General features: G+C 66.4%; 52 protein-coding genes (1 of these 52 running past the window's edge). 41 read left to right on the forward strand and 11 right to left on the reverse strand.

Annotation, left to right across the window (positions count from 1 at the left end):
- The 4 genes from AC1DXX_RS12980 to AC1DXX_RS12995 form a co-directional block, all read left to right on the forward strand.
- Nucleotides 1-1163 (forward strand): DNA adenine methylase (locus tag AC1DXX_RS12980; protein WP_478134616.1); only part of this gene is annotated, 1163 nt, incomplete at its 5' end.
- A 472-nt stretch (nt 1164-1635) separates the two neighbouring features.
- Nucleotides 1636-1965 (forward strand): hypothetical protein, encoded by a 330-nt coding sequence (locus AC1DXX_RS12985; protein WP_478134617.1) that lies wholly within the window; start codon nt 1636-1638, stop codon nt 1963-1965.
- Nucleotides 1966-2054: 89 nt separating this feature from the next.
- Nucleotides 2055-2999 carry an AraC family transcriptional regulator gene (locus AC1DXX_RS12990; RefSeq protein ID WP_478134618.1) on the forward strand — a complete coding sequence of 315 codons (945 nt, stop codon included), beginning with the start codon at nt 2055-2057 and terminating at the stop codon, nt 2997-2999.
- A 127-nt stretch (nt 3000-3126) separates the two neighbouring features.
- Nucleotides 3127-3417, forward strand: a complete 291-nt coding sequence (locus AC1DXX_RS12995) for a putative quinol monooxygenase (protein WP_478134619.1) — start codon at nt 3127-3129, stop codon at nt 3415-3417.
- 114 nt (nt 3418-3531) lie between these two features.
- Here AC1DXX_RS12995 and AC1DXX_RS13000 read toward each other — a convergent pair whose 3' ends face one another.
- Nucleotides 3532-4428 (reverse strand): LysR family transcriptional regulator, encoded by an 897-nt coding sequence (locus AC1DXX_RS13000; protein ID WP_478134620.1) that lies wholly within the window; start codon nt 4426-4428, stop codon nt 3532-3534.
- Nucleotides 4429-4551: 123 nt separating this feature from the next.
- Here AC1DXX_RS13000 and AC1DXX_RS13005 point away from each other — a divergent pair, with 123 nt between their 5' ends.
- Nucleotides 4552-5205: a hydrolase gene (locus AC1DXX_RS13005; protein ID WP_478134621.1), complete on the forward strand. Its 654-nt coding sequence runs from the start codon at nt 4552-4554 to the stop codon at nt 5203-5205.
- Nucleotides 5206-5482: 277 nt separating this feature from the next.
- Nucleotides 5483-7615 (forward strand): alpha/beta hydrolase domain-containing protein, encoded by a 2133-nt coding sequence (locus AC1DXX_RS13010; protein ID WP_478134622.1) that lies wholly within the window; start codon nt 5483-5485, stop codon nt 7613-7615.
- Here AC1DXX_RS13010 and AC1DXX_RS13015 read toward each other — a convergent pair.
- Both AC1DXX_RS13015 and AC1DXX_RS13020 read right to left on the reverse strand, forming a co-directional pair.
- The gene (locus tag AC1DXX_RS13015) at nt 7578-8528 is read right to left on the reverse strand and encodes a LysR family transcriptional regulator (protein ID WP_478134623.1); all 951 of its coding nucleotides are present in this window, start codon (nt 8526-8528) and stop codon (nt 7578-7580) included. The genes AC1DXX_RS13010 and AC1DXX_RS13015 overlap by 38 nt on opposite strands.
- Before the next feature lie 78 nt (nt 8529-8606).
- Nucleotides 8607-9062, reverse strand: a complete 456-nt coding sequence (locus AC1DXX_RS13020; protein WP_478134624.1) for a hypothetical protein — start codon at nt 9060-9062, stop codon at nt 8607-8609.
- Between the two features lie 743 nt (nt 9063-9805).
- Between AC1DXX_RS13020 and AC1DXX_RS13025 the strand changes: the two genes are divergently transcribed.
- The 4 genes from AC1DXX_RS13025 (at nt 9806) to AC1DXX_RS13040 (ending at nt 14681) form a co-directional block, all read left to right on the forward strand.
- Nucleotides 9806-11239: an FkbM family methyltransferase gene (locus tag AC1DXX_RS13025; RefSeq protein ID WP_478134625.1), complete on the forward strand. Its 1434-nt coding sequence runs from the start codon at nt 9806-9808 to the stop codon at nt 11237-11239.
- On the forward strand, nt 11236-12837 hold the full coding sequence (locus tag AC1DXX_RS13030; RefSeq protein ID WP_478134626.1) for a glycosyltransferase family protein: 1602 nt from the start codon (nt 11236-11238) through the stop codon (nt 12835-12837). The genes AC1DXX_RS13025 and AC1DXX_RS13030 overlap by 4 nt, the downstream gene beginning before the upstream one ends.
- Nucleotides 12834-13817: a hypothetical protein gene (locus AC1DXX_RS13035; protein WP_478134627.1), complete on the forward strand. Its 984-nt coding sequence runs from the start codon at nt 12834-12836 to the stop codon at nt 13815-13817. Before AC1DXX_RS13030 ends, AC1DXX_RS13035 begins: the two co-directional genes overlap by 4 nt.
- Nucleotides 13818-13892: 75 nt before the next feature.
- On the forward strand, nt 13893-14681 hold the full coding sequence (locus AC1DXX_RS13040) for a class I SAM-dependent methyltransferase (protein ID WP_478134628.1): 789 nt from the start codon (nt 13893-13895) through the stop codon (nt 14679-14681).
- 3 nt (nt 14682-14684) lie between these two features.
- On the opposite strand, the gene AC1DXX_RS13045 is transcribed toward AC1DXX_RS13040, so the two are convergent.
- On the reverse strand, nt 14685-15863 hold the full coding sequence (locus AC1DXX_RS13045) for an MFS transporter (protein ID WP_478134629.1): 1179 nt from the start codon (nt 15861-15863) through the stop codon (nt 14685-14687).
- 76 nt (nt 15864-15939) lie between these two features.
- Here AC1DXX_RS13045 and AC1DXX_RS13050 point away from each other — a divergent pair, with 76 nt between their 5' ends.
- Nucleotides 15940-16569, forward strand: coding sequence for a DsbA family protein (locus AC1DXX_RS13050; protein ID WP_478134630.1), 630 nt, complete (start codon nt 15940-15942; stop codon nt 16567-16569).
- A 21-nt stretch (nt 16570-16590) separates the two neighbouring features.
- Here the strand turns inward: AC1DXX_RS13050 and AC1DXX_RS13055 are convergent, their stop codons facing one another.
- Entirely contained in the window at nt 16591-17502 is a 912-nt protein-coding gene (locus AC1DXX_RS13055) for a LysR family transcriptional regulator (protein WP_478134631.1), read from the reverse strand.
- Between the two features lie 166 nt (nt 17503-17668).
- Here AC1DXX_RS13055 and AC1DXX_RS13060 point away from each other — a divergent pair, with 166 nt between their 5' ends.
- Nucleotides 17669-18322, forward strand: a complete 654-nt coding sequence (locus AC1DXX_RS13060) for a hydrolase (protein WP_478134632.1) — start codon at nt 17669-17671, stop codon at nt 18320-18322.
- Nucleotides 18323-18339: 17 nt separating this feature from the next.
- Here the strand turns inward: AC1DXX_RS13060 and AC1DXX_RS13065 are convergent, their stop codons facing one another.
- Complete coding sequence (locus tag AC1DXX_RS13065; protein WP_478134633.1) at nt 18340-19710, reverse strand: HEAT repeat domain-containing protein; 1371 nt, start codon at nt 19708-19710, stop codon at nt 18340-18342.
- Nucleotides 19711-19769: 59 nt separating this feature from the next.
- On the opposite strand from AC1DXX_RS13065, the gene dapF reads away from it, so the two are divergent.
- The 6 genes from dapF (at nt 19770) to AC1DXX_RS13095 (ending at nt 25319) form a co-directional block, all read left to right on the forward strand.
- Nucleotides 19770-20645 (forward strand): diaminopimelate epimerase, encoded by an 876-nt coding sequence (gene dapF / locus AC1DXX_RS13070; protein WP_478134634.1) that lies wholly within the window; start codon nt 19770-19772, stop codon nt 20643-20645.
- Nucleotides 20642-21343 carry a DUF484 family protein gene (locus AC1DXX_RS13075; RefSeq protein ID WP_478134635.1) on the forward strand — a complete coding sequence of 234 codons (702 nt, stop codon included), beginning with the start codon at nt 20642-20644 and terminating at the stop codon, nt 21341-21343. The genes dapF and AC1DXX_RS13075 overlap by 4 nt, the downstream gene beginning before the upstream one ends.
- On the forward strand, nt 21340-21972 hold the full coding sequence (locus AC1DXX_RS13080) for a YdcF family protein (RefSeq protein WP_478134636.1): 633 nt from the start codon (nt 21340-21342) through the stop codon (nt 21970-21972). Before AC1DXX_RS13075 ends, AC1DXX_RS13080 begins: the two co-directional genes overlap by 4 nt.
- Complete coding sequence (locus tag AC1DXX_RS13085) at nt 21947-22933, forward strand: tyrosine recombinase XerC (RefSeq protein WP_478134637.1); 987 nt, start codon at nt 21947-21949, stop codon at nt 22931-22933. Before AC1DXX_RS13080 ends, AC1DXX_RS13085 begins: the two co-directional genes overlap by 26 nt.
- Nucleotides 22934-22943: 10 nt before the next feature.
- On the forward strand, nt 22944-24164 hold the full coding sequence (locus AC1DXX_RS13090) for a class I SAM-dependent rRNA methyltransferase (RefSeq protein WP_478134638.1): 1221 nt from the start codon (nt 22944-22946) through the stop codon (nt 24162-24164).
- A 108-nt stretch (nt 24165-24272) separates the two neighbouring features.
- Nucleotides 24273-25319, forward strand: coding sequence for a CobW family GTP-binding protein (locus AC1DXX_RS13095; RefSeq protein ID WP_478134639.1), 1047 nt, complete (start codon nt 24273-24275; stop codon nt 25317-25319).
- A 96-nt stretch (nt 25320-25415) separates the two neighbouring features.
- Here AC1DXX_RS13095 and AC1DXX_RS13100 read toward each other — a convergent pair whose 3' ends face one another.
- Nucleotides 25416-26909 (reverse strand): YdgA family protein, encoded by a 1494-nt coding sequence (locus tag AC1DXX_RS13100; protein WP_478134640.1) that lies wholly within the window; start codon nt 26907-26909, stop codon nt 25416-25418.
- 710 nt (nt 26910-27619) lie between these two features.
- Here AC1DXX_RS13100 and dksA point away from each other — a divergent pair.
- From dksA to AC1DXX_RS13210, 22 genes are all read left to right on the forward strand, one after another.
- A complete protein-coding gene (dksA, locus tag AC1DXX_RS13105; protein ID WP_478134641.1) occupies nt 27620-28243 on the forward strand; it encodes an RNA polymerase-binding protein DksA in 624 nt (207 codons plus the stop codon).
- Between the two features lie 85 nt (nt 28244-28328).
- Complete coding sequence (locus AC1DXX_RS13110) at nt 28329-29957, forward strand: STAS domain-containing protein (RefSeq protein ID WP_478134642.1); 1629 nt, start codon at nt 28329-28331, stop codon at nt 29955-29957.
- A 53-nt stretch (nt 29958-30010) separates the two neighbouring features.
- Nucleotides 30011-30556: an ATP-dependent protease subunit HslV gene (gene hslV / locus AC1DXX_RS13115; protein ID WP_026283873.1), complete on the forward strand. Its 546-nt coding sequence runs from the start codon at nt 30011-30013 to the stop codon at nt 30554-30556.
- Between the two features lie 2 nt (nt 30557-30558).
- On the forward strand, nt 30559-31881 hold the full coding sequence (gene hslU / locus AC1DXX_RS13120; RefSeq protein WP_478134643.1) for an ATP-dependent protease ATPase subunit HslU: 1323 nt from the start codon (nt 30559-30561) through the stop codon (nt 31879-31881).
- 273 nt (nt 31882-32154) lie between these two features.
- Complete coding sequence (gene mraZ, locus AC1DXX_RS13125; protein WP_478134644.1) at nt 32155-32583, forward strand: division/cell wall cluster transcriptional repressor MraZ; 429 nt, start codon at nt 32155-32157, stop codon at nt 32581-32583.
- Nucleotides 32584-32591: 8 nt separating this feature from the next.
- Nucleotides 32592-33515, forward strand: coding sequence for a 16S rRNA (cytosine(1402)-N(4))-methyltransferase RsmH (gene rsmH, locus AC1DXX_RS13130; RefSeq protein ID WP_478134645.1), 924 nt, complete (start codon nt 32592-32594; stop codon nt 33513-33515).
- A 1-nt stretch (nt 33516) separates the two neighbouring features.
- On the forward strand, nt 33517-33858 hold the full coding sequence (gene ftsL, locus AC1DXX_RS13135) for a cell division protein FtsL (RefSeq protein WP_478134646.1): 342 nt from the start codon (nt 33517-33519) through the stop codon (nt 33856-33858).
- On the forward strand, nt 33855-35609 hold the full coding sequence (locus AC1DXX_RS13140; protein WP_478134647.1) for a peptidoglycan D,D-transpeptidase FtsI family protein: 1755 nt from the start codon (nt 33855-33857) through the stop codon (nt 35607-35609). The genes ftsL and AC1DXX_RS13140 overlap by 4 nt, the downstream gene beginning before the upstream one ends.
- Before the next feature lie 2 nt (nt 35610-35611).
- Entirely contained in the window at nt 35612-37174 is a 1563-nt protein-coding gene (locus AC1DXX_RS13145; protein ID WP_478134648.1) for a UDP-N-acetylmuramoyl-L-alanyl-D-glutamate--2,6-diaminopimelate ligase, read from the forward strand.
- The gene (locus tag AC1DXX_RS13150) at nt 37171-38604 is read left to right on the forward strand and encodes a UDP-N-acetylmuramoyl-tripeptide--D-alanyl-D-alanine ligase (RefSeq protein WP_478134649.1); all 1434 of its coding nucleotides are present in this window, start codon (nt 37171-37173) and stop codon (nt 38602-38604) included. Before AC1DXX_RS13145 ends, AC1DXX_RS13150 begins: the two co-directional genes overlap by 4 nt.
- Before the next feature lie 22 nt (nt 38605-38626).
- Nucleotides 38627-39805 (forward strand): phospho-N-acetylmuramoyl-pentapeptide-transferase, encoded by a 1179-nt coding sequence (gene mraY / locus AC1DXX_RS13155; RefSeq protein ID WP_478134650.1) that lies wholly within the window; start codon nt 38627-38629, stop codon nt 39803-39805.
- A 10-nt stretch (nt 39806-39815) separates the two neighbouring features.
- Entirely contained in the window at nt 39816-42002 is a 2187-nt protein-coding gene (murD, locus tag AC1DXX_RS13160) for a UDP-N-acetylmuramoyl-L-alanine--D-glutamate ligase (protein ID WP_478134651.1), read from the forward strand.
- Nucleotides 41999-43297 (forward strand): putative lipid II flippase FtsW, encoded by a 1299-nt coding sequence (ftsW, locus tag AC1DXX_RS13165; RefSeq protein ID WP_478134652.1) that lies wholly within the window; start codon nt 41999-42001, stop codon nt 43295-43297. Before murD ends, ftsW begins: the two co-directional genes overlap by 4 nt.
- On the forward strand, nt 43294-44355 hold the full coding sequence (gene murG / locus AC1DXX_RS13170) for an undecaprenyldiphospho-muramoylpentapeptide beta-N-acetylglucosaminyltransferase (RefSeq protein ID WP_478134653.1): 1062 nt from the start codon (nt 43294-43296) through the stop codon (nt 44353-44355). Before ftsW ends, murG begins: the two co-directional genes overlap by 4 nt.
- Nucleotides 44352-45827: a UDP-N-acetylmuramate--L-alanine ligase gene (murC, locus tag AC1DXX_RS13175; protein WP_478134654.1), complete on the forward strand. Its 1476-nt coding sequence runs from the start codon at nt 44352-44354 to the stop codon at nt 45825-45827. Before murG ends, murC begins: the two co-directional genes overlap by 4 nt.
- Entirely contained in the window at nt 45824-46795 is a 972-nt protein-coding gene (locus AC1DXX_RS13180; RefSeq protein ID WP_478134655.1) for a D-alanine--D-alanine ligase, read from the forward strand. The genes murC and AC1DXX_RS13180 overlap by 4 nt, the downstream gene beginning before the upstream one ends.
- Nucleotides 46796-46797: 2 nt before the next feature.
- A complete protein-coding gene (locus AC1DXX_RS13185) occupies nt 46798-47586 on the forward strand; it encodes a cell division protein FtsQ/DivIB (RefSeq protein ID WP_478134656.1) in 789 nt (262 codons plus the stop codon).
- Nucleotides 47587-47615: 29 nt separating this feature from the next.
- Entirely contained in the window at nt 47616-48845 is a 1230-nt protein-coding gene (gene ftsA, locus AC1DXX_RS13190; protein ID WP_013539446.1) for a cell division protein FtsA, read from the forward strand.
- Between the two features lie 170 nt (nt 48846-49015).
- A complete protein-coding gene (gene ftsZ / locus AC1DXX_RS13195) occupies nt 49016-50224 on the forward strand; it encodes a cell division protein FtsZ (protein ID WP_478134657.1) in 1209 nt (402 codons plus the stop codon).
- A gap of 204 nt (nt 50225-50428) precedes the next feature.
- The gene (gene lpxC, locus AC1DXX_RS13200; protein WP_478134658.1) at nt 50429-51352 is read left to right on the forward strand and encodes a UDP-3-O-acyl-N-acetylglucosamine deacetylase; all 924 of its coding nucleotides are present in this window, start codon (nt 50429-50431) and stop codon (nt 51350-51352) included.
- A gap of 16 nt (nt 51353-51368) precedes the next feature.
- On the forward strand, nt 51369-51545 hold the full coding sequence (locus AC1DXX_RS13205; RefSeq protein WP_478134659.1) for a hypothetical protein: 177 nt from the start codon (nt 51369-51371) through the stop codon (nt 51543-51545).
- A 70-nt stretch (nt 51546-51615) separates the two neighbouring features.
- On the forward strand, nt 51616-52098 hold the full coding sequence (locus AC1DXX_RS13210; protein ID WP_478134660.1) for a hypothetical protein: 483 nt from the start codon (nt 51616-51618) through the stop codon (nt 52096-52098).
- Between the two features lie 9 nt (nt 52099-52107).
- Here the strand turns inward: AC1DXX_RS13210 and AC1DXX_RS13215 are convergent, their stop codons facing one another.
- Nucleotides 52108-53067 carry a LysR family transcriptional regulator gene (locus AC1DXX_RS13215; protein WP_478134661.1) on the reverse strand — a complete coding sequence of 320 codons (960 nt, stop codon included), beginning with the start codon at nt 53065-53067 and terminating at the stop codon, nt 52108-52110.
- Nucleotides 53068-53178: 111 nt separating this feature from the next.
- Between AC1DXX_RS13215 and AC1DXX_RS13220 the strand changes: the two genes are divergently transcribed.
- Nucleotides 53179-54501 carry an aminotransferase class I/II-fold pyridoxal phosphate-dependent enzyme gene (locus tag AC1DXX_RS13220; RefSeq protein WP_478134662.1) on the forward strand — a complete coding sequence of 441 codons (1323 nt, stop codon included), beginning with the start codon at nt 53179-53181 and terminating at the stop codon, nt 54499-54501.
- A 1-nt stretch (nt 54502) separates the two neighbouring features.
- Here the strand turns inward: AC1DXX_RS13220 and ruvC are convergent, their stop codons facing one another.
- The 3 genes from ruvC to AC1DXX_RS13235 form a co-directional block, all read right to left on the reverse strand.
- Nucleotides 54503-55051 (reverse strand): crossover junction endodeoxyribonuclease RuvC, encoded by a 549-nt coding sequence (gene ruvC, locus AC1DXX_RS13225; RefSeq protein WP_042578363.1) that lies wholly within the window; start codon nt 55049-55051, stop codon nt 54503-54505.
- Nucleotide 55052: 1 nt separating this feature from the next.
- On the reverse strand, nt 55053-56042 hold the full coding sequence (locus AC1DXX_RS13230; RefSeq protein WP_478134663.1) for a phosphatidate cytidylyltransferase: 990 nt from the start codon (nt 56040-56042) through the stop codon (nt 55053-55055).
- Between the two features lie 279 nt (nt 56043-56321).
- A protein-coding gene (locus tag AC1DXX_RS13235) for a lysophospholipid acyltransferase family protein (RefSeq protein ID WP_478134687.1) crosses the window boundary here: on the reverse strand, nt 56322-56798 show its 3' portion. 399 nt of this gene lie beyond the right edge of the window; only the last 477 of its 876 coding nucleotides appear in the window; its start codon lies off the right edge, out of view — the gene reads right to left on this strand; the stop codon is at nt 56322-56324.

Genomic DNA, 56798 nt, shown 5'->3' on the forward strand with positions numbered 1-56798 from the left:
GTCGTGCAGTGGAGCTTTGCATCGTGAAGTACATGGGTTCCAAGCGATCCATGCTTCTTAATGGGCTAGGTGAACTGCTTACAGATTTGGTCCCGGAGAGAAAAAGATTCTTCGATCTTTTCTGTGGGACGGGATCGGTGGCGGGATATGTGGCTCAGCGCTTTCACACCTCAGTATGTGCTGGCGATCTCCAGCAATACGCCGTTGCCCTTGCTGCATGCCAAGTTGAACAAACGGCGGTTTTCTCAGCTGCCGAGATCGGGCAACGGTGGGTTCAATCTGCACAACTTTGGCTAGATGATCGTCGCCACGCGATTGACCCTGCGCTCTTGTTAAAGCCTTCTAGTGGCAGCTTGGAGGAGTGGCGGTCGGCGGTTCTGGAGGCGCGGCGACTGTGCGTTCAACTTCCGATTGAATTTTCCTTAACTAGAGCTTATGGAGGGCACTACTACAGCCCGCATCAAGCTACCTCGCTTGATGCCCTTCGCGCAACGCTCCCCGTGCAGCAGCAAGGTGCAGCGCTTGCCGCATTAATCGACGCCGYGAGTACATGTGCTGCAGCTCCGGGGCACACCGCGCAGCCTTTTGGCGTCAGTGATTCCGCATTGCCTCATTTGGCAAACGCGTGGTCCCGAGATGTGTCGTCATCCGCACTGTCAGCACTTTCTCGAATTGCATGCAGCCACGCGAACGTGGCGGGTCGTGCGGTGAAATCCGATGCGTTAGAACTGACTAACGAGCTTGAGGAGGGCGATCTTGCCTTCATTGATCCTCCGTACTCAGAGGTCCAATACAGCCGCTTCTATCACGTGTTGGAGGCTGTGGCCGAAGGGGGCGCTTCAGAGGTCTCGGGCGTCGGTAGGTACCCGGACATTGGGTTGCGTCCGCAGTCGAAGTTCTCTCGGCTGACTCAGTCAGCACAAGCATTCGATGACCTAATGCTTGGGGTTGCTGCGTCTGGGGCAGACGCAATCATCACCTTTCCTTCGAACGAGGCTTCGAATGGGTTGTCCGGTGACTTGGTAGAAGCGATCTCCGCACAATACTTTCACGTTAAGACGAAGAAGATAGCGTCTTTATTTAGCACTATGGGCGGCAACTCAATTAGCCGACATGCGCGTCAGGCCACAACTGAGCTAGTTCTGCACCTTGCTCCTAGATAGTGACGTTTGTAAGTGGTCCGGCGTGGGCAATGGGTCGACGTAAGTCCACGTGTTTGCGATTTAGGGTTGTAGGCGATCTCGAGTTGTTCGGTCGGTGAGCATTCGCTGGCGAAGCCGCACGGCGCCACGTTGCCTTGCGAGGTGCCCCAGTGAATATCGCGAGCCCCATCGCTACGACCAACATCATGCGTCGGCGATGTGCTCTCGTAGATATACTGCCCCTGTCGCGCAAGAAAGCGTGATCGGGTTTGGAAGCCCGTCAGAACCTTCTGCGACGAAAGCCGCAGTTACCGCACATGGTCTGCGGCTTTTTTTGTTCGCGCGCCCATTTTTGGCGGCTCGAGCGGGAGGGCGCAAGCCCTGCCGGCTTTCGCAAGAAGGTTCCCGGTCTTCCAACCCGTTCGAGCTGCCGCCCCCGTTTGGAAGCGGGTGCGTCAGTTGTGGCAAATCAGAACCTTCTCGGAGGCCGTACATGGCTGCATCTGCTCGCGCGCTCGCGCAATCTCCCCCTCAATCCGTCTGCCTTGACCCGGCATCCTGCGACCTCGACGCACTCACCCTCCAGGCCTGCGACGACGCCGACAACCTCAACGACGTAATGCGCGCCTATACCGCGCTCGAAAAGCTCATCGACCCCAGCGCCCTGAACGACAGCGAAGTGCTCACCCCCAGCCGCACCGAACTGAGCGCGTTGCTGGGCCTGCTCAACGACGCACTGCTGGTCCGCATCGACGCCGTCAACGCCGCCACCGGCGCAGTGCACGAAGCGCTGCAACACAACAACACCCTCAGCGCCCCATAGCGCCAACAACAGCGCGCCCCGCCAGCGGGCACGCGCCGACCGGCTACCCTGCGCATCCCGTTCGCTTTCCTTTCTCCCCAACAAAGCCGATGCCAGCTCCGCCCGTTGCCGACAACAAGCCCGACGAAGCCGTGATTCCCGCCGCCTGGGCCCGTCTGCGCGACATGGTCGCGGCCCGAACCCCCGCAGACGGCCGCACCGACGCGCTGTACCCGGGCCTGCGCTGCTACCGCTTCTCGCACCCGATCCGTTACGAGAAAACCCAGCGCCTCACGCCGGGCGTGGTGGTGGTCTTGCAGGGCCGCAAGACCGCGCACCTCGGTGGCGACCGTCGCTCGCTCGACTACGGCGCCACGCAGTGCCTGGTGCTCGGGGCCGAGGTCGCGTGCCTCGGCACGGTCGTCGAGGCGAGCGCCGGAGCGCCGTACCTCGCCATTCATCTCGACCTGCCGCCCGACGTGCTGGTCAAGTCTGTCGTCGCGCTGGCGGAAAGCGGCACGCTGCTGGCCGAGCCCGCCCGCGTGACCGAGAACTTCACGGCCCCGGTGGGGCCGGAGGTGGTCGAGGCCTTCGCCCGCCTGCTGCTGGCGGCCGACGACCCGGTGGACCGCCGCACGCTCGCGCCGCTGGCCGTCGAGGAGATCGTGCTGCGGCTGCTGCGCTCCGAGGCCGCGGCCGCCATCCGCAGCGCGGGCGCCGTCACCAAGGCCGGCGCACGCATACAGACGGCCATCGCCTTCATGCGCCGCCATCTGGGCCGGCCGCTGTCGGTGGCCGAGATCGCCAGCCACGTGCACATGAGCCCTTCGCACTTCGCGCACAGTTTTCGCGAGGTGGCCGGCGTCACGCCAATGCGCTGCATTCGCGACCTGCGCCTGGAAGAGGCGCGCGTGCTGATGCTGGGCGCCGGGCTGCGCCCCGGCGATGCGGCCGCAAGGGTGGGGTTCGAGAGCGCGGCGCATTTCAACCGCGCGTTTCGCAGGCGGTTCGAGGCGACGCCTGCGGAGTATGTGCGGCGCGTGCAGGTGGGGTGATGCGGGGGCGGCTGCGTCCTTCGCAGCCATGGTCAATTTCTCCGCAGCTTCGCGCCTTGGCGCGGGGGAAGGCGCTGGCTAACCTGCCGTCTCCCTTTTCCTTCAAGCCAACGACAAAGAAATTTCCATGGACCCCATCAACGTCATCATCACTTTCGAAGCCAAGCCCGAGCGCGCCTCCGCGTTCGCCGAACTCATGAACCAGGTCAAGCAGTCGCTGCCATCGGCGGATGGCTGCCGGGGCGTGCAGCTGTTCGGGCGCAGCGACAACGCCTGCGTGTTCACGCTGGTCGAGTCGTGGGAATCGCAAGGCCATCACCAGGCGCATATTGCGGGCGTTGTGTCGTCCGGCGCATGGGACACGATGGCGGCTGAACTGGCTGGTCCGCCTGTCAGTTGCTATTGCAACGAACTCTGATGCGGTGCGCTGGGGCGCGAGTTGCTGCGGTGAGCCGGCCGCCTCCGAACTCGACCAGAGGGGTGTCATCAGCTTCACCCTGGCGCTCGCTAACCATCACAGTCGATGCACCACTCAGACAGGTGCAACTCCGGCAGGGTGCGGAGACCGGTCGCAATACTCGATCAGGAGTTCGGTGAGGACCCGTATCTTCCGTGCGGGATGCTGACCTGGCGGTCGGACGACATAGGCACCTGCCGGGGGTGGTGGATGACGTGTCATGACCGGCACGAGTGCCCCGGAGGCCACATGTTCATGGGTGAGCCAATCGGGCAAGTAAGCGATCCCGAGTCCTGCTGTAGCAGCGGCGACCAAAGCAGTGCCGTTGTCGGCCTTGAAGCGCCCCTGCGGACGAACCGTGATGATCTTGTCGCCATCCGTGAGTTGCCAGGCCTCGGTTCCCTGCATGAGGGCCTGATGGGCGACGAGTTCCTCCGGTGTCTCGGGCGACCCATGCGCCTTGACATAGTCCGGACTCGCGACGAGCTTCCCATGGACCGGGCCGATGCGTCTTGCAATCAAGTTGGAGTCCGGAAGATAGCCAACCCGTATCGCACAGTCGTAACCCTCCGCGATGAGATCGACGAAGCGATCGCTGTAGCAGGTCTGGATGTGAAGCCGAGGGTGGCGTCGTGCCATTTCCGCGAGGATGGGAGCGAAGTGAGTCGGGCCCAGGGAAAACGGCGCAGCAACACGCAAGCGCCCGCGAAGGTCGCCGGCGGGCAGGATCGCTTCCCTGGCCACGTCGATCTCGGCGCAGACCCTGGCTGCATAGTCCCGGAACGTGGCCCCGGCTTCAGTGAGAGCAGCCCCGCGGGTGGATCGCGCAAGCAGCTGGACACCCAGTTCCTCTTCAAGCCGGAAGAGGCGACGACTGACGATCGACTTGGACACGCCGAGCCGCAGCGCAGCAGACGAAACCCCGCCGGCATCGGCAACTTCCACGAATGTCCGCAGCTCTTCGATGTCCAATTTGGTGTTCCCCATTTCGCGACACAGCTCGCTGCGAAATGGTACTACCGCATCAAAAAGAGGAACAACACAATCCTGCTTCGGGACAGCGTCCCGTTCTCAACGGCAACAAAGGATTCACCAATGACTTTTCGCAACGGCTTGGCTTCGCTTCTTCGTCCCGAAGACTCGGTACTCGTTCTTATCGACCACCAGCCCTACCAGCTCTCCAATCTGAACAGCCACGACCCGCAGGCCGTGGTGAACAACACGACCGCCCTGGCCAAGTGCGCCAAGGCCTTCGGCGTCCCCACCATCCTGACCAGCGTGATCGCGGCGCGAGGCGGTCTGCTCTTTCCGCACATCACTGACGTGTTCCCCGGCCAGGAGGTGATCGACCGGACCTTCATCAACACCTGGGAGGATCGGAAGGTCGTCGATGCGGTCAAGGCAACGGGCCGCAAGCAACTGATCATCGCCGGCCTGTGGACCGAGGTCTGCGTCGCGATGCCGACGATCCACGCGCTGGGCGAAGGCTGGGATGTGACGGTGGTCACGGATGCCTCGGGCGGCACTTCGGTCGAGGCCCACGAGGTCGCGATCCAGCGCATGATCCGCGCGGGCGCGAACATGATGACCTGGTTGGCGGTGGCCTCGGAGTGGCAACGCGACTGGGCCAGGACCGAGCACGTCGCAGAGCTGACGGAAGTTCTCAAGCAGCACGCCGGCGGCAGCGGCATCGCCTATCTGTGGGAGCAGCAGTTGCTCAATACGCCTGTGCCTGGCAACGCAGGATGATCTGAGCGGGGATGCGCATTGTCGAGCTCGGTTGGGCTATGCATCACCGCAAAGACCGGGACATTCGCGGTCACGCGGCCCGCGGATCGTGCCTTCGAAAGAACGTATTGCACGGCTCTGACGCCCTGGCCATTCTCCAGTTGTTCCTACGCCGCGCCGGTCCTTAACCATCGGTTAAGACCGGCTAAACAAGACGCGAATTGCCGGCATGCCTCCGAATCGTGAGGATGCAAGGCACCGACGCGGTCGGACCGGCACAAGAAAAACAGGAGACAGCATGCACCCCAGAAGCACGATCGGGCGCCCGTCGCGCCTGCACTGCCTCGTGGCGGCGGCCGCCACGGCGGCCATCGTTGCCGCCGCGCCGGCCGAGGCCCGCGTCACGCGCATCGTGATCGACGACGTCGCGCCCCTCACGGGGCAGGCGATCCCGTACGAGCAGATCCGCGGCCGCGCCTTCGGCGAGCTCGACCCGAACGATCCGCACAACAGCGTCGTCACCGACATCAAGCTGGGCGCGGACGCCGATGGCAAGGTGCGCTACGAAACCACGTTCAACCTGGTGAAGCCGGTCGAGATGAACCGCGCGAGCGGCTTCCTCTGGCATGACGTGCCCAACCGCGGCGGCGCCGGCACCCTCGTCGTCGACGAGCGCGAGCTGGGCGACATCGGCCTGCGCAGCGGCTGGCAGGCGGACAACGCCGGCAACACGGGCATTCCCGCCAACCGCGCCGCGGGCACCAATCACTGGGTGGCGGTGCCCATCGCCAAGGTCGACGGGCTGGCCGTCACAGGCAAGGTGTTCGCGCGGATCGTCAATCAGGGCGGCGCAGGCTCCCAGCCGCTGATGGTGCAGGCGAACCCCGTGCCCTACCTTCCGGCAACGCTGGACACGGCCAAGGCGACGCTGAAGACGCACACCCGGGAGACCGTCGATGGCGTCGTCACCGAGGGGCCAGGCATTGCCGCGGGCGACTGGGCGTTCGCGAAATGCGACGCCGGCAACCCGTTTCCCGGTACGCCGATCGACAACAACCCCGCCAATGCGCCCGCCAATCTGCCAGTGCACATCTGCCTGCGCAACGGCTTCGATCCCAACCTGCTGTACCAGGTGGTGTACCCGGCACACAACGCCTACATCCTGGGCGTGGGCATGGCGGCATTCCGCGACGTCGGCACTTTCTTTCGCTACGAGACGGCCGACGACTTCGGCACGCGCAATCCGGTGGCCGGCTTCGTCAAGGGCTCGGCGGTGCGGGGTGTGTCGCAGTCCGGAAACATGGTGCGGCAGTTCATCTTCATGGGCCTGAACCAGGACGAGCGCAACCGCAAGGTCTACGACGGGGCCTGGCCGATCATCGCGGGCCGCCGGGTGGCCGCCAACTCGCGCTGGGCCCAGCCGGACGGTGTGCTGGAGCTCTACCAGCAGGGCAGCGAAGGCCCGCAGTGGTGGGCCGACTGGGCAGACCCGGTGCGCAAGCAGCCCACGGGCAGCATCTTCTCGCGCTGCAACACGAACGACACCTGCCCGAAGGTGATCGAGCATTTCGGGTCGGCCGAGGTGTACGCGCTGAAGCTGACGCCCGAGTGGATCGGCACGGCCGGCGACGCGGACATTCCGTTGACGCGCAACGTTCGCCGCTACTACGTGCCGAGCACCAACCACGGCGGCGGCGCGGGCGGCTTCACGCACATGCCGGCGCCCCCCACCGGCCCCACTTGTCCCGGCAACAACTTTGGCCGCGGCACGTTGGCGGCGAACCCGGTGCCGCACACGGAGATCACCAACGTGCTGCGCCTGGCCATGCGCGACTGGGTGCTGAAGGGCACGCCGCCGCCGCCCAGCCGGTGGCCCACGCTCGCGGGCAAGACGCTGGTCGACGCGAACAAGGAGGCAATGGGCTTTCCGAGCGCGGTGCCGGGCATCCCGGACGCGATCTTCCGGCCGGAGAACTTTGCGTTTCCGGTGTTCGACTACGACTGGGGCCCGCAATTCAATCACGCGGAAGCTTCCGGCGTGCCCACCAACGTGCCGCCGCCGATCAGGAAGGTGATCCCGATGAAGGTGCCGAAGGTCGATGCCGACGGCAACGAGATCGAGGGCGTGCCCACCGTGCTCGTGATGGCGCCGCTGGGCACCTACCTGGGCTTCAACATCACTGCTTCAGGTTTCCACCAGGGGCGGGTGTGCAACTACGTGGGCGGCTATGTGCCGTTCGCGCGCACGCGCGCCGAGCGGATCGCCGGTGGCGACCCGCGCCTGTCGCTGGAGGAGCGCTACGGCAGCCACGAGGGCTACGTGGCGGCGGTGCGCGCCGCCGCCGAGAAGGCATCTGCCGCGGGCTTTCTTCTGGCTGCCGATCGCGAACGCCTCATTCGGCAGGCGTCGGAGAGCGCGGTGCTGCGCTGACGAGGCTGCCGAACGGCGCCGTGCTTTCGATCATGTCCACGAGCGCGGCGGCCGGCGTGGACAGCTCCGAGCGGCTGCGCATGGCCAGCAGCAGCACGCGTTCCATCTCGATGCCTTCGAGGCCCACCTGCACGAGGCCGAGGGCCTGCGCATAGAGAGCGGCCGCCGCGCGCGGCAAGATCGCCAGGCCGAGCCCGAATGCGACCATGCGGCACATCGAGTCGAAGCTGCGCACCTGCACCCGGATGCGGGGCGTGCGCTTCACCGCGTCGGCCGCGGCCATCACCTTGCGGGTGAGCGATGCGCTTCGCGCCAGCGTGACCAGGTCGTGGTCGAACACGTCCGCGATGGAGGCGTTCTGCTGACCGTCCAGCGCGTGGCCTGCCGGCACGAGCAGCACGAGCTGGTCGACATTGCAGACGATGGTCTCCAGGCCTTCGTGCGGCACGTTGTCGCCAATGACGGCAAGCTCCGCCGTGCCTTTCAGCACGGCGCGGATGCCGTCCTCGCTCAAGGCGTCTTCCATGTCGATCACGACATGCGGGTAGCGGCGGGCGTACGCGGCCAGCACGCCCGGCAGGAAGCCGCCGAAAGCGGAAGGGTTGGCGCACAACCGCAGGTGGCCGGTGGCGCCCGACTGGAGATCGTCGACGGCCTGCACGAGCTGTTCCAGGCGCGCGATCACCTCGATCGCGTGCCGGTGCAGGGTCTGTCCCTCCGGCGTGGCGGTCACGCCGCGCTGCCCGCGCTGAAGCAGGGCGATGCCGCAATGCCGTTCGAGATCGGTGATGCGCTTGCTCGCCGCCGGGAGCGAAACGCCGAATCGGTCCGCGCCCGCAGTCAGGCTTCCTGCATCGACGACCGCGACGAAAAGGCGCAGGGAGATGAGATCGAAACGATTCAGGTTGATCATGGCGAGTGGATTTGACCACCGCCGCCAGGCTTGGCAATGCCGGCTTCTCGTTGTGCTGCAGCTTCCCCCGAAGGCGCGTCACCGTATCCAGTTCTTGAAGATATTGCGGCGAAACCCGTTGCTGTCGTAGGTGGGTTCCTTGTAGGCCGGGTTCGCCGCCACCTCCGCGGTCAGCGCCGTCACGTCGGCGCCCGCCACGGAGTAGCCACCCGCGAGCAGGCCCTTGGCGATGCCCTGCGCGATGGTGCGGATGGTTTGCGGGCCGAGCGGTGGCTTTCCCAGGGCTTCGAGGTACATGGCTTCGGCGATATAGGCCGTGGCCTCGTCCTCGTGGCTCGAATGGGTTCCGGTGTTCTGGATGTCCAGGTGGGCGTGCGTGCATTCGTGCACCAGATAGGCCTGGTCGTCCGAGTTCGAGATCGAGAACCCAGGCCTGAGATCGAGCGTGTCGAAGCCCATGTAGTAGCTGGCGCCGGCGCCAGCTTTCACCATGCCGCCGAGCTTGATGGCGCCGCTGTCGATCGCGTCGGCCACGTCGTTCTGATACGCGCTCGGGTACACCCTGAACGACTTGAAGGCGAAGTTGAGCCGGGGGATGGTGGTGTCGCGCTTGCGAGCTGCACAGCGTCTTCCGATGTTCTCCCGGGTGGCTTGGTGGCAGCGCCTGCTTCGACACCCGCGTTCGCATATTTCGCAAACATCGCGTTAGCGTCGCCGATCCATCCGACCAGCCGCACGATTTAGGTGAGGTCCAAGTCCCCAAAATCACCTGCAAATGTCAGCGTGATCTGAATTATTCGATGTCTTGGTTGATTCAAAGATTGGATCTTTCATTAAATCCGAGGCAGTTCACGACGAAATTGTGGCTGAGCGTTAGTTGGATCTAATTTTTTACTTTTGTTTTCTTTCGACTTTTCGAAAGTGCCACCGCTTGATCAAAGTGCAGCAGGCCAGTTCGCAATAGTTTGCAATTGATTCAGTCGAATTGCCAATAATTTAACGAGGCACTTCTGCTCGTCAACGAATGGCACACACATACTTGGACTGACCTTCCGGACAGCCAACGAACATGGCTTTGCAGATCACCGTGGCGAGTTATCGCTATGGCACTTGCTGCTCGGCGATGGTGGTTCGGGAGGATGTTCGGTGGACAGGTCCTTGATCGTCCCCATTTCACAAAAAAACCGAGTGCCTTCTGTTCTTTTGGGCCCCGATTTTCTCGAGTTCAGCCAGTCCACGCATGGACTGACAGCTCGCGTTGATCATGCAAATCATCTATGACCGAGATAACTGAATCGCCGTCCCCACGATTGCTCCATACGCGCTACGGAAACCTCAGTGCCCCGGTTGGAACGAGCGATCTGATCACCGATTTTCTCGAGCACTATGGAGAGTGGGCTTCTCTCGAAGTGGAGTATCTCGCCCCATTGCTTCCACCAAAGGCAAGGATATTGGACATCGGCGCCTACGTGGGAACGTTTGCGTTGGGCCTGGCGCAAACCGCGAATGCAGCATTCGTTGCAATGGTCGAAGGCAACCCGGCCATCGCACCGCATCTGGCTGCGAACGCAGCGCGGAATTTGCGTTGCGAGCACGAAGTTCTGAATGCGCTGGTCGTCAATTCGAATGCGCCGCTCGTCGAGACGGGGTGGGCCGATCCGGACAATGCGGGATCCGCATCCTTCGGGGAGCAAGCGAGCGGCAGGGTCCGCGTCCCGTTGCCCGATACGACGATCGGTTTCAAGACGCTCGTGGAGCGTTTCAGGCCGCTTGACCTCGTCAAGCTCGATGTCGAAGGGATGGAGGAGCAACTGCTCGCCGATCACCCCTTGCTTCGGCAAGACAAATCCGTTCTGCTTTGGCTCGAATGCAACGAAAGTCGAAGCTCTCTTTCCCTCGCCAAAATGCTGCTCGATGTGGGGCGACCGGTCACCTACTTCGCATGGCCATCGCATAACCCGGACAACTATCGAGGCGCCTCGCGAAAGATATTCCCGTTTGCCTACGAAGCAGGTCTTTTGCTGGGTGCAGACCCCACGCCACTGACTCCCAAGCAGAACCGTGCCGGATGCCTGGTGAAGAGCATTCATACAGTGGAAGATCTGAAAGAGGCGCTGTGGCTGACGCCGCGGTGGGCTCCAAGAGAATGGGATGTGCTCGATCGCAATGAGATCGCTGCGATTGCAACGCATCTCCTGTTGGGCAAGAGGCGAGAGGACTTCCTGACCGAAGCCGAATCGATGATCGAAGGCGTCCCGCAAGAGAGCGCTGCCACGAAGGTGGGCGTGGAGCCGGACAGGCACGGCCGCCTGGGAGCGTTCAAGGATGCCAAGATCGCCCAACTTGAAAGCAAGTTGGCCGAACTCTCCAGTCGAAACCTTGACTTGGAGCGGGTAAAAAAACCCGCAGTTGTCTCCCCCGATGGCAACGAAATGCGCATGCGCGAACTGCATCAAGCTCAGCTCGCCGAGCTCGTTGGCCAGATCGACGAAYCTCGCGAACTGCACAAACTGCAGACCTCCCAACGCGACGAACGGATCGCAGCGCTTGCGGGGCAGGTCACCGTGCTTGCGGAGACTCTGAACAGCATTCAGAGAAGTCTGACGTGGCGGATAGCTTTGCGACTTTCCCGAACTCTTGGTCGCATCCCGTTCCTCAGGCGCATTGTCAGACGCATGTTGCGTCACAAGACGATGGAGGTGCAGCCATGACCGAGCCCCGTTCATACGAGCTCGAAGTCATTGCTCCGCTCTTCGATCGGGGCTACTACCTGTCGCGATACCCGGATATTGCCGCAGCAAAGATCGACCCCGTTTGGCACTACTGCGCGGCGGGCTGGCGAGAAGGCCGAGATCCGAGTGCCGCGTTCGATACGCGTTATTACCTGCGCCAGAACCAGGATGTTGCGGCAGCGGGCATCAACCCATTCGTTCATTACATTGGAAATGGGCGGAACGAAGGTCGCAAGCCGGTGCCGGATATGGCCGGCGTGCGCCGCCAGCTACTGAACGCCTGGTCCGTCGTCGATGCGCGTTCTGAAGCTGAGAGCATTCAACCCACTCTGGGCGCGCCGCGTGAACTGGATGTCGACACCATTGTTGCTGTGCTCGAATCGAGTACGGGGAATGGAGAGTTCATTATTTCCGTCAGCCACGATGACTGTGCTCTCAGCCTTGGCGGCATCCAGAACATCATCGGTGACGAGTGCCATGAATTCCGTAGCAGAGAGATTGGTTATTTGCATCTGTGTCCGGCACGCCCGATGCGATGGCTTGCCGATGTTGCGACCGGCGAAGATTTCATTTTTGCGCTGCGCTTGGACGAAAAAGCGCTCGGCCGCGCGGATGGCGCGACGCTTCAGCAGGCGTTGAGGCGTCTTGCAAATAGCGGTGTTAGGGGAATGTGGGTGGTTCACCACCTCATGGGGCATTCACCCGAGTTGCTTGAAAAGCTGATCGAGACAAACAGCTCGCGCCCGCCTCTTTTTTGGATGCACGACTACTTCGCCGTGTGCCCGAGCTACACCCTTCTGCGAAATGACACCACCTATTGCGGAGCGCCGACGGCTAGCTCGAGTGCGTGCGGGATCTGCGCCTACGGAAGCGCACGGCCCGCTCATCAGGCTCGTATCCAGAAGTTCCTGAACTCGATCTGCCCCACGCTGGTGGCACCCTCGCGGGCCGCTCTGGAACTGTGGTGTCGCTCGAGCTCGATCGAAGTGCCGGATGCGCATGTTCTGCAACCTGCCAAGCTGCTGCAGTCGGATCGACTTCGTGCCGACAACTCCGGTTCTCGTCTACGCGTCGCCTATCTGGGCGCCCAGGCTTTTCACAAGGGGTGGGACACCTATCAACGCTTGGCCGCGACTTTTCACGCCGATGACCGGTATGAGTTTTTCCAGTTCGGAACTCCTGGAGCGATGCCTTCATTCATCCACCATGTGTCGGTCAAGGTCGACGCGACAGCACGTGATGCCATGGTGCGCGCCATCGCAAGAGAAGGTATCGACGTCGTGATCTCCTGGAGCATTTGGCCCGAGACCTTTTGCTTCACAGTGCACGAGGCAATCGCAGGTGGTGCGTTCGTGGTGGCCCGGCGTGACCAGGGGCATGTGAATGCGGCTGTCCATGCGCATGCACCGCAGGCTTCCCGCAACGTTGACGACGAAGACGAATTGCACCGCTACTTTCGCACCGGAGATGTCTTGACTGACGTCGAGCGATCGCCTCGCCGGTATGGCTATTTGCTGCCGTCCCAAGGCAGTGCAGAGTTGTTGCATCCGACCGATTTCGAAGGAGTCCACTCATGAGGATTGCCTGTTTCACGAGCGCTTCCTACAGTTATCTTGATCGAGCGCGCGTGCTCTTCGAAACCGTCCGCAAATTTCATCCCGAATGGGAGAACTGGCTTTGCCTTGTCGACGAGGAGCCGGCGAACTTCGTGTTCGACATGGGTGCCGAAGACATCGATCGCGTTGTGAAACTGGAAGGACTGGGCGTCAAGGAGCCGTTGGCATGGGCCTTTGAGCACGACGTCGTTGAACTCTGTACGGCTGTGAAGGGTGCCATGCTGTGCCACATGCTGGAGCAGGGCATTGACAAGGTCATCTACCTCGATCCCGACATTGCCCTGTTCGGTGCACTGGACGAGGTGCTGGCGCTGCTGGATCGGCACAGCGCAGTACTTACACCCCATCAAATTGATCCCGACACGGACCGCGGAGCCATTGTCGACAACGAGATCGGATCGCTCAAGTACGGTATCTACAACCTAGGGTTCGTTGCAGTGAGTAATACCGGACCGGGCATGGCCTTCGCGCGGTGGTGGCGCGACCGTCTGTTGGAGTTCTGCTTCGACGACGTTGAGAGCGGCTTGTTCACCGATCAAAAATGGTGCAATCACGCGCCGGTGTTCTTTCCCGAAATCACGGTACTGCGGCATCGTGGCTACAACGTTGCGAGTTGGAATCTCAGTCAACGTCCCATACGAATTGCAGCCGATGGCAAGATCACCGCGGGTGGTGATCCTCTGAAGTTCTTTCATTTCACCAAGGTAACCCACGTCGGTGAAGCAATGCTTGAGCGGTACGCTGGCGGCCGCTCGGAGGTATTCGAACTTATGAATTGGTACAGGACCCGCCTGAAGGCCAATGCTGCGAAGGGGGTCCCGTCGGGGTGGTGGCATTTCGGGACTTACTCCGACGGGAGGCCAATCCTGAAAGAAGAGCGCGCAGCCTATCGACAACTGCGATTGCGACAGAAGCATCTGGCCAATCCTTTCGCAGTTTGAGTTTTCTGCGATGCGCTCGTGTCGAATGAAAAATCGTTGTCAGACAGCGGATTCGGGCTGCTCCCGATAGTACACATGACTGAAATGATCCCCCCTCCGCAGCAAGAAAACTTCGATGTGGAGTTCAATGTCCGCTACACGAATCTGGTGGACATCATTCAGTCATGGACGGAACAGTACCTCGACTTCTCTTGCGCTGATATTTTGGACTTCGGCTGTGGTGAGGCAATCACGGCGCTCGGTTTTGCGTGCCGACTCAATGCCAAGTCGGTCAGCGCGGTGGACATCATGCCGGACGTCCATCGGTGCCTTGATCGGTCAATGCAGAACCTGGGTTCTCCGCTCCCAGACAATCTGCATGCCAAGCAAATCACGCCAGCCGAGAACTTCATGTCCGGCAAGAAGTTTGACCTCATCTATAGCTGGTCGGTGTTCGAGCACATCGAGCAAACGATTCTTGATGAAGTCATTGCCCAACTGCAGTCGCGACTCAAGCCGGGAGGGCTGCTGTTTACGCAGATTGCCCCGCTCTTCTATGCAGCAGATGGATCGCATTTGGCGCATCGTGTCCCGCAGCCATGGGCGCATCTGACCATGCAGGATGATCTCTATCGCAAGCGACTCACCGAGGCATGCACCAGCGCCGAGGAGCGCGATGCTCTTTGGGCGTGTTTCAGCACGCTCAACAAACTCACCGCGCCCGAATTGAAGCGCCGACTTGATCGGACGGGGATGACGTTGTTGCGCGAATACACGAGTGAGAGCACGGACGCCGGTGAACCACCAGCGACGTTGCTCGAAATATTCACACGCGAAGTGCTGATGACGAATCAGGTCGTACTGCTGTACCGCAGCAACCTGTGATGTTCAGGTTGCTGGCGACCTTGCCGTAGAGGCGAACAGCCCGACCGCTCCCATCAGCAGGCACACCGAGAGGATCAGAACCGTGGCCTGCGCCGTTCCCGTCAGTGAGCCCACCAGCAACCCCGCCACCGGCTGCGTCAGGTTGTTCAGCAGCACGATCACGCCGGTGGTCTTGCCGTAGTCCTTCGCCGGAATGATCCGCTGCCGGTGGATGCGGATGTAGATGCTGAGCATCTTGTCGAACCCGATCACCAGCAGAAAGCCGAGCGCATAGCCCCAGTGGCTGGTGCTCGCGGCCGTGAGCAGGCCGCCCGCAAAGACCAGCGTGTAAGAGGCCACGCCCATGCGCTTCAGCGCGAACGAGCCGCGGATGATGGCCAGCAGGATCGCGATGGTGGCAACGGCCCCGAGCGTCTGCAGCCCCGCGTAGTAGGTGGCCGATCGCTGGTGCAGCCCGGTGACCATCGCGGCGGACGAGGCGAGCGTGGTGCCGAGCATCAGGTTGACGCCCGTCGTCAGCACGGTGAGCCGCAGCAGGCCCGGCAGGTGCAGCACATGGCCGAATGCCGTTGCGATGGACTGGAGCAGGTGTTGCCGTTCCGGCGCCGGCTCGGGTTCGTGCAGCCTCAACGGGTTGCCGCGCCGCCAGTACGCGATGGCCGCGTCGGCCAGCAGAAACAGCGCCGCGGCTGCGCCCACCGCCGCCTGCCAGGGCCACAGGGCGATGAGCCCCGCCGCCAGCAGCGGGCCGAGCACCATGCCGGCCTGGTCGGCGGTCTGGGCATAGGCCAGCACCTTGTCGAAGCCGTGGCCGCCGGCCATCTGCGGCAGCAGCACCTCGCGGGCCATCATGCCCTGCGTGGTGAGCACGCCGCACACGGCCGAGAGGCCCACGAGCCACCCGATGCCGCCGAGTGCCTCGCTGCCCAGCACGCCGAGCAGGCAGACCAGCGCGCGAAAGACCTGGCTGCCGCGCAGCAGCTTGAGCGGCGACACGCGGTCGCACAGCGCACCGCAGAGGGGGAACGACAGGAAGCGCGGAAAGGTCTCCGCCGCGAAGGCATAGCCCGACCACGCCACGTCCTGCGTCACCTGGAACACCACCAGCGGCACCAGGAACAGGAGGATCTGGTCGGCGAGCCTGGAGACGAGCAGCGAGAGGAGAAAGGCCGGGAACTTCATCGTGCCGACGCCAACCCCAAGGGCAGAAGGGTGAGGGGCGCGGCGGCTGCGGGCATGTGCTGAAGATAATCGAAACATGATCGCGCTCGACTGCTACTACAGCCTCTCTTCCCCCTGGGCCTACCTCGGCGGCCCGCAACTGCAGGACATCGTGCGCCGCCACCATGTGCGGCTCACGCTCAAGCCCTACGACTTCCAGGCCGTGGTGCCGCAGACCGGCGGCATCCCGCTGAAGACGCGGCCCGAGCCGCGCCGCACGTACCACGCGCTGGAACTGGCGCGCTGGCGCGACTACCTGGGCATCCCGCTGAACCTGGAGCCCGCGCACTACCCCAAGGGCGCGGCCAGCGACCCGAACTGGAACAAGTACCCCGGCTGGATGGTCATCGCCGCGCAGCTGAAAGGGCTCGACGCGCAGCCGCTCTCGCATGCGCTGCTGCGCGCGCTGTGGGCCGAGGAGCGCGACACCTCCGAGGCCGCGGTGCGCATCGCCGTCGCGGACGAGAACGGCTACGACGGCGCCTCGCTGCAGGCGCTGGAGCAAGCGGCCGAGACGCTGGCGGTGTACCGCGCCAACAGCGCGGAGGCGGTGGAGGCGGGCGTGTTCGGCGCGCCGACGTTCATATTGAATGGCGAGCGCTTCTGGGGGCAGGACCGGCTGGCGTTCCTGGACCGGGCGCTGGACAAGCTGCGCGCAAGCCGCTGAGCGGCCGGCCGGCTCTTTTCTTCACAGGAACGAGCGCGGCAGCAGCGCGGGCACCAGCGTGCGGTTCATCCGCTCGCGCCACCAGCGCAGCGCCTGGCCCTGTGCGCCGGTCTTCCACGCGAGCCAGAAGGCCTCGGGCGCGCGCGGTTCCTCGGTCGGCAGTTCCACCAGCGTGCCGCGTTTCAGCTCGTTCACGATGCAGGCGCGGGGCAGAAAGCCGTGGCCCAGGCCGGCCATCTGGCAGGCGACCTTCGCAGCCATCGACGGCACGGTGATGCGCGGCTGGCCGGCGAGCAGGCCGACGGTGCGGTCCGACAGGTTGCGGGCCGAGTCGCCCACCACGATGGCGTTGCACTCCAGCAGGTCGCCGCGCTGGAGCGGACGGCCCAGGCGCGTGAGCGGGTGGGTGGGCGCGACGCAGAAGGCGAAGTCGAGGCTGCCCACGGTCACGGCCTGGTAGCCGCCGCCGGCCGGGCCTTCGCCTGCGGCGATGACGATGTCGGCGCGGCCCTCGCGCAGCGCCTCCCAGCTGCCGGTGAGCGCCTCGCAGCCGACGCGCAGCCGCGTGCCGCAGCGCAGGTCTTCGAAGGCGCGGATGTCGTCGATGAGCGCCGGCGTGGGAATGAGCGAGTCGTGCACCAGCCGCAGCTCCGACTCGTAGCCGGTGGCGATCTGCCGCATGCGCGATTCGAGGTCACTTGCGGCGCTGAGCAGCCAGCGGCCCTCCTTGAGCATTTCCTCGCCGGCGGCGGTGAGGGTCACGCGCGGGCCGTTGCGCTCGAACAGCAGCATGCCCAGCTGTTCCTCGAGCTTGCCCACCGCGTACGAGATGGTGGAGGGCACCTTGTTCAGGCGCGTGGCGGCGGCGGCGAAGGAGCCGTGGCGCGCAATGGCGTCGACGACCTCGATGGCTTCCAGGCTGAGCTTGAGCACACGCGTTCCTCGAAAAGGAATGATCGAAAACTTCGATCATTGGTTGTAAAAAGTTTCGCCGATGACCGGCGGGATGGACCCGATGATTCAGTCCATGCCAAGGAGATTACCTCCGGAAGCAATTGTGAATTCAATCGAATATCCACTCAACCCCAAGGAGCTTCACATGTCCATCCAAGCCACCCCCACCGCCGGCGCCAAGCTGCTCACCCCCACCGACCACACGCTGGTGATGATCGACTTCCAGTCGCAGATGGCCTTCGCCACGCACTCGATCGACGCGGTGAACCTGCGCAACAACGCCGCGCTGGTGGCGCAGGCCGCGGCCGGCTTCAAGGTCTCGACCATCCTCACGACGGTGGCCGAAAAAAGCTTCTCGGGCCCGATGTTCAGCGAGATCACCGACGCCTTCCCGGGCCAGAAGATGCTCGACCGCACCTCGATGAACACCTGGGAAGACGCGGCGGTGATCGAGCGCGTGAACCAGATCGGCAAGCCGCGCATCGTGCTGGCGGGCCTGTGGACCAGCGTGTGCATCGTCGGGCCGGCGCTGTCGGCGCTCGACCAGGGCTTCGAGGTGTACGTGATTGCCGACGCCTGCGGCGACGTGTCGGCCGAGGCGCACAACCGCGCGATGGAGCGCATGGTGCAGGCCGGCGCGCAGCCGATGACCTCGCTGCAGTACCTGCTCGAACTGCAGCGCGACTGGGCCCGCGGCGACACCTACGAGCTGACCACCGGCATCGCGAAGAAGGTGGGCGGTGCCTACGGCCTGGGCGTGACCTACGCCAAGACGATGTTCGGCGCGCACGAAGGCTGAGCCGGGCGCGCGTCCAGCTAGGCTGCTGCGTCGTCCAGCAGGGACTGCGCAGCATCGCGCACCCGTTGGTGGGGGTCTTCGCGCGCGGCGCGTTCCACGACGGCGCGCCACGGCTGGCCCGCGCGCTTCCATGCGCCCAGGCTCTCGATGGATTCCCAGCGCACAACCGCGTCGTCGTCGTGTGCAATGCGCTCGGCCAGCACGGGCAGGGCGCGCTCGCCGACGGCCGCGCCCAGCCCTCGGTCATTGAAAAGACTGGCGGCGTGCCGCCGCACAAACGCGTGCGGTGAACCGAGCCCGCGCAAGGCCTCGTCGATTTCGCCGGGGCGCAGCGTGCAGTAGCTGCTGCCGGGTTTCAGGATGTCGAGCACGGCGTCGACCGTGCTGGCAGGGCCCCCGAGCAGGGCTTCGAGCGGGCGGTAGTCGAGCGGCAGCGGGGTCGGGTCGCGGAAAGACGAGTAAGGCGCGCACAGGCCTTCGACCATCAGCAGCGCGGGCATGGGGTTGTCGGCGCGCGACAGTTGTTCCAGCAGCCAGTCGCTCTGGCCCAGGTAGGCCAGCGCCCGCGCGGCCCATTCGCGCGCGGGCTGGTCGCGGGACGTGGCCATCTGCTTTTGCAGCGCGGCCAGCACTTCGGGTGTGGCCACACCGATACGGCCGAGCAGCTGGGCGCTGTCCCAGCCGTGCTTGCTCTTGCCATTGCCCATGCGAACCAGAAGGGCGGGCACGGCCGGCGCGCCGATGGCGCACAGCTGTCGGGCGGCTTCCTCGGAGCTGATGGCGCCGTCGAAGCGATTCAGGCGGCCCACCAGCCAGTCCACGCGTTCGGCCAACGGCAGGGCCGCGACGCGCTGGCGCTCGCGATCGTTCTTTGCTTCCACGGGGAAAAGCTCAAAGAAGGCCAGGTCGCCGATGCAACGCCGCGCCAGTGCGCCGCCGCCTTCTTCGTCGTGCAGGAACACCACGAAATCGGGCGTGAGCTGGGAGGAAACGCCGAGCGCTTCGCGGATCTTCTGCGAGGCGGCGACGAGCATGTCGATGCACTCCCGCTCGGCGGCGAGCCAGGCTGCGCGGGTGCCTTGCTGCATTGCATTCGACGCGGCGCCGGCCGCGGCGGTGAGGGCGGGGCTTTGAAAGTCGATATCGGCCCAGCGCCAGTCGGGCGGGTTCCAGTCGGCCTCCCAGAAATCGCCGGAAGGCCCGTCTTCGCGCGCATCCACGCTGTTGGCGGAGAGCCCCGGGAGGTAGACCGGCCCGTCGAGCTCGCGGTACAGGTTCTGGAACGCAGCGGCGTAGAACTGTTCGTGCGGGTGCTCGGCCAGCAACTCGCGCAGTGCGCGCACGGCGTCCTCGACGATCAGCGGTTCCAGCGCTTTCCAGTGACTCATGCAGGCATCTCCTTCGGGCTTGCGATCGTAAAGGACGTGCCGGTGGCGATAATCCTCCGATGCGAATCCGCTTTACCAAGATGCAGGGTGCCGGCAACGATTTCGTCGTGCTGGACGAAACGCGCGGCACGCTGGGCCTCAGCGCCGCGCAGTACCGCTTTCTGGCCGACCGCCATTTCGGCGTCGGCGCCGACCAGATCCTTACCGTGCGGCCCTCGCCCGCGGAAGGCATCGACTTCCAATACGTGATCCACAACGCCGACGGCGGCGAGGTGGAGCAGTGCGGCAACGGCGCGCGCTGCTTCATGCGCTTCGTGAGCGAACACCATCTCACGAACAAGGACACGGTGCGCGTGCAGACGCTGGCCGGCGTGATCGAGCCGCGCCTGGGCGCCGACGGCCGCGTGACGGTCGACATGGGCGCCCCGGTGTTCGAACCCGAGCGCGTGCCTTTCGACACCGCGGGGCTTGGCCCGCAGCCCGACGGTTCATGGCACAAATGGCATCTCGCGATGGGCACCCATGCGAACAGCGCTATCGTTTCGGTAGCGGTCCTGTCGATGGGCAACCCCCACGCGGTGCAGGTGGTCGACAACGTCGACGCCGCGCCGGTGGCCGAACAGGGCCCGCGGATCGAGCACCACCCGCGCTTTCCGCAGCGGGTGAACGCGGGCTTCATGCAGGTAGTAGACCGCACGCACATCCGGCTGCGGGTGTTCGAGCGCGGCGCCGGCGAAACGCTGGCCTGCGGCACGGGCGCCTGCGCGGCGGTGGTGGCGGGCATCCGGCTCGGGCTGCTGGACCGCCGGGTCGATGTGCAGACGCACGGCGGCATCCTCACGATCGAATGGCAGGGCGAAGGCCAGCCGGTGCTCATGACGGGGCCGGCCACCACGGTGTTCGAGGGCGACATCGAGGTCCCGGAGCTGCCATGACCCACTTCAACAACAAAGACGCCAACAACGCCATGAACCCGATCACCGAAGACGACATCGCCAACTACCTGGCGAACACGCCCGACTTCTTCGAGCGCCATGCCCAGTTGCTGGCCCAGGTGCAGCTCACCAGCCCGCACGGCAACCGCGCCGTGAGCCTGCAGGAGCGCCAGGCCGAGATGCTGCGCGAGAAGATCAAGGCGCTGGAGCACCGCCTGATGGACATGGTGCGCCACGGCACCGAGAACGTCGTCATCGCCGACCGGCTGCAGCGCTGGACCAAGGGCCTGCTGACCACGCGCGACCCGCGCAGCCTGCCGTACCGCATCGCGGTCGACCTGCAGTCGCTGTTCCTGGTGCCGCAGACGGCCATCAAGGTGTGGGACTGCGGCAGCGAATACCTCAACGAGGCCTATGCCCAGTGGGTGAGCGACGACGTGAAGGCGCTCGCCACCTCGCTGACCTCGCCTTACTGCGGGCTCAATTCGGGCTTCGAGGCGGCCAAATGGCTGCCCGAGCCGCAGGCCGCGATGTCGATCGCGCTGATTCCGCTGCGTCCCGACGCCGAATCGCCGGCCTTCGGCCTGCTGGTGCTGGCGTCGCCCGATGCGCAGCGCTTCAACGCCGAGATGGGCACCGACTTTCTCGAGCGCATTGCCGAGCTGGCTTCGGGCGGACTTTCGCGGCTGCGTCCTTGAGCCGCCTGCGCTGGTTGCGGCGGCCCTGGCAGGCCGCGCTTTTCGGCGTGTTGCTGGTTGTGGTGCTGGCGTACGTGGCCATTGGCGCGTTCATCTGGCGGCATGCCGAGGGGGCGATGGCGCAGCCGACGCGGCCGGCCGACGCGGCGCTGGTGCTGGGCAGCCGCGCTTTCCTCGACGGCAAGCCGCACCCCTGCCTCACCGGGCGGGTCGATACCGCGCTGGCACTGGCGCAGGCCGGCCTGGTCAGGCAGTTCGTGTTCTCGGGCGGCGTGGATTCCGAAGACGGCCGCACCGAGGCCACGGTGATGCAGCAGCATGCGCAGGCGGCGGGCTTTGCCGGGCCGATGGTGCTGGAGCCCGCGTCGACGTCCACGCGCCTGAATCTTTCGTTGTCGCGCCCGCTGCTCGTGGCGGCCGGGGTGCGCAGCGTGGTGATCGTGTCGGAGCCCTATCACCTGTGGCGTATCGAGCGGCTGGTGCGAATGAGCGGGTTCGACCAGAGCTTCGACGTGCAATACGCCGGGGCGCAGACCTCGTGCTGGCGCGCGCTCGGCCCCCTTTCGAAGGGTGCATTGCGCGAGCCCGCGGCCATCGTGAACAATGCCTTCCGTGGCCTTCTCTTCTGAGCCCGCGACGCCGGCCTCCTCGGGCTGGATCGACAAGTACCTCGAGCATGTGCGCGTGGAGCGCCGTCTCGCGGCGCGCACGGTCGAGCTGTATGCCTTTCACCTGCAGGCGCTGAGGGAGAACGCGGCCGAGGCCGGCTTGCCGCTCGACCGCGTGCAGACCGCCCACATTCGCCGCTGGACGGCGAAGCTGCACAGCGCGGGGCGTGAGCCGCGCGGCATTGCGCTGGTGCTGTCGTGCTGGCGCAGCTTCTACCGCTGGCTCGGCAACGAGGGGCTGATCGGCTTCAACCCGGTGCAGGACGTGCACGCGCCCAAGGCCGGCCGGCCGCTGCCGAAGGCGCTGGGCGTGGACGACGCGGTGCGGCTCGCCGAGCTGCACGACGACGAGGCCGACCCATGGACCGAGGCGCGCGACCGCGCCATCGTCGAAATGCTCTATGGCTGCGGCCTGCGCGTGAGCGAGCTCACGGGGCTCGATGCGCAGGCCAGCAACACGGCGCTGGGCTGGGTCGACCTCGACGCGATGGAAGCCAATGTGCTCGGCAAGGGCAGCAAGCGCCGCATCGTGCCGGTGGGCGGCAAGGCGGCCGAGGCGCTGCAGGACTGGCTCGACGTGCGCGGCGATCGCCCGGCGCCCGCGCTGTTCGTCAGCGCCAAGGGCGCGCGGATGTCGTCGCATGCGGTGTGGAAGCTGCTGCGCGAACGCAGCCTGAAGGCCGGCCTCGCGGCGCCGGTGCATCCGCACATGCTGCGCCATTCGTTCGCGAGCCACGTGCTGCAGTCGAGCAGCGACCTGCGCGCGGTGCAGGAGCTGCTGGGCCACGCCAACATCGCGACCACGCAGGTCTACACACGGCTGGACTTCCAGCATCTGGCCAAGGCCTATGACGCGGCACATCCGCGCGCGCAGGCGCGCCCCGAGGTCCCGCGCGCCAAGGCCCGCGACAAAGACAAGTAAGCAACAAAGAATGAAAACCCTTCGCCTCAAACCCGGCAAGGAGCGCTCGCTCCTGCGCCGCCACCCCTGGGTCTTCGAATCCGCCATTGCGCGCGGCGGCGCTGACTCCGGCGAGACGGTGCGCGTGGAATCCCACGACGGCGCCTTTCTCGCCTGGGCGGCCTTCAGCCCGACTTCGAAGATCCGTGCGCGGGCCTGGAGCTTTGTAGAGACGCAGCGCATCGACGCGGCCTTCCTCGCATCGGTGTGCGAGCGCGCCGTGCGCGCCCGCGGCCTGTTCGACCTGCAGAGCGACGGCGTGCGGCTGGTGCATGGCGAGGCCGACGGCCTGCCGGGGCTGATCGTCGACCGCTACGGCGACACGCTGGTCGCGCAGTTCCTTTCGGCCGGTGTCGAGCGCTGGAAAGACGCGCTGGCCGATGCGCTGCTCAAGGCCACGGGCCTCACGAAGCTCTACGAGCGCTCCGATGCCAGCGGCCGCGAGCGCGAGGGCCTGAAGCCGGTCACGGGCTGGCTGCGCGGGGAGGGCGCCACCGAGATCACGATCCGCGAGCACGACTGGAAGCTCTCGCTCGACATCGCGACCGGCCACAAGACCGGCTTCTACCTGGACCAGCGCGACAGCCGGCAGCGCTTTGCCGAGCTCGCGAAGCACCGGCGCTTCCGACGCGTGCTCAACTGCTTCTGCTACACGGGCGGCTTCACCGTCGCGGCGCTGGCCGGGCTCAAGGCGGCCGGTGCGCTCGAAGGGGCCGAACTGGTGTCGGTCGATTCGTCGCAACCGGCGTTGAACTTCGCGCGCGCCAACATCGCGCTCAACGGCTTCGGCGGCGAGGGCTCGGGCGTGAAGACGGAGTTCCTCGACGCCAACGTCAACACGGTGCTGCGCGAGTTCATCGACCAGGGCCGCACCTTCGACGCGATCGTGCTCGACCCGCCCAAGTTCGCGCCCACGGTGGCGCATGCCGAGCGTGCCGCGCGGGCCTACAAGGACATCAACCGCCTCGCGCTCAAGATCCTGGAGCCGGGCGGCGTGCTGCTGACCTTCTCGTGCTCGGGCGGCATCAGCGCCGACCTGTTCCACAAGATCGTGGCCTCGGCCGGCCTCGATGCGAACGTCGACGGTTACATCAGCGAACGCCTGGGCGCGGCGCCGGACCATCCGATGACCATCGAATTCCCGGAAGGGGAGTACCTGAAGGGGCTGGTGGTGGTCAGGAAGCCTGCCTGACCCGGCCTTGACCCCTTCGCCAACGCAACTGAGTGGCATTGGCTAAACTGCCGGCCAACCCGCTTTTTCGTCCCCATTCCCTGTTTTCCGCTTCCGGAGCACTCCTCTATGGCCCTCATTCCCGCGACCATCCTCACCGGCTTTCTCGGCTCGGGCAAAACCACGCTGCTCAAGCGCATCCTGACCGAGGCCCATGGCCAGAAGATCGCGGTCATCGAGAACGAGTTCGGCGAAGAGAACATCGACAGCGACATCCTCGTGACCGAGTCGAAGGAGCAGATCATCCAGATGAGCAACGGCTGCGTCTGCTGCACCATCCGCGAAGACCTGCGCGAAGCCCTGCAACTGCTGGCCGCCAAGAAGCGCCAGGGCCTGCTGGACTTCGACCGCGTGGTGATCGAGACCACCGGACTGGCCGACCCGGGCCCCGTGGCGCAGACCTTCTTCATGGACGACGAGATCGCCGAGAGCTACCTGCTCGACTCGATCCTGACGCTGGTGGACGCCAAGCATGCGCCGCAGCAGCTCAACGACCGCCAGGAAGCGCGCCGCCAGGTGGGCTTTGCCGACCAGATCTTCATCAGCAAGAGCGAGCTGGTGTCGGCCGAGGAAACCGATGCGCTGATCCATCGCCTGAAGCACATGAACCCGCGCGCGCCGCAGCAGAAGGCGCACTTCGGCGATGTGCCGCTGAAGGACATCTTCGACCTGCGCGGCTTCAACCTGAATGCCAAGCTGGACATCGACCCCGACTTCCTGAAGGAAGAAGAGGCGCACGACCATGACCACGCGCATGGCGAAAATTGCGACCATCCCTCGCACAAGGACGAGGGGCACGGCCACCATCACCACACGGACGACGACGTGAAGAGCTTCGTCTACAAGGCCGACCGGCCCTTCGATCCGGCCAAGCTCGAGGACTTTCTGGGCGCGATCGTCAACATCTACGGCCCGCGCATGCTGCGCTACAAGGGCGTGCTGAGCATGAAGGGCACCGAGCGCAAGGTGATCTTCCAGGGCGTGCACCAGCTGATGGGCAGCGACCTGGGCCCGGAGTGGGGCAAGGACGAAGCGCGCCAGAGCCGCATGGTGTTCATCGGCATCGAGCTGCCGCGCGAGATTCTCGAGCAGGGGCTGGAGCAGTGCCTGGTCTGACGACAACGGTTCGCTGATTCAAGAAAAAAAGGCGCTGCCCCCGAAAGGGCAGCGCCTTTTTGCTTCGGCTTTCCGCCTCGCGTCGTGTGGCGGGGCTTACTTGCCCATGCCGCCCAGCGGCTTGCCGTTGACCTTCAGGCTGCCTTCGCTGAACTCGATCTGGGCGGTGACGTGCTCGCCATCGCGCTTGACGAAGCCCTTTTCCTCGCCTTGCTCGACCAGCCCGGCCACCATTTCGGGCGGCGGCGTCTGGCCGCTCTCGGCGCCGGTGGCTGCAATCTGCTCCAGCCATTGCATCGGCAGCCGCGCGTTGGCCTTGAGTACCCCGCGCTTCATCATCAGTGCCATGCCGGGGGCTTGCAGGTCTTCGTCGGTCACGCCGACCATGCCGGCCGTGTAGCTGACTTCGGCGCGCTTGCCGCCGATTTCGACCACCATCTTGTCGAGGCCGAATTCGGGGCTGTACTTGGCCATGGCCTTGAGATCGGGGGCCAACTGGTCGGCGAGGGCCTGCATCGCGGCCTGCGACGCCTTGCTGCTCTTGCCGCAGCCGGCCGCGGCGTTGGACTGCAGCCAGGCATCGGCCAGCTTCTTGTAGCCGGCGGCATGGATGCGGCGCGCGCCGCTGCTCACCTCGAACTTGTCGATGCTGGTCTCGCCGATCTTGCCCTGGCCCTTGACGGTGCCTTCCGAGGCGTAGAGGCCGTCCTTGATGCTGGCTTCGCCGGTCAGGTCGATGTTCTGCAGCAGCACCTTCACTGGCTTGTGCGTGCCGGCCGGCGCGTCGGCATCGGCGCTGCCGCCGAGGCCCTTGGTGGCGGAGAACTCGAAGGCGTCGAGGCGGGCGTCGGACWTGCCGGTGGCCAGGATCCAACCTGCGCTGCTGTCCATGTCGGCCTTGGCCGTGAACTTGCCCATCTTCATCTGCAGGCCCTTGGCCGCGTCGTTGAAGTCCAGGCCGGGCATCGTCATCTCGTAGCGCGCCTTGGTGCGCGCGCCGTTCACCTCGACGCGGGCCTGTGCGCCTTGCCATGCGAGTTGGCCCTTGCCGTCTTCGGCCAGCTTGGCGGGCGCGATCGTGAAGTCGCTGGTGTAGGCGCCGTCGAAGCCGACCTTGGTGTGCGCCGTCAGGGGCTTGGCCTTGCCGAACAGCTTTTCGGCCCCGGCCTGCGCCTTGATGTCGAGCACCAGTTCGCTGTCGATGGTGGCGGCCGCCAGCGTGCCGCCGGCCAGCGGGCCGTGGTGGATGGTGTCGCGGAAGGTGATCCGCAGAGGCTTCGGCGGCTTGCTGTCGGCCTCGTCCTTGTCGTCGTCCTCTTCCTCGCCGTCCGCGGGCTTGGCGGCGGGCGCCTGCGCGGCGGCAGTGGCATCGGCCGCGCAGCCGATTTCCAGCGTCACGGTGCTGACGGCGCCGAGGAAGCCGCGGTCGTACTTGCGTTCGACCACGCGCACCAGCGCGGTCTGCTTCGGCAGCTCGTCGAAAGTGGTGTCGTAGACCGACTTGACTTTCGAACCGGCGAACCAGGTGCTGCCCCCGTAGGCGACGGCGATGGCCGCGGCCAGGACTCCCAAAACTGCTTTCTTGCTCAAGGCTTGCTTTCTTTTCTCGAATGATCGGATTGGCCCGCGCCGCGTCATGGGCAAAGGCGGGCCTGCGCTGCCCCCTCCGGCAACGCCGGGCGATGCTAACGGAGTTGGCCCGCACGCAGACACATCGCCCGTGGTTTCGAGTTCTCTATACAATCGCGCGCCTGTTCCGAGAGCCACGGCCCGTCTTGATGGACGAGATGTGACTTCCGGCACGGGGCGCCGCACGTATTTGGCGGGCTTTCGGGGGTATAACCCCGGGGTTCGCCATTCGCGAGCACCCCGACAACGTGGAGCCCGCGCGGTCTGAAACCCGCAGTGGTTCCCATGGGAGGAGACACCCAGTGAAAGCGCGTTCCAGTTCGTCAAAGGAGCCAGTCACCGTGAAGAAACCCGCCGCCAAGGCCACGCCAGCAACCAAGCCCGCCGCAAAAAAGGCGCCGGCTGCGAAGCAGGCTGTACCTGCGGCGAAAAAAGTTTCCGCCACCGCAAAAGGCCCCGCCGCGAAGGAGAAAAGCGCGTCCAAAAAGCCCGCAGCACCACCGGTCAAGACCGCAACCGCTGCAAAGAAGCCCGTCAAGCCTGCAAAGACTGCAAGCACGGGTCCATCGTCATCCAAACCCGTCGGCCGCCCTGCTGCCGTTCCTTCTGCCCCCCCGATCCCCATGAAAAAAACGGCTGCCGCCTCCTCTTCCGCCACGGCGACACCCTCGATGCCCGCTCAAACCGCTACGCCCGCACCCGCGCGTGGTGGCCGTGTGTCCCGGCTGTCGCAGTTGACCGTCCCTTCGATGCCGCAGTCCGTGGCGTCGACCGCCGCCAAGTCCAGCTTCTCGCAGGCGCCTTCCACCGCGCTGGTGCCGCCGCCGCCGCTGGCCGTCAAGAAAGACCCGAAGCTCGCGAACAACTGGAAGACCAAGTCGCCCGCCGAGCTGAGCGACGCCGAGGTGATCGCGATGCCCGACACCGAGTACATGAACGAAAAGCAGATGGCGTTCTTCCGCCTGAAGCTCGAAGAACTCAAGCGCGGCATCCTCGAGAACGCCGGCGAGACCACCGAGCACCTGCGTGAAGACACCGTCGTGGTGCCCGATCCGGCCGACCGCGCCACCATCGAGGAAGAACACGCCCTCGAGCTGCGCACGCGCGACCGCGAACGCAAGCTGCTGAAGAAGATCGAGCAGTCGATCCAGCGCATCGACGCCGGCGACTACGGCTACTGCGACGAAACCGGCGAACCCATCGGCGTGGGCCGGCTGCTGGCCCGCCCGACCGCCACGCTCTCGCTCGAAGCGCAGCAGCGCCGCGAGCTCAAGCAGAAAATGTTCGGGGATTGAACGGGCAGCAAGGTCAAGAAAAACCAGCCCCCTCGATAGTCTTCGCCGAATGACAAAGGAAGAGTCGGGCCGCCTTTTTTCGAAGGTGGCCAAGTTTGTCCGCAATCCCCTCAAGGATTGGTCGGAGCTGAATGCGGCTTCCTCCACGTCGGACTCCTCGCTGCCCGAGCAGACCTACAGCCGGGAGATGCTCAAGGAAATGATCGAGCGGCGCCAGCGCAACGATTTCGTGCGCCGGCGCGAGTTCGACATGCTGCGCAAGCTGCGCCAGCGCGAGGCCGCGGCCCATGCCTTCGAGGCGACGGTCACGCCATCGTCGTTCAACATGAACAGCACCTCGGAAAAGCCCGAGGGCCGCGCGCTCACGCTCAAGAAGATCGACGAGATCGAGGAGCAGATGTCGCAGCAGTGGTGGAAAGGTCGGGGCCCGAACGGCGAAACGCTGATCAACCCGCCGCCCGACGCCGGTGCCGAGACGCTGCCGCCGGTTCATGTGGACGATCTGCTCCGGTCGCTCGAGTCGCCCCCGGGTCATGCACCCGCGCCGGTGGCGGCCGCAGCGGCCAGCAGTTCGGACGCCGACGGCGCGCCACCGCTGCTGTCCTCCCGGCTCGCGCACGACGGCGCGCTGGAAGAGGCCGTGATCCGCTTCGCCCATGGCGACGACGCCGGCGCCGAAGCCATCCTGCTGCAGGCCCTGGCTTCCGAAAGCGCACCAGCCGCCGAAGGCGAGAACGACGCCGCGGCCGAGCGCGACGACAGCCGCTGGCGCACCCTGTTCGACCTGTACCGCGCCACCGGCGACGCTGCCAAGTTCGCGGCCGCCCGCATGCGCTACGCGCAGCGCATGAAGCGCATGGGGCCGGACTGGGTGTCGCTCGCAGAGCTGGCCCGCAGCGTGAAGGCGGTAACCGCCAGCGAGGAGGCCGAACACGCCGGGGACAGCGAGGGCGCCGTGGCCGACTGGAGCAGTCCTGCCCGCCTGGCCCGCGACGGCCTGATGAGCCTCACGCGTGCGCTGTCGCAGGCGGGGGCGGTCTGGACGCTCGACTGGCGCGCGCTGACCGCCATCGAGGCCGAGGCGGCCGCGCCGCTGCGCGTGCTGCTGACCCACTGGGCCGATTCGCCGGTCAACCTGCGCTTCATCGGCACCGCGCAACTGCTGGCCGTGTTGGCCGAGGCGGCGCCGAACAACGAGCGCGGCACCGACGACGTCTGGTGGCAGTTGCACCTTGCCGCGCTGCGCGTGATGCACCTGCCCGACGACTTCGAGCTGGTGGCGCTCAACTACTGCATCACCTACGAGGTGTCGCCGCCTTCCTGGCAGGACCCGAAGGGCGAATGCACCGCGCTGGCCGCGCCGCCGCCGAACCGGCCCAGTTCGGTGTGGTCGCTGCTGTCGAGCGGCGAATCCGAGAGCTTCCCGTCCACCGACAGCGGGTTTGCCGCGCTGGCGGGCGATCTGCGCGGCGAATCGCTGTCGTACTGGCATCGGCTCGATGCGGACCTGCGCCACTCCACGGCACCCGTCATTTCCTGCGCGGCGCTGTTGCGGATGGACCTCGCCGCCGCCGGCACGCTGCTGAGCTGGGTGCGGGCGCGCGACGCCAACGGCGAGCGGGTGCAGTTCGTCGATGCCCACCGCCTGATCTCGGCGCTTTTCGGCCTCGTTGGCATCATGGATCATGCAACCGTAGCTGTTCGAAAGAACTGAAACGCCCTCTGTTTCGGGGTTGCATTGCCCCTGGCCATCCCCAGATGGCTTCGATGGAACAGTTTCACGGCACCACCATCGTGAGCGTGCGCCGCAAGACCCCCCAAGGCGACCAGGTCGCCATCGGCGGGGACGGGCAGGTCACTCTCGGCAATATCGTCATCAAGGGCACGGCCCGCAAGGTGCGGCGGCTCTATCACGGCAAGGTGCTGGCTGGCTTTGCCGGCGCCACGGCCGACGCCTTCACGCTCTTCGAGCGCTTCGAGGCCAAGCTCGAAAAGCACCAGGGGCACCTGACCCGCGCTGCGGTCGAGCTCACCAAGGACTGGCGCACCGACCGCGTGCTGCGCAAGCTCGAGGCCATGTTGGCCGTGGCCGACGCCACCACCTCGCTCATCATCACCGGCAATGGCGACGTGCTGGAGCCCGAAGACGGCGTGATCGCCATCGGCTCGGGCGGCGCTTATGCGCAGTCGGCAGCCAAGGCGCTGATCGACAACACCGACCTCACGGCCGAGCAGATCGTGCGCAAATCGCTGGCGATCGCCGGAGAAATCTGCATTTACACGAACATGAACCACACGGTGGAAGCGCTCTGACCATGTCCATGACCCCCCAGGAAATCGTCTCCGAGCTCGACAACCACATCGTCGGCCAGCCGGCGGCCAAGCGCGCCGTGGCCATAGCTCTGCGCAACCGCTGGCGCCGCCAGCAGGTCGACGAAAAGCTCCGCGCCGAGATCACCCCGAAGAACATCCTCATGATCGGCCCCACGGGCGTGGGCAAGACCGAGATCGCCCGCCGCCTGGCGCGCCTGGCGGATGCGCCCTTCATCAAGGTCGAGGCGACCAAGTTCACCGAGGTGGGCTACGTCGGCAAGGACGTCGATTCGATCATCCGCGACCTGGCCGAGATCGCGGTCAAGCAGACCCGCGAATCCGAGAGCGCGAAGGTGCGCGCGCGTGCCGAAGACGCCGCCGAGGACCGCATCCTCGACGTGTTGCTGCCCCCGGCGCGTGGTGCCGACGGCGCCGTGGCCGACAGCAACAACGCCACCCGGCAGGCCTTCCGCAAGAAGCTGCGCGAGCACCAGCTCGACGACAAGGAAATCGAACTCGACCTCGCCGAGGCCCGCGCGCCGCTCGAGATCATGGGTCCCGCGGGCATGGAGGAAATGACCGAGCAGCTGCGCGGCATGTTCGGCCAGATGGGTGGCGGCAGGCGCAAGACCCGCAAGCTCAAGATCGCCGAGGCGCTGCGCCTCCTGATCGACGAAGAGGCTGCCAAGCTGGTCAACGAGGACGAGATCCGCGCCCAGGCCATCGCCAACGCCGAGCAGAACGGCATCGTCTTCATCGACGAGATCGACAAGGTCACCACCCGCAGCGAAGCCCAGGGCTCCGACGTGTCGCGCCAGGGCGTGCAGCGCGACCTGCTGCCGCTGGTCGAGGGTACGGCCGTGAGCACCAAGTACGGCGTTGTCCGCACCGACCACATCCTGTTCATTGCGAGCGGCGCCTTCCACCTGAGCAAGCCGAGCGACCTGATCCCCGAGATGCAGGGGCGCTTTCCGATCCGCGTCGAGCTGCAGTCGCTCTCGGTGTCGGACTTCGAAAGCATCCTCACGCAAACGCGCGCCTCGCTCGTGAAGCAGTACCAGGCGCTGCTCGCGACAGAGGGCGTGACGCTCGAGTTCACCCCCGAAGGCGTGACCCGCCTGGCCAGTATTGCCTTCGAAGTGAACGAGCGCACCGAGAACATCGGCGCGCGCCGTTTGTCGACCGTGATGGAGCGGCTGCTCGATGAGGTAAGCTTCGACGCCACCCGCATCGAGGGACAGACCATCCGCATCGATGCCGCCTACGTCGACGAGCGCCTTGCGGCACTAAGTCACGACGAAGATCTTTCGCGCTTCATCCTCTGAGGCCGCTTCTTTCTTCCCCCTGTAACGGGGGAATGCTTCACGCATCACTTTCACTGCGTGAGCTAAGTGCTTCATTTTCAACGGATTTCGTCGATTTCAAAGATTTGGAATCAGCGCTAAGTCGTTGATTCCATTACAAAAAATACCACCAACGGCCAGTTGCGTCTGAAGTGTTTCCTGCTACAGTGCAAAAAAGTGCAGTTAAGTGGGAAAAAGTGCGGGTAGCGCCCCTTTCGGGTGCTGCGGCAACTCCCATCACAGGGGTTTGTGGTCGTGTTTCAAGGCGCTTCATCGCTCAGTCTGGATGCCAAGGGGCGGCTCTCCGTGCCGACCCGGCATCGTGACGTCCTGAGCGCCACGGCGGGCGGCGAGCTCACGATCACCAAGCATCCGCACGGATGCCTGATGGTGTTCCCCCGTCCCGAATGGGAAAAGTTTCGCGAGCGCATCGCCGCGCTGCCGATGTCGGCACAGTGGTGGAAGCGCGTCTTCCTGGGCAACGCCATGGACGTCGAGATGGACGGCACCGGCCGCATCCTGGTGTCGCCCGAGCTGCGTGCGGCCACCGGCATCACCCGCGAGACGCTGCTGCTGGGCATGGGCAACCACTTCGAACTCTGGGACAAGGCCACCTACGAGGCCAAGGAGGCCGAGGCCACCCAGGGCGAGATGCCGGATGTGTTTCAGGACTTCGCGTTCTGAGGACCCCCGTGAACACCCCATGGACCCATACGACCGTGTTGCTGAACGAAGCGGTGGAAGCCCTTCTTTCCGGCAGCACGGCGGCAACCGGCACCTACGTGGATGCGACCTTCGGGCGCGGAGGGCACGCGCGCGCGATCCTCGCGCGGCTGGCTCCGGAAGGCAGGCTGATCGCATTCGACAAGGATGCGGAAGCGGTGGCCGAAGCAGCGCGCATCTCGGATGCGCGTTTTTCCATCCGGCACCAGGGATTCCGTTCGCTGGGCGAGTTGCCCGACGCCAGCGTGGCGGGTGTGCTGATGGACCTGGGCGTGAGTTCGCCGCAAATCGACAACCCGGTGCGCGGCTTCAGTTTTCGTTTCGACGGTCCGCTCGACATGCGCATGGACACCACGCGCGGCGAGAGCGTGGCCGAATGGCTGGCAACGGCCGAACTTCCACAGATTGCAGAGGTGATCCGTGACTATGGCGAAGAACGGTTTGCTGTTCAGATTGCAAAGGCGATTGTTGCTCGCCGACAAGAACGGGGCGCAATTTCAACCACCACCGAACTGGCCGAGCTCGTGGCTGGCACGGTCAAAACCCGCGAGCAGGGCCAGAACCCTGCAACGCGCACATTTCAGGCTTTTCGGATTTTCATCAACGCCGAGCTTGAAGAGCTGCAACAGGCGCTAGAGGCAAGCCTTTCAGTGCTGCAGCCTCACGGCCGGCTCGCGGTAATCAGCTTCCATTCGCTGGAAGACCGCATCGTGAAGCAGTTCATCGCCAAGCACTCGAAGGAGGTGTACGACCGCCGCGCGCCGTTTGCCGCCCCCAAGGTGATGAAGCTGCGCGCGCTCGAGCGCATCAAGCCGTCCGACGCCGAAGTGCACGGCAACCCGCGCTCGCGCAGCGCAATCCTGCGCGTCGCCGAGCGCACCGAAGCCAACTGACATGGCTCGCCTCAACCTGCTCCTGCTGCTGGCCGTCATTGCGACGGCGCTGTACCTTGTGCACACGCAGTACCTCTCGCGCCAGCTCTACACCGAGCTCGACCGCGTGCAGCAGGAAACCCGCAAGCTCGAAACCGACCGCGATCGCCTGCAGGTCGAGAAGCGTGCGCAGGCCACGCCGCTGCGCGTCGAGAAGCTCGCCAAGGAGCAGCTCCAGATGCGCACCACCACCCCGGCCATCACGCAGTACGTGCGGCCGGACGGCACGGTGATTCCGGCCGTGGCGCCGCTGCCGCCGATGACGCCGCCGAAGCCCGCCGCAACCGGGAGGGCCGCACGATGAGCCGCGGCAACCGCAGCGTGCGCTACACCACCAGCCCCTTGCTTGCGAGCAAGACGCCGGTCTGGCGCAGCAAGTTCATCGTCGCCGGCATCGCCTTCGGCTTCGTCATGCTGGCGGCGCGGGCCGCGTACGTGCAGGTCTTCAACAACAGCTTCTTCCAGCGGCAGGGCGAAGTGCGCTTCGCGCGCACGCTCGAGCTGCCGGCCAACCGCGGCCGCATCCTCGACCGCAACGGCCTCATCCTCGCCTCCAGCGTGGTGGCACCGAGCATCTGGGCCATTCCGGAAGACATCGAGCGCGACGATCCCGAGGTGAGGGCCAAGCTCAAGCAGGTGGCCAAGCTGCTCGAGATGTCGCAGAAGGACTTCGACAAGAAGCTCGAGGACGAGGACAAGACCTTCGTCTGGATCAAGCGCCAGGTCGACGAGCCGATCGCCAAGCAGATCGCCGCGATGAACCTCAAGGGCATCTACCAGCGCAAGGAATACAAGCGCCAGTACCCCGAGGGCGAGGCCGCCGCGCACGTGGTGGGCTTCACCAACGTCGAAGACAACGGCCAGGAAGGCATCGAGCTCGCGTTCAACAAGGAACTGGCCGGCAAGGCGGGTTCCCGCCGCGTCATCAAGGACCGGCTCGGCCGCGTGGTCGAGGGCGTGGGCGAGACGGTGCCGCCGCTCGACGGCAAGGACATCCAGCTCAGCGTCGACAGCAAGGTGCAGTTCTTCGCCTACCAGAAGCTGCGCGACGCGGTCACCGCGCGCCGTGCCAAGGCCGGCAGCGTGGTGGTGCTCGACTCCATCACCGGCGAGGTGCTGGCGCTGGCCAACTACCCGAGCTACGTGCCCGACAAGCGCCAGAACCTCACCGGCGAGCAGCTGCGCAACCGCGCGCTCACCGACACCTTCGAGCCCGGCTCGACCATGAAGCCCATCACCGTCGGCATGGCGCTGGAAGCCGGCCGCGTGAAGCCCTCGACCCTGATCGAAACCGGCCCCGGCCGCTTCCAGATCGGCGGCTTCACCATCAGCGACACCCACAACTACGGCACGCTGACGGTCGAGGGCGTGATCCAGAAGTCGAGCAACGTCGGCGCGCTCAAGATCGCGCAGAAGATGACCCCGCACGAGATGTGGGACACCTACACCGCGCTCGGCTACGGCCAGAAGCCGCAGATCCAGTTCCCCGGCGCGGTCACCGGACGCCTGCGTCCGTGGAAGACCTGGAAGCCAGTCGAGCAGGCCACGATGGCGTACGGCTACGGCCTGTCGGCGTCGCTGTTCCAGATGGCGCATTCGTACACCTCGTTCGCGCACGACGGCTCGATCATCCCGGTCACCATCCTCAAGAACGCCGAGCCGCCGGCCGGCGTGCGGGTGTTCTCGCCCTCCAACGCGCTGGCCGTGCGCAAGATGCTGCAGATGGCCGCGGGCCCGGGCGGCACCGGCACGCGCGCCCAGACGGTCGGCTACTCGGTCGGCGGCAAGTCGGGCACGGCCCACAAGCAGGTCGGCAAGGGCTACGCGAGCAACAAGTACCGCGCCTGGTTCACCGGCATGGCCCCCATCGACAAGCCGCGCATCATCGTCGCGGTGATGATCGACGAGCCCACCGACGGCCAGTATTTCGGCGGCATCGCCGCCGCGCCCGTGTTCAGCGAAGTCGTGCAGCAGACCCTGCGCATGATGAACGTTGCGCCCGATCTGGCGGTCAAACCCCTTGTGATGACGCAGGGCGTCGACGAGAGTTTCTGAGCATGCTGACACTCACTTCCCCCCAACTGGCCGCGCTCTGGCTCAAGGAGCGCGTGCGGGGTGCGCTGCATGCCGACAGCCGGCCGGTGGGCGCGGGCGACGGCTTCATCGCCTGGCCCGGGGCTGCGACCGACGGGCGCAAGCATGTGGCGGCGGCGCTGGCGCAGGGGGCCGTGGCCTGCCTGGTCGAGCACGACGGCGTCGAGGCTTTCGGCTTCCAGGGCGACGACCGCATTGCGAGCTATCCCGGCCTCAAGGCAGCCACCGGCCCGATCGCCTCGGCCTTCTACGACAACCCCTCGGCGCTGCTCGACGTGCTGGCCGTGACCGGCACCAACGGCAAGACCTCCACTGCGTGGTGGCTCGCCGAATCGCTCTCCACGCTGCGGGCGGCGGGCGGCGTTCGCGCGATGCGGCCCGACGGCACGATGGAGCGCGACGCGCCGTCGCCCTGCGCCGTGATGGGCACGCTGGGCATCGGCGTGCCGCCCGATCTCGTCTACACCGGCCTCACCACGCCCGACCCCGTGATGATGCAGGGCGAGCTGCGCGCCCTGGTCGAACGCGGCTTCGGCGCCTGCGCCATCGAGGCTTCCTCGATCGGCATCGCCGAGCGCCGGCTCGACGGCGCGCGCATCGCGGTCGCCGTGTTCACCAATTTCACGCAGGACCACCTCGACTACCACGGCAGCATGGACGCCTACTGGCAGGCCAAGGCCGAGCTGTTCCGCTGGCCCGGCCTGCGCGCGGCGGTGATCAACATCGACGACATGCACGGCGCCAGCCTGTGTGCGAACCTGGTCGATGCCGGCATCGGCGCGCTCGATGTCTGGACGGTCTCGGCCAGCGGCAAGCCGGCGCGGCTCATGGCGCGCGACATCGGCTACGACGCGCAAGGCCTGCAGTTCTCGGTGGCCGAGCACGGCACCGCGGCGGTCGAACGCCTCTCCACCGGCCTGATCGGCCAGTACAACGTGGCCAACCTGCTGGGCGTGCTGGGCACCCTGCGTGCCCTGGGCCTTTCGCTGCCGCAGGCGGTGACGGCCTGCGCCAACCTCACCAGCGTGCCGGGCCGCATGGAGCGGGTGAGCGTGGACGGCGATGCGCCGCTGGCGGTGGTCGACTACGCCCACACTCCCGACGCGATCGACAAGGCCCTGGCCGGCCTGCGTCCGCTGGCGCAGCAGCGCGGCGGCGCGCTCTGGTGCGTGTTCGGCTGCGGCGGCGACCGCGACCCGATCAAGCGGCCGATGATGGCCGCCGTTGCCGAGCGCCAGGCCGACCGCGTGGTCGTGACCAGCGACAACCCGCGCAGCGAAAAGCCCGACGCGATCATCAGCCAGGTGCTGCGCGGCCTGTCGCGCCCCGAAGCCGCCCAGGTGCAGCCCGACCGCGCCGCCGCCATCGCCGACGCGATCGCGCAGGCCGCGCCACAGGACGTGGTGCTGATCGCCGGCAAGGGCCACGAGGCCTGGCAGGAAATCGCGGGCCAGCGCATTCCGTTTTCCGACAGGACCCATGCGCTGGATGCGCTGACGAAGCGAAGCGCGGAGGTTTCCGAATGAGCGATATGACGCCGCTCAATATGACGCTCGCCCAGGCGCAGCAATGGATTCCCGGTTCGCGCCTCGTGGGCGACCCGGCGACGGTCATCGCCCGCGTGCACACCGACACGCGCACGCTGGCCGCGGGCGATCTGTTCGTCGCACTCAAGGGCGAGCGCTTCGACGCCAACGATTTCCTGGCGCAGGCCAAGGCGCATGGCGCGGTCGCAGCCATTGCCCACCACGGCCTCGAGGCCGCCGGGCTGGCCGGCCTCGAAGTGCCCGATTCGCTGGCCGCGCTCGGCGCGCTCGGCGCGGGCTGGCGCGCGCAGTTCACGCTGCCGCTGATCGCCGTCACCGGCAGCAACGGCAAGACCACGGTCACGCAGATGATCGCGGCGATCCTCGTCGCCTTCCGCGCCGACCGTGCACTGGCGACCGCCGGCAACTTCAACAACGAAATCGGCGTGCCGCTCACGCTGCTGCGCCTGCGCGCGCGGCACCAGCATGCCGTGCTCGAGCTGGGCATGAACCATCCGGGCGAGATCGCGCGGCTGGCCGCCATCTCGCGCCCGACCATCGCTCTCGTCAACAACGCGCAGCGCGAGCACCAGGAATTCATGGCCACCGTCGAGGCGGTGGCGGTCGAGAACGCCGCCGTGTTCGCGGTGCTGCCGGCCGACGGCACGGCCGTCTTCCCGCATGGCGACGCCTTCACCCCGCTGTGGGCCGAAATGGCGCGCGAAGTGGGCTCCCGCCGCTGCCTGACCTTCGGGGAGCATGCGGACGCCGACATCTCGCTCGACAGCGCCGAATGGAAGCAGGGCGCCTGGGCCGTGCGCGTGCGCACGCCGCTGGGCGCCTTCGACGCGCGCCTGCACATCGCCGGCCGACACAACGTGGGCAATGCACTGGCCGCCACCGCCTGCGCGCTCGCGGCGGGTGTTTCGCTCGAGACCATCGCCACGGGCCTGTCGGCCTTCGAGCCGGTCAAGGGCCGCTCCAAGGCCAGCGAGATCGTGCTGTCGGACAAGCATTCGATCACCCTGGTCGACGACAGCTACAACGCCAACCCCGATTCCGTGATTGCCGCCATCGACGTGCTCGCGGGCCTGCCCGGTCCGCGCCTGCTGGTGCTCGGCGAGATGGGCGAGGTGGGCGACCGCGCGCCCGAGTTCCACGCCGAGGTCGGCGAATGGGCGCGGCAGCGCGGCATCGAAGCCGTCTACACGCTCGGCCCGGGGACGGCGCACACCGTCGCGGCCTTCAAGGACGACGTCAACGGCCGTCATTTCGATGAGTTCGACGCGCTCCACGCCGCCGTGCTCGCGCGCCTGCCGCTGGTCGGCAGCGTGCTCGTCAAGGGATCGCGCTTCATGAAGATGGAGCGCGTGGTGCAGGCCATCAGCGCTCTGGCACAACCTACAACAACAAAAGGAGGCCGGTCATGACGCATGAGCCGCGCGAAACATCATGCTGCTGAGCCTGGCCCAATGGCTGCAAACGCTCTCGCCCGAGTTCGGGTTCCTGCGCATTTTCCAATACCTCACTTTCCGCGCGCTGATGGCCGCGCTGACTGCGCTCGTCGTCGGCCTGGTGGCCGGCCCGTACGTGATCCGCCGCCTCGCCGCGCTCAAGATCGGCCAGCCGGTGCGCGGCTACGGCATGGAAACGCACCTGACCAAGAGCGGCACGCCCACCATGGGCGGCGTGCTGGTGCTGTTCGCCATTGCCTTCGCCACGCTGCTGTGGTTCGACATCTCCAACCGCTTCGTGTGGATCGTGCTGTGGGTGACGATGGGCTTCGGCGCCATCGGCTGGGTCGACGACTGGCGCAAGGTGGTGCGCAAGGACCCCGAGGGCATGCGCTCGCGCGAGAAGTATTTCTGGCAGTCGGTGGTCGGTCTGATCGCCGGCTTCTACCTGCTCTTCAGCATCTCGGAAAGTTCGAACTGGCGCGTGCTCCAGTTGTTCTTCGCCTGGGTTCAGTCGGGCTTCGACCTCGACTTTCCGCCCAAGATCAACCTGCTGGTGCCCTTCTTCAAGGAAGTGAGCTACCCGCTCGGCGGCATCGGCTTCGTGATCCTCACCTACCTGGTGATCGTCGGCGCAAGCAACGCGGTCAACCTGACCGACGGCCTCGACGGCCTGGCGATCATGCCGGTGGTGATGGTCGGCTCGGCGCTCGGCGTGTTCGCGTATGTCACGGGCAGCGCGGTGTATTCCAAGTACCTGCTGTTCCCCAACATCCCGGGCTCGGGCGAGCTGCTGGTGTTCTGCTCGGCCATGGCCGGCGCGGGCCTCGCATTCCTCTGGTTCAACACCCATCCGGCGCAGGTCTTCATGGGCGACGTGGGCGCGCTCGCGCTCGGCGGCGCGCTGGGCACCATCGCGGTCATCGTGCGCCAGGAGATCGTGTTCTTCATCATGGGCGGCATCTTCGTGGTCGAGGCGATCTCGGTGATGGCGCAGGTCATGTACTTCAAGTACACGAAGAAGCGCTACGGCGAAGGYCGCCGCGTGCTCAAGATGGCGCCGCTGCACCATCACTTCGAGAAGAGCGGCTGGCGCGAGACGCAGGTCGTGGTGCGCTTCTGGATCATCACGATGCTGCTGTGCCTCGTGGGTCTTTCGACGCTGAAGCTGCGGTGAGAAAACACACATGCGGCATCTGAAAGACCTCCCCGTCCTGATCCTCGGCCTCGGTGCGTCCGGCCTGGCGATGACGCGCTGGTGCGCGCGCCATGGCGCGATCGTGACCGTGGCCGACACGCGCGAGGCGCCCGCGGCGCTCGCGACGCTGCAGGCGGAGTTGCCCGGCGTGACCTTCATCGGCGGACCGTTCTCGGCCGCGCTGGTCGAAGGCACGCCGATTCGCGCGGTGTACCGCTCGCCGGGGTTGTCGCCCGCGACCATCGCGCCGGTTGTCGATGCGGCACGGGCCGTGGGCCTGACGGTCGGTGGCGAGCTGGATCTCTTTGCGCGCGCACTGCTGGACCTGCGGACGGTCGAAGTGCCGGTGGTGGAAGTGGCCGAGGCCGAGGCTGAAGCCGCAGCCGAGCCCGTTGCAGAAGTCCCTGCAGAACCCGCACTGCCCGACGCGCAGGCCGAACTGGCCTTGACGGTCGAGCCGACAGAAGCCGCACCCGTGGAAGCCGCTGAAGTCCCCGCCGCACCGGAAGTGCCAGCAGCGACAGAAGAACAGGTCGAAGCCGAAGCGGCTGCGCCTGCAGAGACGACCGAAGTCGTTGAAACGGCTGAAGTGCCTGCGCAAGCTGCCGAGCCCGTTCCAGCAACCGAAAGCACGGACGCTGCCGAACCGACCGAAGCAGCACCCTCCGCGATGGCAGAAGCGATGCCGCGCGATCCTTCGCTGAGCGTTCCGGTTTCGCAGCCCACGGAAGAAGTCGCACCGGCTGCAGAAGCCGTGGCAGCCGCCGATGCCGCGCCCGAAGCGACGACACCCGTACCTGCGCCCGCCACAGGCTCCCGCCTGCCCGCCACCGGCAAGCCCTACGTCCCCACGGCCGCCCGCGAGGCCGCCGACTTCGTCGCCAAGATCGCCGAACTCTCCGCCACCAACCCGGCCTCCGCCGCGGTGGAGGAAGAGCCGACGGCCCAACTGCCCCTGGTTCCAATCGAGGAACCGCCAGCACCCAAGGGTTACACCCCCGCGGTGCTCGCCGTCACCGGCACCAACGGCAAGACCACTGTCACCGCGCTCACCGGCCAGCTGGTCGAGCGCGCGGGCAAGACCGTGGCGGTGGCCGGCAACATCGGCCCGACGCTGCTCGATACGCTCGCCGCGCACATCGACGCCGAGACGCTGCCCGATGTCTGGGTGCTCGAACTTTCGAGCTTCCAGTTGGACGGCGTGCAGGGCTTCGAGCCCACGGCCGCCACCGTGCTCAACCTCACGCAGGACCACCTCGACTGGCACGGCGACATGCCGGCCTACGCGGCGGCCAAGGCGCGCATCTTCGGCGCCCAGGGCCTGCTGGTGCTCAACCGCGACGACACCGGCGTGATGGCCATGCTGCCGCCACCCATCCGGGTCAAGCTGCAGCGCCCGCAGATCCGCGCGCACGTCACCTTCGGCAGCGCGATGCCGCTGCGCCCGGGCGACTACGGCATCGAGCGCATCAACGGCGTCGCCTGGCTGGTGCGTGCCCTTGAAGCCGATGAGACGCAGAAGCGCAAGCGCGGCGCGGTGGTCGAGGAAGAAATCTTCTTCCAGCGCCTGATGCCCGCCGACGCGCTGCGCATCCGCGGCCGCCACAACGCCATGAACGCACTGGCGGCGCTGGCGCTCGCCACTGCCGCCGACTGCCCGCTGGGCCCGATGCTCTACGGCCTGCGCGAATACCGCGGCGAGCCGCACCGCGTGGAGCCGATCGCGCTGATCGACGACGTCGAGTACTTCGACGACAGCAAGGGCACCAACGTCGGCGCGACGGTCGCGGCCCTGAGCGGCCTCGGCGAAGACCGCCGCGTGGTCGTGATCCTCGGCGGCGAGGGCAAGGGCCAGGACTTCGAGCCGCTCGCCGCGCCGGTGGGCCGGTACGCGCGCGCCGTCGTGCTCATCGGCCGCGACGCGCCGCTGATCCAAGCCGCGCTGGCCGCCACCGGCGTCTCGCTGATGCATGCCGCCTCGATGCCCGAGGCGGTGAAGCTCGCCGCCGCGCGCGCCAACCCGGGCGATGCCGTGCTGCTGTCACCGGCCTGTGCGAGCTTCGACATGTTCAACGACTACGAGCACCGTGCGGCGGTGTTCCGCGAGGCCGTGCAGGCGCTCGCGGACAACCCCCGTGAAGCGCTCGATGGTTCTTCCCCGGAGGAAACGCTGTGAACTCCGCCGCTGCAGGCGCCACGCCCAACACCCGCACCAGCYGCTTCGGTGGCTGGTTCAGGCGCGCCCGCAGCGGCATCGATTCGCTGCCCGTGCACCTGCCGGTGCGGCTGGGCGGCGCCGGCATCGCGCAGACCAAGGCGACGCCGATGCGCGTGCTGGGCTTCGACCAGGCGCTGGTCTGGGTCACGGTCGCGCTGCTGACCTGGGGGCTGGTGATGGTGTATTCGGCCTCCATCGCGCTGCCCGACAACCCGCGCTTCGCGCGCGCCGGCTACAGCGCCTCGTTCTTCCTCACGCGGCATGCGGCCTCGGTGGTGTTCGCGTTCATCGCGGCGCTGCTGGCCTTCCAGATCCCGATGAAGACCTGGGAGCGCGCTGCGCCCTGGCTCTTCGTGGCCTCGCTGCTGCTGCTGGTGGCGGTGCTGATTCCGCACATCGGCATCAACGTCAACGGCGCACGCCGCTGGCTGCCGATGGGCTTCATGCGCTTCCAGCCTTCCGAACTCGCCAAGCTCGCGATGGTGCTCTACGCCGCCAGCTACATGGTGCGCAAGATGGAGATCAAGGAACGCTTCTTCCGCGCCGTGCTGCCGATGGGCATCGCGGTGGTGGTGGTCGGCATGCTGGTGATGGCCGAGCCCGACATGGGCGCCTTCATGGTGATCGCCGTGATCGCCATGGGCATCCTGTTCCTCGGCGGCGTGAACGCCCGCATGTTCTTCGTGATCGCGGCGCTGGTGGTGGTGGCCTTCGGCACCATCGTCGCGACCAGCCCGTGGCGCCGCGAACGCATCTTTGCCTACCTCGATCCGTGGAGCGAGGAGCATGCGCTGGGCAAGGGCTACCAGCTCTCGCACTCGCTGATCGCCATCGGGCGCGGCGAGATCTTCGGCGTCGGCCTGGGCGGCAGCGTCGAGAAGCTGCATTGGCTGCCCGAGGCGCACACCGACTTCCTGCTCGCCGTGATCGGCGAGGAGTTCGGCCTGCTCGGTGTGCTGCTGATCATCGGCATGTTCCTCTGGCTGACCCGGCGCATCATGCACATCGGCCGCCAGGCGATCGCGCTGGACCGCGTGTTCTCGGGCCTCGTGGCCCAGGGCGTCGGCGTGTGGATCGGCTTCCAGGCCTTCATCAACATGGGCGTGAACCTCGGCGCGCTGCCGACCAAGGGCCTGACCTTGCCGCTGATGAGTTTCGGCGGCTCGGCCATCCTGATGAACCTGGTGGCGCTGGCCATCGTGCTGCGCATCGACTACGAGAACCGTGTGCTGATGCGAGGGGGACGCGTATGACGCGCACCGCTCTCGTCATGGCCGGTGGAACCGGTGGCCACATCTTCCCGGGCCTCGCCGTGGCGGAGGCGCTGCGCGAGCGTGGCTGGCGTGTGCACTGGCTGGGCGCGCCCGGCAGCATGGAGGAAAAGCTCGTGCCGCCGCGCGGCTTCGCCTTCGAGCCCGTGCAGTTCGGCGGCGTGCGCGGCAAGGGCCCGCTCACGCTGTTCCTGCTGCCGCTGCGCCTGCTGCGCGCCTTCTGGCAGAGCTTTCGCGTGGTGCGCCGCGTGAAGCCCGACGTGCTGGTGGGCCTCGGCGGCTACATCACCTTTCCGGGCGGCATGATGGGCGTGCTGCTCAACAAGCCGCTGGTGCTGCATGAGCAGAATTCTGTGGCCGGCCTCGCCAACAAGGTGCTGGCGGGCGTGGCCGACCGCGTGTTCACCGCCTTCCCGAATGTGCTGAAGAAGGCGCAGTGGGTGGGCAACCCGCTGCGTGCGGCGTTCACCTCGCAGCCCGACCCGGCCACCCGCTTCGCGGGCCGCACCGGTCCGCTCAAGCTGCTCGTCGTGGGCGGCAGCCTCGGCGCGCGCGGCCTCAACACCGTGGTGCCGCAGGCGCTGGCCCGCATCGAGCCGGCCACGCGTCCGCAAGTGCTGCACCAGAGCGGCGCCAAGCAGATCGACGAGCTGCGCGCCAACTACGCCACTGCTGGCGTGGAAGGCGAGCTCACGCCTTTCATCGAAGACACGGCGCAGGCCTATGCCGACGCCGACATCATCGTCGCGCGCGCCGGTGCCAGCACCGTCACAGAAATCGCGGCCGTCGGCGCAGCAGCGCTGTTCGTGCCTTTCCCCTCGGCGGTCGACGACCACCAGACCACCAACGCACGCTTCCTCGTGGACGCAGGCGGCGGCTGGCTGGTGCAACAGGCCGACCTCACTCCTGAATTGCTGGCTGATTTGCTACAGAAAACCGAACGCACCGCGCTGATCGACAGGGCCACCAAGGCCAAGACCATGCAGAAGACCGAAGCCGTGGACGCCGTCGTCCGCGCCTGCGAGGAGCTTGCCAAATGAAGCACGCGATTCGTCACATCCATTTCGTGGGCGTCGGGGGCTCGGGCATGAGCGGCATCGCCGAAGTGCTGTTGAACCTGGGTTACCGCATCACCGGCTCCGACCTGTCCGACAGCGCCACGCTGCGTCGGCTCGCGGGCCTGGGCATCGGCACCTTCGTGGGCCATGCGGCCGCGCACATCGACGGCGCGGATGCGGTCGTCACCTCCACCGCGGTGCAGTCGGACAACCCCGAAGTGCTGGCCGCGCGCGAGAAGCGCATTCCGGTGGTGCCGCGCGCGCTGATGCTGGCCGAACTGATGCGGCTCAAGCAGGGCATCGCGATCGCGGGCACGCACGGCAAGACCACCACCACCAGCCTGGTGGCGAGCGTGCTCGACGCAGCGGGGCTCGACCCGACCTTCGTGATCGGTGGGCGCCTGAACAGCGCGGGCGCCAATGCGCAGCTCGGCAGCGGCGACTACATCGTGGTCGAGGCCGACGAGTCGGACGCCTCGTTCCTGAACCTGCTGCCGGTGATGGCGGTGGTCACGAACATCGATGCCGACCACATGGAGACCTACGGGCACGACTTCGCGAAACTCAAGAAGGCTTTCGTCGACTTCCTGCACCGCATGCCGTTCTACGGCGTGGCCATCCTCTGCACCGACGACCCGGCCGTGCGCGACATCGTCGCCAGCGTCACCTGCCCGGTCACGAGCTACGGCTTCGGCGAGGACGCGCAGGTGCGCGCCATCGACGTGCGCGCCGTGGGCGGCCAGATGCATTTCACCGCGCAGCGCCGCAATGGCGTGACGCTGCCCGACCTGCCCATCGTGCTGAACCTGCCGGGCGAGCACAACGTGCGCAACGCGCTGTCGGTGATCGCGGTGGCGGTCGAGCTCGGCATTCCCGACGAGGCGGTACAGCGCGGCCTGGCCGGTTTCAAGGGCGTGGGCCGCCGCTTCCAGAGCTACGGCGAGGTGAGCGTCCAGGACGGCAAGACCGCGGGTGCCTTCACCGTGATCGACGACTACGGCCACCACCCGGTCGAGATGGCGGCGACGATCGCCGCCGCGCGCGGCGCCTTCCCGGGTCGCCGGCTGGTGCTGGCCTTCCAGCCGCACCGCTACACCCGCACGCGCGACTGCTTCGAGGACTTCGTCAAGGTCATCGGCACCGCCGATGCGGTGCTGCTCGGCGAGGTCTATGCCGCCGGCGAGGCGCCCATCGTGGCGGCCGACGGCCGCACGCTGGCGCGCGCACTGCGCATCGCGGGCAAGGTGGAGCCGGTGTTCGTCGACGACATCGCCGCCATGCCGCAGGCCATTCTCGACAACGCGCAGGCCGGCGACGTGGTGCTCTGCATGGGCGCAGGGTCCATCGGCGCGGTGCCGGGCAAGGTGGTCGAACTCGGCAACGCTGCCGCGGCGGTTGCTGCGCCGGCGTCATCAACATCGGAACGCGCAACGCGCAAGGGGAGGGCGTCATGAGCCTTCAGGATCCAAAACTCTTCGGCAAGGTCGCCGTGCTGTTCGGCGGCAGTTCCGCCGAACGCGAAATTTCGTTGATGTCCGGCACAGGCGTGCTGGAAGCGCTGCGTTCGCGCGGCGTCGACGCGCACGCCTTCGACCCGTCGGAGCGCGAGCTGGCCGACCTGCAGCGCGAAGGCTTCGCGCGCTGCTTCGTCGCGCTGCATGGCCGCCATGGCGAAGACGGCACCGTGCAGGGCGCGCTCGAGCTGCTCGGCATTCCCTACACCGGCTCGGGCGTGATGGCCTCGAGCGTGGCGATGGACAAGGTCATGACCAAGCGCATCTGGCAGGCCGACGGCCTGCCGACGCCCAAGTACGTGCGCCTGGCCTTCGACCAGCAAAGCCGCGAACAGATTCGAGCCGTACCCGACGTGCTCGGCCTGCCGCTGATCGTGAAGCCGCCGCGCGAAGGCTCGTCCATCGGCGTCACCAAGGTCGAGGGCTATTCGCAGATGCAGGACGCCGTGGCGCTCTCCGCGAAGTACGACGCCGACGTGCTCTGCGAGGAGTTCATCGAAGGCGAGGAAGTCACCTGCGCCGTGCTCGGCCAGGGGCTCGAGGCGCGCGCGCTGCCGGTGGTGCGCATCGCTGCGCCCGAAGGCGCCTACGACTACCAGAACAAGTACTTCACCGACGATGTGAAGTACCAGTGCCCGAGCGGCCTGCCCGAGGCCGAGGAACACGAGATCCAGCGCATCACCCTCGCCGCGTACCACACGCTCGGCTGCCGCGGCTGGGGCCGCGCCGACGTGATGATCCGCGCCAGCGACCGCAAGCCCTTCCTGCTCGAGATGAACACCTCGCCCGGCATGACCAGCCATTCGCTGGTGCCGATGTCGGCGCGCGCGGCGGGCATTCCCTACGAAGAGCTGTGCCTGCGCGTGCTGGCCTCGGCCTCGCTGGATGCCAGGGGAGGAGCGCACTAGCCATGGCCGACAGCATTCCCGTGCCCTTCGACGTCAAGCTCATGAACATCGTCGCGAACCTGGCGTTCGTGATGGTGGCGCTCATGCTGCTGGCGGCGGGCGCTTGGTGGGTGCTGCGCCAGCCCTTCTTCCCGCTCGCGGGCATCAAGGTCGACGGCGAGGTCACGCACAACAACGCGGTCACGCTGCGTGCCAACGTGGCGCCACAGCTCAACGGCAACTTCTTCACCATCGACCTGGCGCGTGCGCGCACCGCCTTCGAGTCGGTGCCGTGGGTGCGCAGCGCGGTGGTGCGGCGCGAGTTCCCGAACAAGCTGCGCGTGACGCTCACCGAGCAGGTGCCGGTGGCCAGCTGGGGCGACGAGGCGGGCTCGAAGCTGATCAACGGCTTCGGCGACGTGTTCGAGGCCAACGTGGCCGAGGTGGACGACAACCTGCCGCGGCTCGACGGCCCGATCGAGCAGGCCGGGCAGGTGCTCGGCATGTACCGCGTGCTCGCGCCGCAGTTCCAGCCCTACGACTTCGGCATCGACGAGCTCACGCTGTCGAGCCGGGGCAGCTGGAAGGTGGTGCTCGACAGCGGCGCACGGATCGAGCTCGGCCGCGGCCAGAGCGAAGAGGTGTCGGCGCGGCTGCAGCGTTTCCTGAAGACCGTGACCCAGGTCGCGGGCCAGTACCACCGCACGGTGGCCGACGTCGAAGGCGCCGATCTGCGCCACAACGACGCGTATGCATTGCGGCTGCGCGGCGTCACCACGGTCTCGCCAGAGACCCCAAGAAGAATCAAGTAGCGACACCGAGAAATCGAGGACATATCTCAATGCCCAAAGAATACAAAGACCTGGTCGTAGGACTCGACATCGGCACCGCCAAGGTGATGGTGGTGGTGGCCGAGGTGCTGCCCGGCGGCGAACTCAAGCTCGCCGGACTCGGCATCGCGCCGAGCAACGGCCTGAAGCGCGGCGTGGTGGTGAACATCGACGCCACCGTGCAGAGCATCCAGCAGGCGCTGAAAGAGGCCGAGCTGATGGCCGACTGCAAGATCAGCCGTGTCTACACCGGCATCACCGGCAGCCACATCCGCGGCATCAATTCGAGCGGCATGGTGGCGGTGAAGGACAAGGAAGTGACGCCGGCCGACGTGGCCCGCGTGGTGGAAACCGCGCGCGCGATCAACATCTCGAGCGACCAGCGCCTGCTGCTGGTCGAGCCGCAGGAGTTCGTGATCGACGGCCAGGACGTGAAGGAGCCGATCGGCATGAGCGGCATGCGGCTCGAGGCCAAGGTGCACATCGTGACCGGCGCGCAGAGCGCGGCCGAGAACATCATCAAGTGCGTGCGCCGCTGCGGCCTCGAGGTCGACCAGCTGATGCTGAATCCGCTGGCCTCGAGCCAGGCGGTGCTGACCGAAGACGAGCGCGAGCTCGGCGTGGTGCTGGTGGACATCGGTGCAGGCACCACCGACGTGGCCATCTTCACCAACGGTGCGATCCGCCACACGGCCGTGATCCCGATCGCGGGCGACCTGATCACAAGCGACATCGCGATGGCGCTGCGCACGCCCACCAAGGACGCGGAAGACATCAAGGTCGAGAGCGGCTATGCCAAGCAGCTGCTGGCCGATCCCGACCAGCAGGTCGAAGTGCCCGGCCTCGGCGACCGCGGCCCGCGCATGCTGAGCAAGCAGGCGTTGGCCGGCGTGATCGAGCCGCGCATCGAGGAGATCTTCTCGCTGGTGCAGCAGGTGGTGCGCGAGTCGGGCTACGAAGAGGTGCTCTCTTCGGGCGTGGTGCTCACCGGCGGCAGCGCGGTGATGCCCGGCATGGTCGAGCTCGGCGAGGACATCTTCCTGAAGCCGGTGCGTCGCGGCATTCCGAAGTATTCGAGTGCGCTCTCGGACATGGTGGCGCAGCCCCGTGCCGCCACCGTGATGGGCCTGCTCGAAGAAGCACGCTTCGCACGCATGCGCGGCTTCAAGGTCGCGCAGAAGAACGGATCCGTAAAGACTGCGTTCGGACGTTTCAAGGACTTCATCGTGGGGAACTTCTGACCATGTATCACTCCCCACTCTGGCTCGCACGCGGCAGTCCTCCGTTGCATTTCAACGAGCGATGGCGACGAACAGGTCCACCATCGTGACGACCCCATCGTTGAACTCGTCACGGCACAAGAAATATTCATAGACACATAACGGCAACTGCAAAATTCAAGGAGTTAAAAATGACCATCGAAATGATCGAAGTCGAAGAATTCAACCAGGGCACGCAGATCAAGGTGATCGGTGTCGGCGGTGGTGGCGGCAATGCGGTCGCCCACATGATGGAGCGTGGCGTGCAGGGCGTTCAGTTCGTCTGCGCGAACACCGACGCACAGGCACTCCAACGCAGCAACGCGCACAAGAACATCCAGCTCGGTACCAGCGGCCTGGGCGCCGGCAGCAAGCCCGACAAGGGGCGTGAAGCGGCCGAGCTCGCGGTGGACGACATCCGCGCCGCCATCGACGGCGCGCACATGCTGTTCATCACGGCCGGCATGGGCGGCGGCACGGGCACCGGTGCGGCGCCCGTGATCGCACGCGTCGCGAAGGAAATGGGCATCCTCACCGTGGGTGTGGTGACCAAGCCCTTCGACTGGGAAGGCGGCCGTCGCATGACGAACGCCGACGCGGGCCTGGCCGAACTCGAAGCGAACGTCGATTCGCTGATCGTGGTGCTCAACGAGAAGCTGCTCGACGTGCTGGGCGAGGACATCACCCAGGACGAAGCCTTCGCGCACGCCAACGACGTGCTGAAGAACGCCGTGGGCGGCATCTCGGAAATCATCAACGAGTACGGCGGCGTGAACGTCGACTTCGAAGACGTGCGCACCGTGATGGGCGAACCCGGCAAGGCCATGATGGGCACGGCCGCGGCCGCAGGCCCGGACCGTGCGCGCATCGCTGCGGAGCAGGCCGTGGCCTGCCCGCTGCTCGAGGGCATCGACCTCTCGGGGGCCAAGGGCGTGCTGGTGCTGGTGACCGCGTCGAAGGGTTCGCTGAAGCTGAACGAGTCGAAGCTCGCGATGAACACCATCCGCGCCTACGCCTCGCCCGATGCGCATGTGATCTACGGCGCTGCCTACGACGAAAGCCTGGGCGACGAAATGCGCGTGACCGTGGTGGCCACGGGCCTGTCGCGTGCCGACGCACGCCGCCAGGCCCCGACGCTCGAAGTCATCCGCACCGGCACCGACAACATCCCGTTCAACGTGCCCACCATGGGCGGCACCGGCCACGCCAGTGGTGGCAGCCAGCCGAACTACGACGGCATGGCGGTTCCCAGCGTGTGGCGTACCAACCGCACGATGGCTGCCGCGAAGGTGGATGCACTGTCGTCGGGTGGCATGGACGACTTCGAGATTCCCGCTTTCCTGCGCCGTCAGGCCGACTGACGGAAGGCGACCGAACGCAGAGGGCACGAAGGTTCGCAAGGGGTACAGGGAAGACCTGAAAGGGATTTCCGCTGGCTCTAGGCGCTGCGTTCACTTCGTGCCCTTTGCGTCCATCGCTGGCCGTCTTTCATAGAACCCATGTCTATCGCTGCCATAGCGAGGGGAATAGGCCGCCACACCCGTGGCGCGCCTAAAATCCCCGGCGTGCTGCAACAACGAACCCTCAAGTCGATCAGCCGCGCCGTGGGCGTGGGGCTTCACAGCGGGCAACGCGTGGAACTGACCCTGCGGCCGGCCCCGGCCGACACGGGCATCGTGTTCCGCCGCGTCGACCTGCCCGAGCCGGCCGAAATCCGCATGACCGCCGAAGCGGTGACCGACACGCGCCTGGCCTCCACGGTCTCGACCGGCGGGGCGAAGGTGCAGACGGTCGAGCACCTGATGTCGGCCTGCGCGGGCCTGGGCATCGACAACCTCTACATCGACATCACGGCCGACGAAGTGCCGATCCTCGACGGATCGGCCTCGTCCTTCGTGTTCCTGCTGCAAAGCGCGGGCATCGAGCTGCAGAAGGCGCCGCGCCGCTTCATCCGCGTGACCCGCAAGGTCGAGGTGCGCGAGGGCGAAGGCGCCAACGAGAAGTGGGCCAGCCTGGAGCCGTACCACGGCTACAAGCTCAGCTTCGAAATCGACTTCGATCACCGCGTGGTCAACTCCACCGGCCAGCGCGTGGAGTTCGACCTGGGCACCGACTCGTACAGCCGCGACATCGCGCGTGCACGCACCTTCGGCTTCACGAAGGAAGTCGAGTACATGCGCAGCAAGGGCCTGGCACTCGGCGGCGGGCTCGACAACGCCATCGTGATGGACGACACCAAGGTGCTCAATGCGGGCGGGCTGCGCTACGACGACGAGTTCGTGAAGCACAAGATCCTCGATGCCATGGGCGACCTCTACATCATCGGCAAGCCGCTGCTCGCGGCGTACACCGCGTTCCGCTCGGGCCACGCCCTCAACAACAAGCTGCTGCGCGAGCTGCTGGCGAACAGCGATGCCTACGAGATCGTGACCTTCGAGGACGAAAAGCGCGCACCGCGCGGTTTCGGCGAAGTGGCGCGGGCCTGGTAGGCCACGACCCCTCACGATGCTTCTTTTCCGCTGGGCCATCCTGCTGCTCTTGCTGGTGGCGGGCGTGTCCTTCGCGTTCTATGCGGGCACGGGCCAGACGAAATACCGGCGTGTGGGCTGGCTCGTGCTCAAGTGGACCCTGCTCGCGGCGTTCGGCTTCTTTGCGGTGCTGATCGCCGAGCGCGTGGCCTAGGTTTTCTTCCCGTCGTTCGCATGTCCGGAAACGGCATGCCAGGCGACAGACGCGGGCGCACGATGGCGCCATGAACACACACCCTGAACAACCCACGAGGAATCCGTTCGGCGTCCAGGACGCCCCGGACCCCGACGGCGCCGATGTGGACGAGTTCGCCGACAGCGTCGAGCTGAGCGGTGGCACCGACGACCCGAATGCGCAGCGCTGGGGCTCGGTCACCGACGAGGTTCCGGACTCGATTGCAGGCGCGTGGTCCAGCCGATGGAATGGCGGCGCGGACCCGACCATCGTCGGCGACACCGCACAGGCCTGGAAGGAAGGCAAGGCGACGGTGAAGGTGGCTGGCGGCCGTTTCTACTTGATGTTCGACTGGAGCAACGGCGAACGCCAGGCGTTGCTCGACGTCCGGTACATCGCGCCCGACACGCTCGTGGGCCGCTACATCAACCTGAGCAGCCCGGACATCACGCGGCCCTGGGTCGGAATGGTCGTCGACAACCGGCGGATCGACGGGCGCTGGACGAACGGGCGACTGGACTTCCGGAGGTAATCCGCAGTCTCAACCCGCAGCCAGTGCCTGCAACGCCTGCACCTGCTGCGCCAGCATCGGTCCCTTGCGGTGCGCGGGCACCAGCAGCATGACCGTGTCGCCCAGCACCTTCGGCCGACCCCAGGGCGCATGCAGCTTGCCCTGTGCGAGCAGCGGTGCCACGAGCCGTTCGCGGCCCATCAACACGCCTTCGCCATCGAGCGCAGCCTGCAGCGCAAGACTGTAGAGCGAGAAGTCCGGGCCGGCGGCCAATGCGTCGGCCTCCGCCGCCGTGGTGCCAGGGCGCACGGCCTGCAGCCAGCGCATCCAGTCGTCGCGCCACACGGTGTCGTGCAGGCCGCCGCAGCGCGCCAGCAGTTCGGCCAGGTCGTCGAGCGAGCGCGGCCGGCCGCTGGGCAACTGCTGCTGGAGGCGCGGGCTGCACACCGGCACGAGTCGATCCCGAGCGAGCGGGATCGACTGTGCACCGATGGCGGTCTCGATGCGTTCGCCGGCCCGCGCATAGAACAAGCCGAGATCGAAAGGCTCGCGCCGGAAGTTCGGCGGCTGCTCCAGCGCTGTCACCGACACCTGCACGCCCGGCAACGCTGCTTTCAGCTGCGAAAGTCGCGGTGACAGCCACAGCTGCGCCACGGCAGGCAGGGCCGCCACCTGCAGCGTGCTGCGCCGCGCGGCGCTCTGCGTTTCGTGGCGCAACGCCTGCACGGCAAGACCGAGCTGATCGACCGCCGCACTGAGCGCAGGCAGTGCGCGCCGCCCGTGTGCGCTCAGGCGGATGCCCTGGCTGTGCCGCTCGAACAGCGCACCGCCGGCCCAGGTCTCCAGCGTCTTGATCTGCTGCGCGACGGCGGCCGGCGTGACGAACAATTCTTCGGCCGCGCGCGCAAAGCTGCCGTGGCGCGCCGCGGCTTCGAAGGCGCGAACGGCCGTGTGCGGTGGCAGGCGAGGGCGGGGCGGTGCGAGCGGCATATGAGGGAGGCCAAGTTTTTCTAGGGCTCAGGCCCAGATTATCCGTGTTGCCCGCCGAGGTGCGGCGAGCGACCATGCGGCCACATCACCACTTCCAGCGAGATACGCCGCATGCCCGCCGCCCTCCAACGCCGTCCCTGGGTTCCCGTCGCCAGCGAAGACCATGTGCTCGCCATCGCCGGCGATACCGCCGCGCGCGATGCAACCGGCGTTGCCGCCGAGATCGAAAGGCTGGCCGACGACAACCACCGCATCCACGACCGCGAGGGCCTGAACCTCAACCCCGCCACCAACGTGATGAACCCCGCCGCCGAGGCGCTGCTGTCGCGCGGCCTGGGCTCGCGCCCGTCGCTCGGCTACCCCGGCGACAAGTACGAAATGGGACTCGAGGCCATCGAGCGCATCGAGGTCATCGCGGCCGAGCTGGCCGCCGAGGTGTTCGGTGCGAAGTTCGCCGAAGTGCGCGTGAGTTCGGGCGCGCTGTCGAACCTGTATGTGTTCATGGCGACCTGCCAGCCGGGCGACACCATCATCGTGCCGCCACCGGCCATCGGCGGCCACGTCACCCACCATGCGGCGGGTGCGGCCGGGCTCTACGGCCTGAAGCCGGTTTCCGCGCCGGTCGATGCCGACGGCTACACGGTCGATGTGGTCGCGCTGGCCCAGCTTGCCCGCGAGGTGAGGCCGAAGCTCATCACCATCGGCGGCAGCCTGAATCTGTTCCCGCATCCGGTACCGGCAATCCGCGAGGTTGCGGACAGCGTGGGTGCCAAGCTGTTGTTCGATGCCGCACATCTCTCGGGCATGGTGGCCGGCAAGGCGTGGCCACAGCCGCTCGAAGAAGGCGCGCATGCCATCACCATGAGCACCTACAAGAGCCTTGGCGGCCCGGCGGGCGGGTTGATCGTGTCGAACGACGCGGCGCTGATGGAGCGCATCGACGCCATTGCCTATCCCGGCCTCACGGCCAATTCCGATGCCGGGCGAACGGCGGCGCTGGCCCGCGGCCTGCTCGACTGGAAGGTGCATGGCAAGGCCTATGCCGCAGCGATGCGCGACACCGCACAGGCGCTCGCACGCGCACTCGATGCCGAGGGATTGCCGGTGTTCGCGAAGGCGCGCGGCTTCACGCAATCGCACCAGTTCGCGGTCGAGGCCGCGCGCTGGGGCGGCGGGCAGCGTGCGGCAAGGAAGCTGGCCCAGGGCGGTCTGCTGGCCTGCGGCATCGGCCTGCCGATCGCGCCGGTCGAAGGCGACATCAACGGTTTGCGGCTCGGCGTGCCCGAGATCGTGCGGCTGGGCTTCACGCCCGAGGACATGCCGGAACTCGCGTCGTGGATCGCCCGTGCACTGGATGGCGATACGGCGTCGGTGGCCGCCGAGGTGCGCGAACGCCGCACGCGGCTCGACGGTCTGCGCTACATCGTGCGCTGAGTCAGCGAGAGCGGCCCTGCCGGTACGTGCCGGCGTGCGTTTTCGACAGCTCGGCGGCCTGAGCCAGCCGCGCCATCGATCGACCCACCTGCGCATGCGTGATGGCGATGCCCAGCGCGTCCGCCGCGTCGGCGCCCGGCAGGCCCGGCAGGTCGAGCAGCCGCTTCACCATCTCCTGCACCTGCGCCTTGGCGGCCTGGCCGTGGCCCGCCACCGCCTTCTTCATCTGCAGCGCGGTGTATTCGGCCACCGTGAGGTTGCTGTTCACCAACGAGGTCACGCAGGCACCGCGCGCCTGGCCCAGCAACAGCGTCGACTGCGGGTTGACGTTGACGAAGATGATTTCGACCGCCGATGCATCGGGCTGGTAGCGTGCGGCGATTTCCGCGATGCCGTCGAACAGCACCTTGAGCCGCGCCGGCAGGTTGCCGCTGCCCAGGTGCCGCGTGCTGATGGTGCCGCTGGCCACGTAGCGCAGCGCATGGCCGTCCGCATCGACCACGCCGAAGCCGGTGGTGAGAAGGCCGGGGTCGATGCCAAGAATGCGCATGTCAGGCGTTGAAGTACCAGCGAATTGAATGGAAGAAGATCGGTGCTGCGAAGCACAGCGCATCGACGCGGTCCAGCAGGCCGTTCGCGCCGGTCACGCCCACGCCCTTCTGGCCCCAGTTGGGAATGCCCCGATCGCGCTTGAGCGCCTTCATCACCAGGTGACCCATCGAGCCCGCGATGCAGGCGATGACCGACACCGCGAGCGCTTGGCCGAACTTGAAGGGCGTGATGAACGAGAACAGCGCACCCACCAGGCTGGCCACCACGATGCCGATGCCCCAGCTGGTCCAGTTGAAGCTGCGGCTCACGTTGGGCGCGAAGGGCTTGCGTTGCGTGCGGCGCGAAATGACGTGCTGCACCAGCACCGAGGTCTGCACCACGAACACCAGGAAGAACACGAGGAACGCGCTCTTGCCCTCGTAGCCGGGGAAGGTCAGCAGCAGCAGCGCCGGCACATGGCTCATGCCGTAGACGCAGACCATGATGCCCCACTGCAGCTTGGCATTGCGTTCGAGGAACTGGCTCGAATCGTTGGCCAGCGCGCTCGCGACCGGGATCGCGAGGAACACGTAGACCGGAATGAACACGGTGAACAGGTCGAAGCGCGCCGTAGCCACCAGCCAGAACTGGATCGGCAGCACCACGAAGAACGCGAGGATCAGGCTGCGGTGGTCGCCGCGCCGCGTGGGCGAGAGCGTGATGAACTCGCGCAGCGCGAAGAAGGCGATCAGCGCGAACAGCACGGTGGCGACCGTTTCGCCCAGCGCCCAGCCGATCCAGAAGATCAGCACCATGAACCAGGTGGTGCCCAGCAGCGCGCGGTAGTGCCGCAGCTCCGCCTGCCAGGTCTCGTCGTGCACGGGGTTGCGCTTTTCCCTGAAGCTCAGGAAGAAGGCGGTGGTGCTGATGATCACGAGCAGGCCGAAGACGATCAGGAAGAGGGCCGCGACCTGCTGGGTCGGGGTGAGGCTGCGCAGGAACTGGTTCATTTCAGTTGTCCATCGCGCGTTGTGTTGCGGGTTGCTTGTGTTCGGAATGCTTTTGTTCAGGGCGCGTGCACAGGGCACGCTGCCGGTTTGCGGCCGATCAACCAGTGCTCTGAGCGATCACGCCGATGGTGTGCTCTGCGCAGCGAAATAAAGGAGGAGGCATGCGGCCCTAGGCCGCGCCGGGGGACATTCGCGGAGCAGAGCACACCGTCGGCGGGATCGCGCCCTGAACAAGGCACCCAACGCACAACGCGACGAATCGAAAAGCAGGATTTCATTTCAAACGTCGCGCAATGCGATCACAGCAGCACGCGCGCGGTCAAGGAAGGGGCGACGCTCCTCGCCTTCTTCGACGCGAACAGGCGCACCGAAGGTCACGGAGCAGAGGATGGGCACCGGCACGATCTCGCCCTTGGGCATGACGCGCTGCACGTTGTCGATCCAGGCCGGGACCAGCACCACCTCGGGGAACATCGTTGCGAGTGTGTAGAGGCCCGACTTGAATTTCTGCGGCTCGCCCGTGTGGCCGCGCGTGCCTTCGGGAAAGATGATGATCGAGTCGCCGCTGCGCAGCGCTTCCACGAGCGGTGCCAGCGGATCGGCCGCGGGCGGCGCGGCGGCCAGTGGCTCGGGTTCCGCCACGGCCGGCGGTGCGACGGGGGGCGGCGGAGGCGGTGGTGGGGGCGGGGGAAGGTCGAGCTGCCCCTGCACTTCGTTCACGGCCTCGGCGATCGGTTCGACGGCGGGCGGCGCGAT

The sequence above is a fragment of the Variovorax sp. P4_B10 genome (assembly GCF_056402375.1).

Excerpts from the sequence above, each read along its gene's own strand:
- AC1DXX_RS12985 (WP_478134617.1), top strand. The coding sequence starts at position 1,636 with ATGGCTGCATCTGCTCGCGCGCTCGCGCAATCTCCCCCTCAATCCGTC.
- AC1DXX_RS12990 (WP_478134618.1), top strand. The coding sequence starts at position 2,055 with ATGCCAGCTCCGCCCGTTGCCGACAACAAGCCCGACGAAGCCGTGATT.
- AC1DXX_RS12995 (WP_478134619.1), top strand. The coding sequence starts at position 3,127 with ATGGACCCCATCAACGTCATCATCACTTTCGAAGCCAAGCCCGAGCGC.
- AC1DXX_RS13005 (WP_478134621.1), top strand. The coding sequence starts at position 4,552 with ATGACTTTTCGCAACGGCTTGGCTTCGCTTCTTCGTCCCGAAGACTCG.
- AC1DXX_RS13010 (WP_478134622.1), top strand. The coding sequence starts at position 5,483 with ATGCACCCCAGAAGCACGATCGGGCGCCCGTCGCGCCTGCACTGCCTC.
- AC1DXX_RS13015 (WP_478134623.1), bottom strand. The coding sequence starts at position 8,528 with ATGATCAACCTGAATCGTTTCGATCTCATCTCCCTGCGCCTTTTCGTC.
- AC1DXX_RS13030 (WP_478134626.1), top strand. The coding sequence starts at position 11,236 with ATGACCGAGCCCCGTTCATACGAGCTCGAAGTCATTGCTCCGCTCTTC.
- AC1DXX_RS13035 (WP_478134627.1), top strand. The coding sequence starts at position 12,834 with ATGAGGATTGCCTGTTTCACGAGCGCTTCCTACAGTTATCTTGATCGA.
- AC1DXX_RS13040 (WP_478134628.1), top strand. The coding sequence starts at position 13,893 with ATGACTGAAATGATCCCCCCTCCGCAGCAAGAAAACTTCGATGTGGAG.
- AC1DXX_RS13045 (WP_478134629.1), bottom strand. The coding sequence starts at position 15,863 with ATGAAGTTCCCGGCCTTTCTCCTCTCGCTGCTCGTCTCCAGGCTCGCC.
- AC1DXX_RS13050 (WP_478134630.1), top strand. The coding sequence starts at position 15,940 with ATGATCGCGCTCGACTGCTACTACAGCCTCTCTTCCCCCTGGGCCTAC.
- AC1DXX_RS13060 (WP_478134632.1), top strand. The coding sequence starts at position 17,669 with ATGTCCATCCAAGCCACCCCCACCGCCGGCGCCAAGCTGCTCACCCCC.
- AC1DXX_RS13065 (WP_478134633.1), bottom strand. The coding sequence starts at position 19,710 with ATGAGTCACTGGAAAGCGCTGGAACCGCTGATCGTCGAGGACGCCGTG.
- dapF (WP_478134634.1), top strand. The coding sequence starts at position 19,770 with ATGCGAATCCGCTTTACCAAGATGCAGGGTGCCGGCAACGATTTCGTC.
- AC1DXX_RS13075 (WP_478134635.1), top strand. The coding sequence starts at position 20,642 with ATGACCCACTTCAACAACAAAGACGCCAACAACGCCATGAACCCGATC.
- AC1DXX_RS13085 (WP_478134637.1), top strand. The coding sequence starts at position 21,947 with ATGCCTTCCGTGGCCTTCTCTTCTGAGCCCGCGACGCCGGCCTCCTCG.
- AC1DXX_RS13090 (WP_478134638.1), top strand. The coding sequence starts at position 22,944 with ATGAAAACCCTTCGCCTCAAACCCGGCAAGGAGCGCTCGCTCCTGCGC.
- AC1DXX_RS13095 (WP_478134639.1), top strand. The coding sequence starts at position 24,273 with ATGGCCCTCATTCCCGCGACCATCCTCACCGGCTTTCTCGGCTCGGGC.
- dksA (WP_478134641.1), top strand. The coding sequence starts at position 27,620 with ATGCCCGCTCAAACCGCTACGCCCGCACCCGCGCGTGGTGGCCGTGTG.
- hslV (WP_026283873.1), top strand. The coding sequence starts at position 30,011 with ATGGAACAGTTTCACGGCACCACCATCGTGAGCGTGCGCCGCAAGACC.
- hslU (WP_478134643.1), top strand. The coding sequence starts at position 30,559 with ATGTCCATGACCCCCCAGGAAATCGTCTCCGAGCTCGACAACCACATC.
- ftsL (WP_478134646.1), top strand. The coding sequence starts at position 33,517 with ATGGCTCGCCTCAACCTGCTCCTGCTGCTGGCCGTCATTGCGACGGCG.
- AC1DXX_RS13140 (WP_478134647.1), top strand. The coding sequence starts at position 33,855 with ATGAGCCGCGGCAACCGCAGCGTGCGCTACACCACCAGCCCCTTGCTT.
- AC1DXX_RS13145 (WP_478134648.1), top strand. The coding sequence starts at position 35,612 with ATGCTGACACTCACTTCCCCCCAACTGGCCGCGCTCTGGCTCAAGGAG.
- AC1DXX_RS13150 (WP_478134649.1), top strand. The coding sequence starts at position 37,171 with ATGAGCGATATGACGCCGCTCAATATGACGCTCGCCCAGGCGCAGCAA.
- murD (WP_478134651.1), top strand. The coding sequence starts at position 39,816 with ATGCGGCATCTGAAAGACCTCCCCGTCCTGATCCTCGGCCTCGGTGCG.
- murG (WP_478134653.1), top strand. The coding sequence starts at position 43,294 with ATGACGCGCACCGCTCTCGTCATGGCCGGTGGAACCGGTGGCCACATC.
- murC (WP_478134654.1), top strand. The coding sequence starts at position 44,352 with ATGAAGCACGCGATTCGTCACATCCATTTCGTGGGCGTCGGGGGCTCG.
- AC1DXX_RS13180 (WP_478134655.1), top strand. The coding sequence starts at position 45,824 with ATGAGCCTTCAGGATCCAAAACTCTTCGGCAAGGTCGCCGTGCTGTTC.
- AC1DXX_RS13185 (WP_478134656.1), top strand. The coding sequence starts at position 46,798 with ATGGCCGACAGCATTCCCGTGCCCTTCGACGTCAAGCTCATGAACATC.
- ftsA (WP_013539446.1), top strand. The coding sequence starts at position 47,616 with ATGCCCAAAGAATACAAAGACCTGGTCGTAGGACTCGACATCGGCACC.
- ftsZ (WP_478134657.1), top strand. The coding sequence starts at position 49,016 with ATGACCATCGAAATGATCGAAGTCGAAGAATTCAACCAGGGCACGCAG.
- AC1DXX_RS13205 (WP_478134659.1), top strand. The coding sequence starts at position 51,369 with ATGCTTCTTTTCCGCTGGGCCATCCTGCTGCTCTTGCTGGTGGCGGGC.
- AC1DXX_RS13210 (WP_478134660.1), top strand. The coding sequence starts at position 51,616 with ATGAACACACACCCTGAACAACCCACGAGGAATCCGTTCGGCGTCCAG.
- AC1DXX_RS13215 (WP_478134661.1), bottom strand. The coding sequence starts at position 53,067 with ATGCCGCTCGCACCGCCCCGCCCTCGCCTGCCACCGCACACGGCCGTT.
- AC1DXX_RS13220 (WP_478134662.1), top strand. The coding sequence starts at position 53,179 with ATGCCCGCCGCCCTCCAACGCCGTCCCTGGGTTCCCGTCGCCAGCGAA.
- ruvC (WP_042578363.1), bottom strand. The coding sequence starts at position 55,051 with ATGCGCATTCTTGGCATCGACCCCGGCCTTCTCACCACCGGCTTCGGC.
- AC1DXX_RS13230 (WP_478134663.1), bottom strand. The coding sequence starts at position 56,042 with ATGAACCAGTTCCTGCGCAGCCTCACCCCGACCCAGCAGGTCGCGGCC.